This window comes from Paraburkholderia ribeironis (assembly GCF_900019265.1).
In the GTDB taxonomy this organism is placed as follows: Bacteria; Pseudomonadota; Gammaproteobacteria; order Burkholderiales; family Burkholderiaceae; genus Paraburkholderia; species Paraburkholderia ribeironis.
On the sequence record NZ_CYGX02000040.1, the window covers coordinates 24,951 to 82,621 of the forward strand.

43 protein-coding genes, 1 pseudogene and 1 riboswitch (1 of these 45 only partly in view) are annotated in these 57,671 nt (G+C 63.8%); of the genes and pseudogenes, 19 read left to right on the plus strand and 25 right to left on the minus strand.

Annotated elements, in window-relative coordinates; all coding sequences use genetic code 11:
- The first annotated feature begins 199 nt into the window (after positions 1 to 199).
- Positions 200 to 260, plus strand: a riboswitch (Fluoride riboswitch).
- A 78-nt stretch (positions 261 to 338) separates the two neighbouring features.
- The 3 genes from crcB to BN2475_RS18385 all read left to right on the plus strand — a co-directional run bounded on the left by crcB (position 339) and on the right by BN2475_RS18385 (position 5,298).
- Positions 339 to 719 (plus strand): fluoride efflux transporter CrcB, encoded by a 381-nt coding sequence (gene crcB / locus BN2475_RS18375; RefSeq protein ID WP_094780929.1) that lies wholly within the window; start codon positions 339 to 341, stop codon positions 717 to 719.
- A gap of 333 nt (positions 720 to 1,052) precedes the next feature.
- Positions 1,053 to 2,945 (plus strand): S8/S53 family peptidase, encoded by a 1,893-nt coding sequence (locus BN2475_RS18380; protein WP_094780930.1) that lies wholly within the window; start codon positions 1,053 to 1,055, stop codon positions 2,943 to 2,945.
- 361 nt (positions 2,946 to 3,306) lie between these two features.
- Positions 3,307 to 5,298: an acyl CoA:acetate/3-ketoacid CoA transferase gene (locus BN2475_RS18385; protein ID WP_094780931.1), complete on the plus strand. Its 1,992-nt coding sequence runs from the start codon at positions 3,307 to 3,309 to the stop codon at positions 5,296 to 5,298.
- Between the two features lie 164 nt (positions 5,299 to 5,462).
- Here BN2475_RS18385 and BN2475_RS18390 read toward each other — a convergent pair whose 3' ends face one another.
- Entirely contained in the window at positions 5,463 to 6,041 is a 579-nt protein-coding gene (locus BN2475_RS18390) for a hypothetical protein (RefSeq protein ID WP_342744634.1), read from the minus strand.
- A 415-nt stretch (positions 6,042 to 6,456) separates the two neighbouring features.
- On the opposite strand from BN2475_RS18390, the gene BN2475_RS18395 reads away from it, so the two are divergent.
- The 4 genes from BN2475_RS18395 (at position 6,457) to BN2475_RS18410 (ending at position 15,640) form a co-directional block, all read left to right on the plus strand.
- Positions 6,457 to 7,293: an IclR family transcriptional regulator gene (locus tag BN2475_RS18395; RefSeq protein ID WP_094780932.1), complete on the plus strand. Its 837-nt coding sequence runs from the start codon at positions 6,457 to 6,459 to the stop codon at positions 7,291 to 7,293.
- 448 nt (positions 7,294 to 7,741) lie between these two features.
- Positions 7,742 to 9,157 (plus strand): MdtA/MuxA family multidrug efflux RND transporter periplasmic adaptor subunit, encoded by a 1,416-nt coding sequence (locus tag BN2475_RS18400; RefSeq protein WP_094780994.1) that lies wholly within the window; start codon positions 7,742 to 7,744, stop codon positions 9,155 to 9,157.
- Between the two features lie 18 nt (positions 9,158 to 9,175).
- Positions 9,176 to 12,310, plus strand: a complete 3,135-nt coding sequence (locus tag BN2475_RS18405; protein WP_094780933.1) for an MdtB/MuxB family multidrug efflux RND transporter permease subunit — start codon at positions 9,176 to 9,178, stop codon at positions 12,308 to 12,310.
- Positions 12,311 to 12,313: 3 nt separating this feature from the next.
- Positions 12,314 to 15,640 (plus strand): efflux RND transporter permease subunit, encoded by a 3,327-nt coding sequence (locus BN2475_RS18410; RefSeq protein WP_094780934.1) that lies wholly within the window; start codon positions 12,314 to 12,316, stop codon positions 15,638 to 15,640.
- An 85-nt stretch (positions 15,641 to 15,725) separates the two neighbouring features.
- Here BN2475_RS18410 and BN2475_RS18415 read toward each other — a convergent pair whose 3' ends face one another.
- Both BN2475_RS18415 and BN2475_RS18420 read right to left on the minus strand, forming a co-directional pair.
- Complete coding sequence (locus BN2475_RS18415; RefSeq protein ID WP_094780995.1) at positions 15,726 to 16,283, minus strand: peroxiredoxin; 558 nt, start codon at positions 16,281 to 16,283, stop codon at positions 15,726 to 15,728.
- Between the two features lie 163 nt (positions 16,284 to 16,446).
- Positions 16,447 to 17,784, minus strand: coding sequence for an EAL and HDOD domain-containing protein (locus BN2475_RS18420; protein ID WP_094780935.1), 1,338 nt, complete (start codon positions 17,782 to 17,784; stop codon positions 16,447 to 16,449).
- A 304-nt stretch (positions 17,785 to 18,088) separates the two neighbouring features.
- Between BN2475_RS18420 and BN2475_RS18425 the strand changes: the two genes are divergently transcribed.
- Both BN2475_RS18425 and BN2475_RS18430 read left to right on the plus strand, forming a co-directional pair.
- Entirely contained in the window at positions 18,089 to 19,903 is a 1,815-nt protein-coding gene (locus BN2475_RS18425) for a putative bifunctional diguanylate cyclase/phosphodiesterase (RefSeq protein ID WP_094780936.1), read from the plus strand.
- Between the two features lie 88 nt (positions 19,904 to 19,991).
- A complete protein-coding gene (locus BN2475_RS18430; RefSeq protein ID WP_094780937.1) occupies positions 19,992 to 21,449 on the plus strand; it encodes an HDOD domain-containing protein in 1,458 nt (485 codons plus the stop codon).
- Positions 21,450 to 21,693: 244 nt separating this feature from the next.
- Here the strand turns inward: BN2475_RS18430 and BN2475_RS18435 are convergent, their stop codons facing one another.
- The 16 genes and pseudogenes from BN2475_RS18435 to BN2475_RS36550 form a co-directional block, all read right to left on the minus strand.
- Positions 21,694 to 23,049, minus strand: a complete 1,356-nt coding sequence (locus tag BN2475_RS18435; RefSeq protein ID WP_094780938.1) for an EAL and HDOD domain-containing protein — start codon at positions 23,047 to 23,049, stop codon at positions 21,694 to 21,696.
- A 316-nt stretch (positions 23,050 to 23,365) separates the two neighbouring features.
- On the minus strand, positions 23,366 to 24,160 hold the full coding sequence (locus BN2475_RS18440; protein ID WP_094780939.1) for an ABC transporter substrate-binding protein: 795 nt from the start codon (positions 24,158 to 24,160) through the stop codon (positions 23,366 to 23,368).
- A gap of 300 nt (positions 24,161 to 24,460) precedes the next feature.
- Positions 24,461 to 25,537 carry a succinylglutamate desuccinylase gene (astE, locus tag BN2475_RS18445; protein WP_174641981.1) on the minus strand — a complete coding sequence of 359 codons (1,077 nt, stop codon included), beginning with the start codon at positions 25,535 to 25,537 and terminating at the stop codon, positions 24,461 to 24,463.
- Complete coding sequence (astB, locus tag BN2475_RS18450; protein ID WP_094780940.1) at positions 25,521 to 26,861, minus strand: N-succinylarginine dihydrolase; 1,341 nt, start codon at positions 26,859 to 26,861, stop codon at positions 25,521 to 25,523. Before astB ends, astE begins: the two co-directional genes overlap by 17 nt.
- Positions 26,862 to 26,870: 9 nt before the next feature.
- The gene (gene astD, locus BN2475_RS18455) at positions 26,871 to 28,334 is read right to left on the minus strand and encodes a succinylglutamate-semialdehyde dehydrogenase (RefSeq protein WP_094780997.1); all 1,464 of its coding nucleotides are present in this window, start codon (positions 28,332 to 28,334) and stop codon (positions 26,871 to 26,873) included.
- Positions 28,335 to 28,336: 2 nt separating this feature from the next.
- Positions 28,337 to 29,386, minus strand: coding sequence for an arginine N-succinyltransferase (astA, locus tag BN2475_RS18460; RefSeq protein ID WP_094780941.1), 1,050 nt, complete (start codon positions 29,384 to 29,386; stop codon positions 28,337 to 28,339).
- Positions 29,383 to 30,438: an arginine/ornithine succinyltransferase subunit alpha gene (gene aruF / locus BN2475_RS18465; RefSeq protein ID WP_094780998.1), complete on the minus strand. Its 1,056-nt coding sequence runs from the start codon at positions 30,436 to 30,438 to the stop codon at positions 29,383 to 29,385. Before aruF ends, astA begins: the two co-directional genes overlap by 4 nt.
- Before the next feature lie 67 nt (positions 30,439 to 30,505).
- A complete protein-coding gene (locus BN2475_RS18470) occupies positions 30,506 to 31,741 on the minus strand; it encodes an aspartate aminotransferase family protein (RefSeq protein ID WP_094780942.1) in 1,236 nt (411 codons plus the stop codon).
- Positions 31,742 to 31,939: 198 nt separating this feature from the next.
- Positions 31,940 to 32,989: a GlxA family transcriptional regulator gene (locus BN2475_RS18475; protein WP_094780943.1), complete on the minus strand. Its 1,050-nt coding sequence runs from the start codon at positions 32,987 to 32,989 to the stop codon at positions 31,940 to 31,942.
- Positions 32,990 to 33,024: 35 nt separating this feature from the next.
- On the minus strand, positions 33,025 to 33,816 hold the full coding sequence (locus tag BN2475_RS18480; RefSeq protein WP_094780944.1) for an ABC transporter ATP-binding protein: 792 nt from the start codon (positions 33,814 to 33,816) through the stop codon (positions 33,025 to 33,027).
- Positions 33,817 to 33,910: 94 nt separating this feature from the next.
- Complete coding sequence (locus tag BN2475_RS18485; protein ID WP_094780945.1) at positions 33,911 to 34,624, minus strand: ABC transporter permease; 714 nt, start codon at positions 34,622 to 34,624, stop codon at positions 33,911 to 33,913.
- A 5-nt stretch (positions 34,625 to 34,629) separates the two neighbouring features.
- On the minus strand, positions 34,630 to 35,319 hold the full coding sequence (locus BN2475_RS18490; RefSeq protein WP_094780999.1) for an ABC transporter permease: 690 nt from the start codon (positions 35,317 to 35,319) through the stop codon (positions 34,630 to 34,632).
- 435 nt (positions 35,320 to 35,754) lie between these two features.
- Complete coding sequence (locus BN2475_RS18495; RefSeq protein ID WP_094780946.1) at positions 35,755 to 36,708, minus strand: patatin-like phospholipase family protein; 954 nt, start codon at positions 36,706 to 36,708, stop codon at positions 35,755 to 35,757.
- Between the two features lie 22 nt (positions 36,709 to 36,730).
- The gene (locus BN2475_RS18500; protein WP_094781000.1) at positions 36,731 to 37,282 is read right to left on the minus strand and encodes a hypothetical protein; all 552 of its coding nucleotides are present in this window, start codon (positions 37,280 to 37,282) and stop codon (positions 36,731 to 36,733) included.
- 771 nt (positions 37,283 to 38,053) lie between these two features.
- The gene (locus tag BN2475_RS18505; RefSeq protein WP_094780947.1) at positions 38,054 to 39,655 is read right to left on the minus strand and encodes a rhodanese homology domain-containing protein; all 1,602 of its coding nucleotides are present in this window, start codon (positions 39,653 to 39,655) and stop codon (positions 38,054 to 38,056) included.
- Positions 39,652 to 40,195, minus strand: a pseudogene (locus BN2475_RS36550) (cysteine dioxygenase family protein); the annotation flags it as partial. The pseudogene BN2475_RS36550 and the gene BN2475_RS18505, both read right to left, overlap by 4 nt.
- A 609-nt stretch (positions 40,196 to 40,804) precedes the next feature.
- Between BN2475_RS36550 and BN2475_RS18525 the strand changes: the two are divergent.
- Positions 40,805 to 41,800: an LLM class flavin-dependent oxidoreductase gene (locus BN2475_RS18525; protein ID WP_094780949.1), complete on the plus strand. Its 996-nt coding sequence runs from the start codon at positions 40,805 to 40,807 to the stop codon at positions 41,798 to 41,800.
- A 53-nt stretch (positions 41,801 to 41,853) separates the two neighbouring features.
- On the opposite strand, the gene BN2475_RS18530 is transcribed toward BN2475_RS18525, so the two are convergent.
- Complete coding sequence (locus tag BN2475_RS18530) at positions 41,854 to 42,813, minus strand: GlxA family transcriptional regulator (protein WP_094780950.1); 960 nt, start codon at positions 42,811 to 42,813, stop codon at positions 41,854 to 41,856.
- A 109-nt stretch (positions 42,814 to 42,922) separates the two neighbouring features.
- On the opposite strand from BN2475_RS18530, the gene BN2475_RS18535 reads away from it, so the two are divergent.
- The 4 genes from BN2475_RS18535 (at position 42,923) to BN2475_RS18550 (ending at position 46,695) form a co-directional block, all read left to right on the plus strand.
- Positions 42,923 to 43,228, plus strand: a complete 306-nt coding sequence (locus BN2475_RS18535; protein WP_094780951.1) for a putative quinol monooxygenase — start codon at positions 42,923 to 42,925, stop codon at positions 43,226 to 43,228.
- A gap of 89 nt (positions 43,229 to 43,317) precedes the next feature.
- Positions 43,318 to 44,076, plus strand: coding sequence for an alpha/beta fold hydrolase (locus BN2475_RS18540; protein WP_094780952.1), 759 nt, complete (start codon positions 43,318 to 43,320; stop codon positions 44,074 to 44,076).
- A gap of 171 nt (positions 44,077 to 44,247) precedes the next feature.
- A complete protein-coding gene (locus tag BN2475_RS18545; protein ID WP_094780953.1) occupies positions 44,248 to 45,972 on the plus strand; it encodes a cytochrome c biogenesis protein DipZ in 1,725 nt (574 codons plus the stop codon).
- 330 nt (positions 45,973 to 46,302) lie between these two features.
- On the plus strand, positions 46,303 to 46,695 hold the full coding sequence (locus tag BN2475_RS18550) for an MAPEG family protein (protein ID WP_094780954.1): 393 nt from the start codon (positions 46,303 to 46,305) through the stop codon (positions 46,693 to 46,695).
- A gap of 95 nt (positions 46,696 to 46,790) precedes the next feature.
- Here BN2475_RS18550 and BN2475_RS18555 read toward each other — a convergent pair whose 3' ends face one another.
- Positions 46,791 to 47,249 (minus strand): Lrp/AsnC family transcriptional regulator, encoded by a 459-nt coding sequence (locus BN2475_RS18555; protein WP_094780955.1) that lies wholly within the window; start codon positions 47,247 to 47,249, stop codon positions 46,791 to 46,793.
- Between the two features lie 309 nt (positions 47,250 to 47,558).
- Here BN2475_RS18555 and bcaP point away from each other — a divergent pair, with 309 nt between their 5' ends.
- The 3 genes from bcaP (at position 47,559) to BN2475_RS18570 (ending at position 51,045) form a co-directional block, all read left to right on the plus strand.
- A complete protein-coding gene (bcaP, locus tag BN2475_RS18560; RefSeq protein WP_094780956.1) occupies positions 47,559 to 48,947 on the plus strand; it encodes a branched-chain amino acid transporter BcaP in 1,389 nt (462 codons plus the stop codon).
- A 61-nt stretch (positions 48,948 to 49,008) separates the two neighbouring features.
- On the plus strand, positions 49,009 to 50,256 hold the full coding sequence (locus BN2475_RS18565; RefSeq protein WP_094780957.1) for a MalY/PatB family protein: 1,248 nt from the start codon (positions 49,009 to 49,011) through the stop codon (positions 50,254 to 50,256).
- A gap of 270 nt (positions 50,257 to 50,526) precedes the next feature.
- Positions 50,527 to 51,045: a hypothetical protein gene (locus BN2475_RS18570; RefSeq protein WP_094780958.1), complete on the plus strand. Its 519-nt coding sequence runs from the start codon at positions 50,527 to 50,529 to the stop codon at positions 51,043 to 51,045.
- Between the two features lie 305 nt (positions 51,046 to 51,350).
- On the opposite strand, the gene BN2475_RS18575 is transcribed toward BN2475_RS18570, so the two are convergent.
- The 4 genes from BN2475_RS18575 to BN2475_RS18590 all read right to left on the minus strand — a co-directional run bounded on the left by BN2475_RS18575 (position 51,351) and on the right by BN2475_RS18590 (position 56,596).
- Positions 51,351 to 52,406 (minus strand): lipase family protein, encoded by a 1,056-nt coding sequence (locus tag BN2475_RS18575; protein ID WP_094780959.1) that lies wholly within the window; start codon positions 52,404 to 52,406, stop codon positions 51,351 to 51,353.
- Positions 52,407 to 52,491: 85 nt separating this feature from the next.
- Positions 52,492 to 53,742, minus strand: a complete 1,251-nt coding sequence (locus BN2475_RS18580) for an LssY C-terminal domain-containing protein (protein ID WP_094780960.1) — start codon at positions 53,740 to 53,742, stop codon at positions 52,492 to 52,494.
- Entirely contained in the window at positions 53,739 to 55,028 is a 1,290-nt protein-coding gene (locus BN2475_RS18585) for an LssY C-terminal domain-containing protein (protein ID WP_094780961.1), read from the minus strand. The genes BN2475_RS18580 and BN2475_RS18585 overlap by 4 nt, the downstream gene beginning before the upstream one ends.
- Before the next feature lie 419 nt (positions 55,029 to 55,447).
- Positions 55,448 to 56,596: an alpha/beta fold hydrolase gene (locus BN2475_RS18590; protein WP_094780962.1), complete on the minus strand. Its 1,149-nt coding sequence runs from the start codon at positions 56,594 to 56,596 to the stop codon at positions 55,448 to 55,450.
- On the opposite strand from BN2475_RS18590, the gene BN2475_RS34530 reads away from it, so the two are divergent.
- On the plus strand, positions 56,487 to 56,897 hold the full coding sequence (locus BN2475_RS34530; protein WP_162494333.1) for a hypothetical protein: 411 nt from the start codon (positions 56,487 to 56,489) through the stop codon (positions 56,895 to 56,897). The genes BN2475_RS18590 and BN2475_RS34530 overlap by 110 nt on opposite strands.
- A gap of 541 nt (positions 56,898 to 57,438) precedes the next feature.
- A protein-coding gene (gene glgC, locus BN2475_RS18595) for a glucose-1-phosphate adenylyltransferase (protein WP_094780963.1) crosses the window boundary here: on the plus strand, positions 57,439 to 57,671 show its 5' portion. Its footprint extends 1,039 nt past the window's final position; the window shows 233 of its 1,272 coding nt (coding positions 1–233); its start codon is at positions 57,439 to 57,441; its stop codon lies beyond the right edge, outside the window.

Sequence of the window (57,671 nt, forward strand, 5' to 3'; positions counted from 1 at the left end):
GGTTGCGGGTTGCGGGTCGCTGGACGCCGGTCGCTAAACACTGGTCGCGGGTCGCTGGACGCTGGACGCTGGATGCCGGTCACCGTTCGCCGGTCGCCCGGCATGGCGGTCCCGAAAGGCCCACGCGCATGAAAGCCGGCGTGCCGCCCGTGCTGGCTTCGCACCGACCTGTCCCCACATGCGCCCGCCAATGTTAGACTGCGGCGCTGGAGATGGCATTCTCCATTAACCGCCTCGAAGCTGATGATGCCTGCTTCGCCCGGATGACTGCGGACGCGGCAGCGCGTCGCCCGCACGGTCCGGTTTGTTGACACTCCGGTTTTGCCAGGCCCCTTCCCATGTATTGGTCCTTTCTCGCAGTCGCCATCGGCGGCGCGCTCGGTTCGCTGTTCCGCTGGTTTCTCGGCTTTCGTATGAATGGCCTCTTCAGCGACTTGCCGCTCGGCACGCTCGCCGCCAATGTGATTGCCGGCTACATCATCGGCGTCGCGGTGGCGGGATTTGCCCGCGCGCCGCAGATCGCCCCGGAGTGGCGACTGTTCGTCATTACCGGTTTGATGGGCGGTCTGTCCACCTTCTCCACCTTCTCGGCGGAAGTCGTGCAGCGTTTGCAGGACGGCCGGCTCGGCTGGGCAGCGGGTGAAATCGCGATTCACGTCGGCTCATCGCTGGCGATGACCATCCTCGGCATCGCGACCGTTTCGTTGTTGGTGCGCTGAGCGCGCGGGTAGATTGGCGAGGCTTGCGCGGTCGCTGGGTTGGCGGGGTCAGCGCCGAGCCCATGAACGCAACCGTCTTGGCGCCCTCTTCGCTATCGCGTCGATGTCTTTTTCCGCCACAGCAGCCGTCCATGCGTCATACCGGAACAGCAGACCCAGATGCTTCCGGCCGCTGCACCGCGAACGAAGCAGTGCTTAAATCACTATTAGATTCGCTCGGTATGTGTGGGGCAACCACCGCGCGACGTCGAAACTCGACTATGCGCTTCCTGACTCAACGCGAACCGGGTCAAGTTCCTGACCTTCCCGGTCTGACCGTTTGGAGGACTAAGCATGTTAGCCAACAACGCCGACAAGCTCCTGATCCGGCTGCCTGAAAGTTATGTCAATGCGCTGCGGAACAGGACCGTTCACTCGACAGCAAGATTTGCAGGAATTGGGCCCGGGGCTCTGGACGTACTGTTTCCGGCGCCGACCAGTCGGTTCGTCGGCGAAAGCACCGACTGGCTCGTGCTGCGGCCCGATGCTGTGGAAGACATGCATCCATGGGACCGTGCTCATAAGCAGGCACAAGCGATATTGCGCGCTGAACGAAATATCAGGCGCAACGATGTTTATGTAGAGCCTAACATCGCTTACCGGCAACCTTCGAACGACAGGAATGCCGATAAAGACAGTCATTCGGCCGTCGAGCCAACCACCGGTACGACAGAACAGGGCCCGCCGTACCCTCCCTCCGAAACGCTCAACGCGAGCTATCCACCAGCCAGTAACACGCAATTCTCGCCAGCATGGCATCTGGAACATGCGCGGTTCCCACAGGCGTGGGAAGTGACCCAGGGCGACGGCGTGCGAATCGCGCACCTGGACATTGGCTGGTGGCCCGAACACTATTCGGTGCCACTGAATATGCGCGCGCAGCAAGGTTGGAACTTCGTCGAAGACAATGACAATACTTCGGACCCCGGCGAAGGCCCCAACGCCGGACACGGTACTGCGACACTCGCCCTGCTCGCCGGGAATGAGGTTAGCTTGACTGCAAAGACCCCGGCGACGCCAGCAGGCCAGGTCTATGAAGGATTCATCGGAGGCGCGCCTCGCGCGGAAGTCGTCCCTGTAAGAATCGCTGGCGTGGATGGCTCCGTCGTGCATCTGTACGGCGAGACCATGGCCAAGGGGCTGATGTACGCCTTGAAACCGGGAAATAGTCAGCAGTGCGATGTTGTTAGCCTCAGCCACGGCGGACTACCTATGAAATCCTGGGCGCGAGCCACAAATGCGCTCTTCGAAGCTGGAGTCGTGGTCGTCGCGGCGGCCGGCGATAGTTTCTGGGCCGTCGTTACGGACATCGTCACTCACTTTACTCTTTATCCGTCTGCGTTCTACCGGGTAGTGACGGCCACCGGGGTCACCTTCGACGAAGGCCCGTACAAGCGAGACGAGCTGGGAGTCATGCAAGGTTGCTGGGGGCCTGACAAAGTCATGTTGAAGGCGACCGGTGCCTACACGCCGAACGTGCCGTCGATGACTTACAGGACGGAACATGGATGGACCATGCACGGAGGCGGTACATCCTCGAGCGCACCCCAAATAGCAGCAGCATGTGCGCTCTGGCTGGCAGGTCCAGGCAAAGCCTATCCGAAGGATTGGCGTCGTGTGATTGCATGCCGCGAAACGCTCAGACTGTCCGTTCAAGACAGGAAAGAGGATTTCAGTACGATAGGACTCGGCAGACTGGATGCGGCCGCAATGCTGGACGAGAACCTGGCGCGTGACATCAAGGCGCGGTACGACGCAAACGAGCTTCGGAAAATCAGGCCGGACGATGTTTCGTGGCCACTCTTTCGCTTGCTGGCTGGCCTCCCCCCAGTTGGAGACGGGAGCAAGGACATCGCTGGGAGCGAGGAGCTCTTTGACGGCAGCGAACCGGACACCTCCTCTGAAACAAGCGGCATCGAACAGATGTACGAGGTCGAGGCGCTGCAAGTTTTTTATCGAAGCCGCAACAAATCGTTAATCGATGCTGTTCAGAGCTTTCAGGACGGCCATGCGCCGTCAAAAAAGCAGCTAGCGGATCTCAAGACGATGTTGCTTGCCGAGGACAATATGTCGAACGCTTTGCGGGAGTACCTGTCGACCCGTCCATGCGGATGGCGCGACACCTTGATGTATCGACGCATCGTGCTCTACCACCAGCGGATGCACGATTGCGAACAGTGTCTCTGACGACAGTGCAGTGCCGCTAGCGCGCAGTAGCAGACGAATCGTGGAGATCGGATATCCCGCGTCGTGCTGGGGAGCCGGCGGCATTCTCTACGCACGCCACGGAAAAACAGCTCAGCGAAGCGAGTATCCTTACCAACGGACCGCAAGGTTAAGAGCGCATCGAACTATGCGGTAGCCGCCGCATTAGCCGCATTAGCCGCATTAGCCGCGTTAGCCGCGTTAGCCGCGTTAGCCGCGTTAGCCGCGTCAGCCGCGAATGTTTCCAGCATTAGCGAACAAAAAATACTGCGGTCCGCTTACAACACGTCCGAACAAGTGCATAGCGCCGGAGCCCGGCTCCCTGGTGCGGTCTGGAGAGATCATGAGCGCAGGCTTTCAACATCCGTTTCCTGCATCGGCAAGTAGCGTCGGAAAAGGAAAAATCGTCAGTGCGCAACAGGCCGTCAGGCTGATTCGCCCAGGCAACACCGTGGCAACCGGCGGTTTCGTTGGCATTGGCTTCGCGGAGGAAATCGCCATCGCAGTGGAGCGGCTGTTCCTCGACTCGCCAGGCAGCGAAAACGATGCGCCGCGAAATCTGACGCTAGTCTACGCAGCCGGTCAGGGCGACGGCGCGCACAAGGGCCTGAATCACTTTGCCCATCAAGGACTCGTGCGGCGAGTCGTCGGTGGTCACTGGGGACTTGTCCCGGGGCTTCAACGTCTGGCCGTGGAAGGCCAGATCGAAGCGTACAACCTTCCCCAAGGCGTGATCTCCCAGCTGTTTCGCGACATCGCGGCTCGTCGGCCTGGCCATTTGTCCACGGTCGGACTCGGTACCTTTGTCGACCCCCGCAACGGCGGCGGCAAGCTCAACTCCCGAACCACGGAGGACCTCGTCAGCCTGATATCGGTCAACGGTGCCGACTGCCTCCTGTACAAGACGTTTCCGGTTGACGTTGCCATCGTGCGCGGTACCACCGCCGATGCGAACGGCAATGTGACGATGGAAAAGGAAGCGCTCACCCTCGAATCGCTCGCCATCGCAATGGCCGCGCGCAACTCTGGCGGCATCGTGATAGTTCAGGTGGAGCGCATTGCCGAGTCTGGCACGCTCAACCCTCGACAGGTCAAAATACCTGGAACCCTGGTTGATTGTGTCGTGGTCGCAAAGCCGGAGAACCACTGGCAAACCTTCGCCGAACCGTACAACCCTGGCTTTGCGAGTGAGCTCCGTATTGCCACCGGTTCGAATCCGGTCATGGCGCTGACCGAGCGCAAAGTCATCGCGCGGCGCGCGTCGTTTGAACTGATGGCCAATAGCGTGGTGAACCTCGGGATCGGCATGCCAGAGGGAATAGCGAGCGTCGCGAACGAAGAAAAAGTTTGCGACCTCTTTACGATGACAACCGAGCCGGGCGTCATCGGAGGCGTCCCGGCAGGCGGCTTGAATTTCGGCGCGGCAATCAACACCGACGCCATCATCGACCAGCCCTACCAGTTCGACTTCTATGACGGCGGCGGCCTGGACATCGCATTTCTCGGGCTCGCGCAAGTCGACCGGGAAGGCAACCTGAACGTGAGCAAGTTCGGGCCGAAGCTTGCCGGTGCCGGTGGCTTCATCAACATCTCACAGGCCGCGAGGAAGGTCGTGTTTGTCGGGACCTTTAACGCAGGCACGCTGGACGTACGTATCAAAGACGGACGACTTCAGATTCTTAACGGTGGTGCCTCCCAGAAATTCGTGGATGCAGTCGAACATCGAACCTTTAGCGGCCGTTACGCCCGCGAGCGCGAGCAGCCCGTTCTTTACATCACCGAACGGTGCGTCTTCACCCTGACGCGTGATGGGCTCGAGCTCGTCGAAATCGCGCCCGGGGTTGACCTGCATGCAGACATCGTCTCGCAGATGGGTTTTGCTCCCATCATCAAGGCACCGCCGCGCCTCATGGATGCCCGCATCTTCGAGGACAAGCCGATGGGCTTGCGAGCCATGCTGTTGAGGCTGAAGCTCAGTGAGCGCTTCAGCTACGACGCCGATAAAAACATGTTCTTCATCAACTTCGAAGGACACAAGGTGACGACCGTTGACGACGTCGAGGCAATCCGGGTCGAGGTTGAGCGAGCGCTGTCCGGCTTTGACGTGAAGCCCCACGCTATCGTCAACTACGACAATTTCTCGATAGCTCCGGAAGTCATTGATGCCTACTCCGAGATGGTCACTCGTTTAGTTGCCCGATATTATTCGGACGTGACTCGATATACGACGAGTAGTTTCCTTCGAATGAAATTGGGAGACGCCTTGCAGCGACGCAGTGTCGCCACATATATCTATGAGAGCCCCGAAGAGGCATCGTCTCGCGAAGCCCGGTAGTCGATTCGGCAGGCTTGCGACGTCGGAGCGTCACATTTGAACTTGCTGGAAGACCGTTTCCAATTGAGACGCTCGCCGACGTGCCGGTCGTGATGAAGCACACCCGCGCGTTTCTCCCGCCGGTGCGCTCGTCCACTCTACTCACCCGCACGGACTGACTGCCTTCATGCCTTCGCAGGTCGCCCCGTCTTTACCGCCTCTACCGCCGTCACCGCGGCCAGCAGGCGTTTGGATGCCGCGGCCTCCAGCATGATCAGTCCGGCGCGCAGCAACTCGCTCTTTTTGACGGATACGCCTGCATCCAGGCACCTCTGCTTCAAGGCTGCGATTTTGTCGTAGTCAGATTTCGGCATCGTGAAACTGTCCCGCACGACCTTTTCCTTCTTCGAACGCCGGGGCTTTTCGTCAACCGGCAGCGTGGTGTCTTCTGATTTCGAAGCAGCCGCGCGCTTTGTCTTCGATGCCTTCCTGGTCGAGACGGGGTCGGCTGCCGGCGATTGTTCAGCAACTGCAACCTGCGCGTCACTATCCACTTCCTGCGTGTTCGAATTTTTGGCGAGATCGACGGCCTTCTTTGTCGGCTTATGGGAGGTCGGTGCGCTCATGGCTAGCTCCAGATTGTTATCGGTATAAACAGTATATACCGTTATTTTTTCTGGCAGGTCGAGCGCCGTGATCGACATCCGGCGGGAAATGTCGTAACAATGTGCGGGCGCATCCGCAGCACAAAAAAAAGGCGTCACGTTGCCGTGACGCCTTAAAAGTTCTAGCCATTCCGAGGGCCGTGCTAGAACCTGAGAGATCGGATTCGAAAGATTGGCTGCAGATGGCGCCCACTAAAAAGCCGTGACGGTAATCTTGGGAGAAAACCAACCGGATACGAAGGGAGTTACCAGGAGTTCAGAAGCGGCGGAAAAGACCGGGCCCCGAAACCAGCTTTCGAAATGAGGTTCCATTTTTTATGGTTATGCTGACTAAGTCAAGCAAAATCTGAACAGACTTCGTCATACTACGAAAAATATTCCGATACAATGAATCTTATGAAAAAAATGAAAAAAATTGGCCCAGCGTCCCATTCCGAGGCCTTCAGTGGCTCGCTGCGGCTCGGCTATCAGCAGTTTGCGGACAATAAACTGAAATAAAGTTCCAAGAAACCACATGAACCGACCCACACCCTCTCGACCCACCACCGCTCCGCTCAAAGACCGGGACGGCTCCGGCGATGAAGTCACCGCGCTCGCCCGTGGCCTGACCGTGCTGCGCGCGATCGCCGCCGCCGACGCGCCGCTCAGCAACCGCGAACTCACCGAGCGCACCGGCATTCCTAAACCGACCGTTTCGCGCATCACCGCGACGCTGGTCGGCGCGGGCTTTCTGTTCCGGCTGCCCGAAAGCGAGCGCTTCGTGCTGACGTCGTCCGTGCTGGAATTGAGCAGCGGCTTTTTGCGCAACTTCGACATCCGCACGCGTGCTCGGCCATTCCTGATCGAGCTTGCCGAACGCACGGCGCTGTCAGTGCATCTGGCCGTGCGCGACCGCCTCGACATGGTGGTGATCGATGCAATCCGGCCACGCTCGGCCGTGCTGGTGTCGCGCCTCGAGATTGGCTCGCGGATAAACCTGAGCCGCACCGCGGTCGGCCGCGCTTATCTCGCGGCGCTCGCGCCGCCGGAACGGGACGCGCTGCTGGCCGGCTTGCAGGTGGCGGAAGGCGTCGACTGGGGCTACGTCGGCAGCCGGCTCGAAAGCGCGCTGCAGGACACCATCGAGCGCGGCTACGCGATTTCCACCGGCGAGTGGCACGACGGCCTGAATGCCATTGCGCGCGGGTTCGTCGGACCGTCCGGTGAACGCTACGCGGTCAATTGCGGCGGCGCGGCCGACCAGTGCCCGCGCGACTGGCTGATCGCGAGCGCCGCGCCGGCGCTGCTCGAATGCATCGACAGGATCGTTGTCGAAATCGGCGGAGCGCCGGGGCGCCGGTTGCAAAACTGAGCCGAACCTGAGCCGCGGTGTTTGCCGCGCGGTCGATCTGACCACGACAACATCTGCGCAATACCGCGGCAGCACCACCGCAAACACGCAACGCCACCGCAACACCACGCGGCCAGCCCCTGCAACACCGGCTGTAACTTTCGTAATCAAACGAAAAAAACGCCGGTGGACTATTACAGACCCCGCAACGTACGATCATGCAATTCCCGCCACGGGCGCGCCCGGCGAGCCGTTATCGCCAGCGCAGACGGCCCGGCCCGGCCGGTGATGATGCCGCATTGCGTTAACATCGCTGTCCCGCGCCTCGGGTAGCATCGCGCTGAACGTGCGCGGCGCGCCCGCTGTCGAAACCGCCTGCCCTGTCGCCCGCGTGCCAGTGCGCCGATTCCCCCGTACCGGCGAAACCGCGCAAGCGTCCCACATCAAAGCCAGCCACCTGATCGAACCGATGGACGAACAACAACAGCATCCGGAAACCCAACGCCCTGCCGCTCCGCCTTCCGCGCCGTCCGCAAGCGGCGCCCCGACCGGCGCGCCGGACTATGCCGCCGGCGCGGTGAAGCGGCACCGCGGCCGCAATATCGCACTGATCATCGCGGCGCTGGTCATTCTCGGAGTCGTGGCGTGGCGCTGGCATCCGTGGGGCGGGCCCAGCGGCGACGCCAGCGGCGCGACCAGCGCCAGAAGCGCGAGCAGCGGCCGGGCGGGCCGTGGCGGGCCGGGCGCGATGGCCAACATGCCGCAACCGGTTCATGTGGCGGCTGCCACCCAGGGCGAGATGCCGGTGGTGCTGACCGCGCTCGGCACGGTCACGCCGCTCGCCACCGTCACCGTGCTGCCGCAGTTGAGCGGCGTGCTGCAGGATGTGTATTTCAAGGAAGGCCAGATGGTCAAAAAGGGCGACGTGCTGGCCCAGATCGACCCACGCCCATTTCAGATCTCGCTGGAAAACGCCCAAGGCGTGCTGGTGCGCGACGAGGCGCTGTTGCAGACCGCCCGTCTCGACCTGAAGCGTTATCAGACGCTGCTCGCGCAGGATTCGATCGCCGGCCAGCAGGTCGATACGCAGGCGTCGCTCGTGCGGCAATACGAAGGCACGGTGAAGTCCGACAAGGCGAACATCGAGAGCTTCAAGCTCGACCTCATCTATGCACGCATCACCGCGCCGGTGTCGGGGCGCGTCGGTTTGCGCCAGGTCGACCCGGGCAACTACGTGACGTCGAGCCTCTCCACGGGCATCGTCGTGATTACGCAGTTGCAGCCGATCAGCGTGATCTTCACCACCTCCGAAGACAACCTGCAGCAGATCATCCAGCACACGCGCAACGGCGAGCAGCTGTCGGCCACCGCGTATGACCGCGCCAACACCACGCCGCTCGAAGTGGGTTCGCTCAAAACGATGGACAATCAGATCGACACCACCACCGGCACGGTCCGGCTGCGCGCGATCTTCCAGAATGACGACAGCCGGCTGTTCCCGAATCAGTTCGTGAATACACGTCTGCTGGTCGATACGATCAAGGATGCGGTGATCGTGCCGACCACGGCCGTGCTCAACGGTTCGATGGGTCAGTTCGTGTACGTCGTGAAGCCGGACAATACGGTGACGGTGCGTCCGGTCAAGATCGGCCCGGTCGACGGCGAGCGCACCAGCATCAAATCCGGCTTGCAGGTTGGCGAGCGCGTCGTGACCGACGGTTCGGACCGGCTGCGCGAAGGCGCGAAGATCACGATTCCGGCCGAGCGGCCACGCGGTGCCGGTGGTGCCGGTGGTGCCGGTGGTGCGAGCGGCGCGGCCGCGGCCTCGGCCGCCTCGGGCGCTCACGCGCATCACGGCAAACACGCGGCGCAAGCCTCGCAATAAAGGCATGGCACTCACCGCATGAATCCATCCCGCGCTTTCATTCTGCGCCCCGTCGGCACCGCGCTGCTGATGGCGGCCATCATGCTGGTCGGCCTCGTCGCGCTGCGCTTCCTGCCGCTCTCCGCACTGCCCGAGGTCGACTACCCGACGATCCAGGTGCAGACCTTTTATCCGGGCGCGAGCCCGGACGTGATGACGTCGTCCGTGACCGCGCCGCTCGAGCGGCAGTTCGGGCAGATGCCGTCGTTGAATCAGATGTCGTCGCAAAGCTCGGCCGGCTCGTCGATCATCACGCTGCAATTCAGCCTCGATTTGCCGCTCGACATCGCCGAGCAGGAAGTCCAGGCCGCGATCAACGCGGCCGGCAACCTGCTGCCTGCGGATCTGCCCGCGCCGCCGATCTACGCGAAGGTCAATCCGGCCGACGCGCCGATCATGACGCTCGCGATCACCTCGAAGACACTGCCGATGACCCAGGTGCAGGACATGGCCGACACGCGTCTTGCGCAGAAAATTTCGCAGGTCGCGGGGGTGGGTCTGGTGAGCCTGTCGGGCGGCCAGCGCCCGGCCGTGCGCATCCAGGCGAACCCGCGCGCCCTGGCCGCCTACGGTCTGAACCTGGACGATCTGCGCACCACGATCTCGAACCTGAACGTCAACACGCCGAAGGGCAACTTCGACGGCCCGACGCGCAACTACACGATCAACTCGAACGATCAGCTCACCGACGCCGAGCAGTACAAGAGCGCGGTGATCGCGTACAAGAGCGGCCGCCCGGTGATGCTGACCGACGTCGCCAGCATCGTCGAGGGGCCGGAGAACACCAGGCTCGGCGCGTGGGTCGACAACACGCCGGCGATCATCCTGAACGTGCAGCGCCAGCCGGGCGCCAACGTGATTCAGGTGGTGGACAGCATCAAGACGCTGCTGCCGCAATTGCAGCGGGCGCTGCCCGCCGCGCTCGACGTGCAGATCGTCACCGACCGCACCACCACGATCCGCGCGTCGGTGCGCGACGTGCAGTTCGAACTGGCGATGTCGGTGGTGCTGGTGGTGCTGGTGATGTACCTGTTCCTCGCCAACGTCTACGCGACCATCATCCCGAGTCTGTCGGTGCCGCTGTCGCTGATCGGCACGCTCGCCGTGATGTACCTGTGCGGCTTCTCGCTGGACAACCTCTCGCTGATGGCGCTGACCATCGCGACCGGCTTCGTGGTCGACGACGCGATCGTGATGATCGAGAACATCGCGCGCTACGTCGAGGAAGGCGACTCGGCGCTCGAAGCGGCGCTGAAGGGTTCGAAACAGATCGGCTTCACGATCATTTCGCTGACGGTGTCGCTGATCGCCGTGCTGATCCCGCTGCTCTTCATGGGCAACGTGGTCGGGCGGCTGTTCCACGAATTCGCGATCACGCTCGCGGTGACCATCGTGATTTCGGCGGTCGTGTCGCTCACGCTCGTGCCGATGATGTGCGCGAAGCTGCTGCGGCACACGCCGCCGCCCGACAGCAATCGCTTCGAGGCGAAGGCGCACCGCTTCATCGACTGGGTGATCGCCCGCTACGGGGTCGCGCTCACGTGGGTGCTGAACCGCCAACGCGCCACGCTGTTCGTCGCAGTGCTCACGCTGGTGCTGACCGGCGTGCTGTATGTGTACATTCCGAAGGGCTTCTTCCCGGTGCAGGATACCGGGGTGATCCAGGCGATCACACAGGCGCCGCAATCGGTTTCGTATGCGTCGATGGCCGAGCGCCAGCAGGCACTCGCCGCGCAGATCCTGAAGAACCCGGACGTCGAAAGCCTGACGTCGTTCATCGGCGTGGACGGCACCAACATCACGCTGAACAGCGGCCGCATGCTGATCAACCTGAAGCCGCGCGACGACCGCAGCAACACCGCGAGCGAAGTGATCCGCCAGTTGCAGAAGGACGTCGCGCATATTGCCGGCGTGTCGCTGTTCATGCAGCCGGTGCAGGATCTGACGATCGATTCGACCGTGAGCCCGACGCAGTACCAGTTCATGCTGACCGATCCGAACATCAGCGAATTCACGACGTGGGTGCCGAAGCTGGTCGACCGGCTCAAGCAGTCGCCCGAACTCGCGGACGTGGCGACCGATCTGCAGGACAACGGCCGCTCGGTGTTCATCGAAATCGACCGCGCCACCGCGTCGCGCTTCGGCATCACGCCGGCCACCATCGACAGTGCGCTGTACGACGCGTTCGGCCAGCGCATCATCTCGACCATCTTCACGCAGTCGAACCAGTACCGCGTGATTCTGGAAGTGCGGCCCGACATGCAGCACTACACCGAGTCGCTGAACTCGATCTATCTGCCCTCCTCGACGTCCTCGGGCGGCCAGGTGCCGCTGTCGTCGATCGCGAAGTTCATCGAAAAACCCGCGCCGCTGCTCGTCACGCACCTGAGCCAGTTCCCGGCCACCACGGTGTCGTTCAACCTCGCGCCGGGCTCGTCGCTCGGCGCGGCCGTTCGCGCGATCGATCAGGCGGAGCAGGACGTCGGCTTGCCGGCCTCGTTCCAGACACGCTTCCAGGGCGCGGCGCTGGCGTTTCAGGCGTCGCTCGCCAACGAGCTGTTCCTGATCCTCGCCGCGATCGTCACGATGTACATCGTGCTCGGCGTGCTGTACGAGAGCTTCATCCATCCCATCACGATCCTGTCGACGCTGCCGTCGGCCGGCGTCGGCGCACTGCTCGCGCTGCTCATCACCGGGCACGATCTGGACATCATCGGCATCATCGGCATCGTGCTGCTGATCGGTATCGTGAAGAAGAACGCGATCATGATGATCGACTTCGCGCTCTACGCCGAGCGCGAGGAGAGCAAGCCGCCGCGCGAAGCGATCTACCAGGCGTGTCTGCTGCGCTTCCGGCCGATCCTGATGACCACGCTCGCGGCCCTGCTCGGCGCGCTGCCGCTGATGCTCGGCACCGGCGCTGGTTCGGAGCTGCGCCGGCCGCTCGGTATCGCGATTGCGGGCGGCCTGATCGTCAGCCAGTTGCTGACGCTGTTCACCACGCCGGTGATCTACCTCGCGTTCGATTCGCTCGGCCGCCGCGTGCGCGAGCGCTTCAATCGCGGCGGGCCGGCGAGCGGCACGACACCGCCCGCCACCGATGCAGGGAACTGAGCGATGAACCTGTCGCGTCCGTTTATCGCCCGCCCGATCGCCACCACGCTGCTGGCGATCGGCATCGCGCTGGCCGGCGCGTTCGCGTTCACCAAACTGCCGGTCGCGCCGCTGCCGCAGGTCGATTTCCCGACCATCTCGATTCAGGCCACGTTGCCGGGCGCGAGCCCGGAGACGGTCGCCACCAGCGTCGCGAGTCCGCTCGAACGGCACCTGGGCTCGATCGCCGATGTCACCGAAATGACCTCGATGAGCGCGGTGGGCTCCACGCGGATCACGATGCAGTTCGGCCTGAATCGCGACATCAACGGCGCGGCGCGCGACGTGCAGGCCGCGATCAACGCCGCGCGTGCCGATCTGCCGACCAGCCTGCGCAGCAACCCGACTTATCACAAGGTCAACCCCGCCGACGCGCCGATCCTGATTCTGGCGCTCACATCGAATACGCGGACCGCCGGCCAGTTGTACGACTCGGCGGCCACCGTGCTGCAGCAGTCGCTGTCGCAGGTGAACGGGATCGGCGAAGTGGACGTGAGCGGCTCGGCCAACCCGGCCGTGCGCGTCGAACTCGAGCCGCATGCGCTCTCGCACTACGGCATTGGTCTGGAGGACGTGCGCGCGGCGCTCGCCGCAGCCAACGCGAACAGCCCGAAAGGCTCGATCGATTTCGGCGCGAATCGCGTGCAGATCTACACCAACGACCAGGCGAGCAAGGCCTCGCAGTACAAGGATCTGGTCATCGCCTATCGCAACGGCGCGCCAGTCAAGCTCTCCGACATGGCCGAGGTGGTCGATTCCGTCGAAGATCTGCGCAACCTCGGTCTCTTCAACGGCAAGAGTTCGGTGCTGGTGATCCTGTACCGCCAGCCAGGCGCGAACATTATCGAAACGGTCGACCGCGTGAAGGCGATGCTGCCGCAACTGCACGCGTCGCTGCCCGCCGACGTCGACATCACGCCGACCGCCGACCGCTCCACCACGATCCGCGCGTCGCTGCGCGACACCCAGCACACGCTGGTGATCGCGATCGCGCTGGTGGTGATGGTGGTGTTCCTGTTCCTGCGCAACTGGCGCGCCACGCTGATTCCGAGTGTGGTCGTGCCGCTGTCGATCATCGGCACGTTCGCCGCGATGTATCTGCTGGACTTTTCGATCGACAACCTGTCGTTGATGGCGTTGACGATCGCGACCGGCTTCGTGGTCGACGACGCGATCGTGGTGCTGGAGAATATTTCCCGCCATATCGAGAACGGCGTGCCACGCATGAAGGCCGCGTTCCTCGGCGCACGCGAAGTCGGCTTCACGGTGATGTCGATCAGCATTTCGCTGGTCGCCGTGTTCCTGCCGATCCTGCTGATGGGCGGCATCGTCGGCCGGCTGTTCCGCGAGTTCGCGCTGACGCTGTCGCTGGCAATCGCCGTATCGCTGATCGTCTCCCTCACGCTCACGCCGATGATGTGTTCGCGCCTGCTGCGCGAGCCGCACGAGAAGAAGGCGGAAAGCCGCTTCGGCCGCTGGCTCGAGCGCGGCTTCACGTCGATGCAGCGCGGCTACGAACGCACGCTAGGCTGGGCACTGCTGCATCCGCGCCTGATCGTGACGATCTTGCTGCTGACCATCGGCCTGAACATCTGGCTATACATCATCGTGCCGAAGGGCTTCTTCCCACAGCAGGACACCGGGCGGATGATCGGCGGCATTCAGGCCGATCAGAGCACCTCGTTCCAGGCGATGAAGGGCAAGTTCTCGCAGATGATGGACATCGTCGGCAAGAACCCGGCGGTGGACAGCGTGGTCGGCTTCACCGGCGGCCGGCAGACCAACTCGGGCTTCATGTTCGTTTCGCTGAAACCGAAAAGCGAGCGCGGCCTGTCCGCCGATCAGGTGATGCAGCAACTGCGCGCGCCGCTCGGCGATGTGGCCGGCGCACGCACTTTCCTGCAGGCGGTGCAGGACATCCGCGTCGGCGGACGCCAATCGAATGCGCAGTACCAGTTCACGCTGCTGGCCGATTCGACGTCCGACCTGTACCTGTGGGGCCCCAAGCTGACCGAGGCGCTGCAGGCGCGCCGTGAACTGGCCGACGTGAACTCCGACCAGCAGCAAGGCGGCCTCGAAGCGATGGTGACGATCGACCGCGCCACCGCGTCGCGTCTGGGCATCCGCCCGGCGCAAATCGACAACACCTTGTACGACGCGTTCGGCCAGCGCCAGGTGTCGACCATCTATAACCCGCTGAATCAGTATCACGTCGTGATGGAAGTCGCGCCGCGCTACTGGCAGAGCCCGCAGACGTTGCGCGAGCTCTTCATCAGCACGTCGGGCGGCAGCGCGAGCGGCGCGCAGACCACCAACGCGCCGGCGGGCACGGTGACGAAGGAAACCGCGGCGACCACCAGCGCAGCGACCACCAGCGCGGCGACCGGCGGCACCGCGGGCACTACCGCATCGAGCACGGCGAGCATCGCCGCCGACTCCGCGCGCAACCAGGCGATCAATTCGATTGCGGCGAGCGGCAAGTCGAGCGCGTCGTCGGGATCGGCCGTGTCGACCTCGAAGGAAACCATGGTGCCGTTGTCGGCGATCGCGGCCTTCGGGCCGGGAACCACGCCGTTGTCGGTGAATCACCAGAGCCAGTTCGTCGCCTCGAGCATCTCGTTCAATCTGCCGCCGGGCGTGTCCTTGTCGACGGCGACCCAGGCAATCTACGACACGATGGCCCAGATCGGCATGCCGGCGACGATTCACGGCAGTTTCCAAGGCACCGCCCAGGCATTCCAGCAGTCGATGTCCGACCAGCCGATCCTGGTCCTGGCCGCGCTCGCAGCGGTGTATATCGTGCTGGGGATACTCTACGAGAGCTATATCCACCCGCTCACGATTCTCTCGACGCTGCCTTCGGCAGGCCTCGGCGCGTTGCTGGCGCTGCTGCTGTTTCGGACCGAGTTCAGCATCATCGCGCTGATCGGCGTGATCCTGCTGATCGGCATCGTGAAGAAGAACGCGATCATGATGATCGACTTCGCGATCGAAGCATCGCGGCAGGGACTGTCGTCACGCGACGCGATTTTCCAGGCGTGTCTGCTGCGCTTCCGGCCGATCATGATGACCACCTTCGCCGCGATGCTCGGCGCACTGCCGCTCGCGTTCGGACGCGGCGAAGGCGCGGAGTTGCGCGCGCCGCTGGGGATCGCGATCGTCGGCGGGCTGATCGTCAGCCAGGTGCTCACGCTCTATACGACGCCGGTGGTGTATCTGTACATGGATCGGATCCGCGTGCGGTGGGAGGCGAGGAAGGCTCGCAAGACAGGCGTGGCGCCTTCTGCGTGAGTTGTTGGCCGCGCGGCGCGTGTTGTCGTGTGTCGTGGGGCAGCGGAACGCGCCGCGAAGGCGGCGCGCAAAACGAGCGGTACGCCTACTTATGCGTATCCGCCCAATCCTTCAGCGCTTTCAACGTGTTCTCGACGTGCTTCTCCGGCGACAGGCTCGTGTACTCATAGATGATCTTGCCGTCCGGCGCGATCACGTACGACACGCGATTGGCCATCGAGTTGTGCAGCGGCATGCCGGCATCGTACGCAGGGATCACTTTCGAGTCGGCGTCCGCCGCAACCGGGAATTTGCTGCGGCATTCGCTCACTGAAAACTTCGTCAACGTGTCGATGTTGTCGTGCGACACGCCGATCACCGTTGCGCCATATTTCTTGTACTCGTCGACGGCGTCGGCGAACTCGTGAGCTTCGATCGTGCAGCCCTTGGTAAAGGCGGCCGGATAGAAGTACAGCACCACCGGCCCTTTCTTCAATTGCTCGGTCAGCGAATACGTGTAGGTCTTGCCGCCCAGCGACGCCTGCGCGGTGAACGGCGGCGCCTCGTCGCCCGGCTTGAGCGTCGCCGAGGCGCTCAGCGAATACAGCGCGAATCCGGCCGACATGACGGCGGCCAGCGTCATCGGTATGAATGCTCTCTTCATCGGTTCCTCCAGGCGTGCATGCACGCGCTTCGTCCATTGAATCGACAGCGGCGGTGTTCAGCGCAACGCCATCCGTCCCCAGACGCTATTGGAACACGTCCGCGCGAAGCCTGCCGCATGCCGCGGCAAGCACGCCCCGCCGGGCTGCGAGCCGCTTGCCCGCTCAGGCAACTGCTTCCTCGATATGCGCGCCGAACCACGCGGCCGCCGACAGATTCAGCCCGGACAACACGTCGGGTGTCAGCGCCGCGAAGCCGGCCGGCGCATCGGGGGCGGCCGCGAGCGATGCCGCGTCGCCGCCCTCGCCCGCCACTTCGGCCAGCTGCAGCAAGACGCCGAGTTCACCACGGCGCGACACGATCGCCTCGCAGATGTGCGGCGCGAGGCCGAGCTTCTCCAGCACCGCGTCTGGCGTGCTGCCGAGCACCACGTGGACCAGCGAAAAAATGCCGGTCATGAACGCGGCATCGGCGAATTCGTCGTCAGACGGACGCAGCCAGCCGGCGGCAAGCTCCATGAAGCGCGAGCGCGTGCCGGCCAGTTGCACCAGCGGATCGGCGCGCCACGGCAGATCGCCGCTGTCCGCATACAGCAGCAGTTGCGCCCAGCGCGCGATCTGCCGCGTGCCGGCAGCGATGATCGCCTCGCGCAGCGACGCAATATTGCGTCCAAGCCCAAACGCGCCCGAATTGACGAGGCGCAGCAGTTGCACCACCACGCCCGGGTTCAGCTTCAGCTCGGGTTCGAGTTCGACGATGCCGGCGTCGCGCGAGAGCAGCGCTAGCAGGCGCAGCAGGCCCGGCCGCAGCGAGCGGTTGCGCGGCGCGGCCAGCACCTGCGGCCGCGCGAAGAAATACCCCTGGAACAGCTCGAAGCCGAGCTCGCGTGCGAGCGCGAAGTCCTCACGCGTTTCGATCTTCTCCGCGAGCAGCATCTTGCCGTGCTCGCGCACGGTAGCGGCCAGTTCGGCGAGCGCGCCACGCCGGGCCTGCAGAAAGTCGACCTTGACGATGTCGGCGCATGGCAGCCTGCCGATCAGCTCGTCCGACAGTTCGCTGACGTCGTCGAGCGCGATCTGGAAACCGGCGCGGCGCAGCTCGCCTAGCCGGCGTACCAGTTGCACGTCGAAGCTGACGGTTTCGAGAATCTCGAGCACGAAGCGCTCGGGCGGCATCAGATGAACGAACTCGCTGAACAGCAGCGTACGGTCGATGTTGACGAAGCCGCGGTGCTGCCCCAGCACGGCCGGCACGCCGATCCCGCCGATCGCACGCGCCACCACCTGGGCGGACGCCTGGGCATCGTCGCCGATTTCGGCGTAGTTATGCGCGCCGGATCGAAACAGCAGCTCGTACGCGTTGACCGCGCCGTCGCGATCGAGGATCGGTTGGCGCCCCAGGTAGACGAACTGCGGGGCTCCGGTGGGATCGCCGTCGTCTGCGAATGTGTCAAGCACCTCGATGTGCCGGGTAAAGTCCCTGGCAATATGACGTTCTGACATGAATCATCGGTGCAAGGGTTCGGGAATGCTATGCAGCAGCGACGCCACGGCCGGCACTGCACAAGCGGATTTGCCGTATTAACGGACATGAAGCAGCGCCACTTTAACCGAATCGGTCCAGCGGCGGTGCCGCGGCGTGCACGCACGCTTCCTTACCAGATGTTTTTTGCAGCCGCCACTAAAGAATTCCGGACGCCGGTCGTTATCTCGTTCTGATGGGGCGGCCTGATACCTCTTGACCGCCCGAACCGGCGGCCAGCGAGCCGTTCCGCCTGCAGACGAACACAGGTTGCCAGCGATAAACATGGAAGCGAACAGGATCATCGCGCCCCGACGGGGCTCGTTGCGCACGGTCATCGACCGGCTGCGCGCGTTCGGCCGGCGCGTGGACGACACGCAGCGGATCAGCGCGAGCCGCGCTGCGCAACTGGAGCAGGTGGTCGGCGCCGTCGACCTGCTGGCGCACGTCGACGACGCGTTGCGCTTCCTGTATGTGTCCGATGCCAGCCTGCGCTTCATCGGCTACCACCGCGAGTATCTTGAGACGATCACGCTGCACGATCTCGTCGCGCCGGCCGACGTGCCGCGCCTCGACGCGCTGCTGACACAGGCCGCGATCTCCGGCAACGTCGAGAAGGCGACGCTCGACCTGATCAAGTCGCTGACCTATCCGATCACCGTCGAGCTGCGCGTGGTGCGCAGCAGCCACGACGGCATCGACGGCTATGCGATCGCCGGTTTCGACGTGTCGGCCTGGCGCGCCACCGAGGAACGTCTGACCCAGGCGCTGCATCTGGACCGCCTGACCAGCCTCGCCAACCAGTCGGCGCTGGTGCCCGCGCTGGTCGACGCGCAACAACAAGCCGACGCGCACGGCACGCCGGTCGCGCTGCTGTTGCTCGACCTCGACGATTATCAACGCGTGAACCGCGCGCTCGGCTACGACGCCGGCGATGAAATGCTGCGCGACACATCGCGGCGTCTGCTGAACATGACGAGCCCGAGCGAGACCGTGGCGCGCGTCGCCAGCGACGAGTTCGCGATTCTCGTGAAGCCCGCCGCCAGCCGCACCGACGCGGCGGCCGCCGCCGAAGCGCTGGCGCGCCGCCTCTTGACCGCGATCCAGCAGCCATACGTGTACAAGGGCCAGCAGGTGCATCTGTCGGCGAGCATCGGCATCGCGCTGTATCCCGACGTGCGTCACGTCAACGACACCGCCGGCCACGACACTCACCTGCTGCGCTGGGCCGACCATGCGTTGCTGCAAGCCAAGGCGGCCGGCGGCAACACGCTCGCGTTCTACGTGCCCGACGACAACCCGGCCGATGCCGAACGCCTGAAGCTGGAGGCCGATCTCTACGACGGCGTGCGCAACGGCGAGTTCTCGCTGCACTTCCAGCCGATCACCAGCAGCCGCACGCACGGTGTGGTCGGCGTCGAAGCGCTGATGCGCTGGTTGCATCCGGTGCATGGCCTCGTGCCGCCGTCGATGTTCATTCCGCTGGCGGAGTCGATCGGCCTGATCAACTTCCTCGGCAACTGGGTGTTGAAGGTCGCCTGCATGCAGTTGATCCAGTGGGATGCGAAGGGCATCTCGCTGCAATACGTGGCCGTCAACGTGTCGCCGCAGCAGTTCCGCGATCCGCGCTTCAAGGACTCGGTGCGCGAGGCGATCGATCTGACCGGTATCGATCCGCGCCGCGTCGTGTTCGAGATCACCGAAAGTCTGCTGATGCACGACCCGGCGCACGCGAAGGGCCTGCTCGAAGAATTGACGGCGATGGGCATACGGTTTGCCATCGACGACTTCGGCACCGGCTATTCGAGCCTCGCCTACCTGCAACGATTCCCGCTGGCCAAACTGAAGATCGACCGGAGTTTCGTCGAGAATCTGCTAACCTCGCGCAACGATCAGGCAATCGTTAGCGCGGTGGTCGGTCTGGCGCAAACGCTCGATCTCGAACTGGTGGCCGAAGGCGTCGAAACCGAGGCGCAACGCAAGCTGCTCACCGAGATGGGCTGCGATCACATTCAGGGATGGCTCGTCTGCAAGGCGTTGCCTTCCGACGAACTCGCGCGACGTTTCGAAGCGCGCACGCTTCATCTGCACAGCGCGTAGCGATGCCGGCGCGCTTACGCAGCGGAACAAGCCGGCTCGCGGCCGGCGTGGCACTCATTGGAACATGTATGGTTTTTGCGGGACTCACATGGTAAAGGCGGCGGTGCTCGACCGGCTCTGGACGCGAATGAGCGAGCGCGGCGATTTCCCCATGCTGTCGCAGTCACTGCGCACCACCATGGCGGCGATGAACAACGATGACCTCGATTTCACCGGCCTCGTGCAAGTGGTGCTGTCGGACTTCGCGTTGACGCAAAAAGTGCTGCGGCTCGCCAACTCGGCCATGTACATGGCGTTCGGCGGCAACATCACGACGGTGTCACGCGCGCTGATGGTGCTCGGCATGGATGCGGTCGGCCACCTGGTGGTCGGCCTGAAGATCGTCGATCACTTTCATCACAGCGCGCCGCGCCGCATCGACGCGAAACTCGAATTGAACCGCACGCTGCTGTCGGGCTGCGTCGCGCGTAAGCTGACCGAGCGCGGCGATCTGCGCGCCGGCGAGGAAGCGGTGGTCTGCACGCTGATGCGGCAGATCGGCAAGCTGCTGGTGGTGTTCTATCTCGACGCCGAGTGGGACCAGATTCGCCGTCATATCGACGACGGCACGCTCGAAGCGGACGCGTGCGTGCTGGTGCTCGGCGTGACGTTCGACGAAATCGGCGCCGAGGCCGCCGTGCGCTGGCGCCTGCCCGACATGATCTGCTCGGGGATGGGCGAGTTCGATCCGCAGGACACCGAGCAGCCGCGCCAGGTGCAGTGGCTGCGCGCGATCACCAATTACTCGACGGCGGTCGCCGACGTGCTGACCCAGCAGAACATGCCGGACTGGGAGCGCGAGGCGCGCATCGCCGAACTGGCGCAGGAATACAGCGGCGCGCTGAATACGGACCCCGACGTGCTGCTCGATATGAGCATCGCGCTGGCCCGCGAAGAAGGCGGCGACGGCGTGATGCGCGAGATCGTCGAGCTGCGCGCCAATGCGGATGCGATCGCACGCGAAGCGCTCGACCCCGAGGCGCGCATCGCGGTCGGGGTTAAGGATCTGCGCGAGCTGCCCGACGGCAGCCCGCTCGCGCCGGCCCTCGCGATGGCCGCTGAAACCGTGCTGGCCGGACTCGGCTTTGCGCGCACGGTGATGTTCGTCAAGCACAGCAACGGCACCTTCAAGGCGCGCCTCGGGCTCGGTCCGAAGATCGACTCGGCACTGCCGAAGCTGACCTTCAACACCGCGTTCGAGCCCGACGTGTTTCATCTCGCGATCGCGAACTCGGTGGGCATCTTCATCGAGAATGCGCGCGATCCGAAGATCATCGCGCGGCTGCCCGAATGGTTCCGCCGCTCGTTCGACGACGCTCGCGCGTTCGTGCTGCTGCCGGTAGTCGACGAGAGCGATCAGACAGTCGCGCTGTTATACGGCGACTGGTCTCACACTCAGGAGCCACGCCGCATCTCGCAGAAGGAGATGAGCGTGTTGAACGAACTGGCCAAGGAGTTAGGCCGTTTTTTCGGCCTGGGGCAGATGCGGGAAATGGAGACGACGTGAAGACGTGGCGTGATCGCTGATCACGGTGCTTCGCTCTCCTTCATTCTGGATCTGCCCTGCTTCGCTGTTGCCCGGTTTGCTTCGGGTGTTCTTCTGGCTTATTTCCGGTCCCGTTCCGGTCCTGTTCTGGCCTGCTGCAAATCTGCGCGGCACTGACCGGACCTGGCAGGGCCGTCGCTCGCCGCGGTCCCTTGCGCGAGCGTGGTCCGCGCGGCCGCGCCGCGCGTGTGCCTGCCGTCCGCGCTCAGTCCTCGATCCTCTCCAGGCCATGCGCACTGCGGTCCGCGACGCCAGCCCACGCGCCTGCCGCAAGCCCCAGCTGCGCGACCTCTTGCACCGTCAACGGCGAGAGCCGTTCGCATAGCGCGGCGATCGGCTCCCACGCGCCGTTTTCCAGTGCTTCGACCACGCTCAGCAGCAGACCCAGCACGCCCTCGCGGCGCAGGATCGCGGCCTGGATCGGACGCGACAGCGTCAGCACGTTCAATGTGTTTTCGAGCGAGCCGCCGAACACCGCATCGACGAATGAGAACACGCCGGTCAGAAACGCCGCGTCGGTTTCGTCGCGGCCGGCTTCGGGCAGGCGCTCGATCGCCAGTTCCATGAAGCGCGCGCGGGTCGCCGCGAGTTGCAGCAGCGGATCGTCTTCGAGTGCGACCTTGCGGCCGTCGGCATAAAGCAGCAGCTGCGTCCAGCGCGCGATGCGATCGGTGCCGGTTGCGTTGATCGCCTCGCGCAGCGTCGTCACCTTATAGCCGACCACCAGACCGCTCGAATTCGCGAGCTTCATCAGATGCATCACCAGCACCGGGTTCAGTTTGAGTTCGGCTTCGAGCTGCGCGACGGTCGGGTCTCCCGCCAGCAATTGCAGGAGGTTCAGCAGCGCATGGCGCGGCGCGCTGACACGGCGGCTTGCCGAGCTCTGCGGGCGCGCGAAGAAATAGCCCTGAAAGCGATCGAAGCCGAGCTCGTGCACCGCTTCGAAGTCCGCCTGCGCGTCGAGGCCCGCTGCGATCAGCAGCTTGCCCGCCGACTTCAGCACGCTCGCGAGCTTGGGCAACAGCGCACGCGGCGCGCGCTCGACGTCGATCTTGACGACGTCGGCGTAAGGCAGCAGTTTGGCGAAGGTCTCGTTGGGCTGGGTCACCTCGTCGAGCACGAAGCGATAGCGCCGCCCGTACAACTGCACGATACGCGCGATCAGTGCGTCGTCGACTTCGAGCGTCGTCGGCAGTTCGAGCATGAAGCCCTCAGCGGGCAATTGCAGAATCCCGTCGTCCAGCAACATCTCGCGGCTCACGTCGACGTATGCCGGATGTCCGGTCAGCGCGCCGCGCACATCGCTCTGAACCAGTCCACGGACGATGGCTCGCGCCACCCGTTGCGCCGGCGCGGGCGGCCGGCCCGGCAGCGCATCGCGGTTCGCCACAGGGCGCGCGTCTGCCTCGGCCATCGGCAATACCGGCGCGCGTACCTTGATTTCGTATCCGCACAGCATGCCGTCCCGGTTCAGGATCGGCTGACGTGCAAAGCTGGCAAGCAATTGCGCGTCGCCGGCCGCGCCGGTCTGGCTCTGAGTCTCGACTGCGATGGTGGTCATTCCGATCCCCGATCCGCGCCGCTGCGGCGCTCCCGCTGTATTCTGGTTCTAGCCGCACCGTGGCGTATCTTTGGGGATCAAGGTCCGAGTCCCGTGGCGCCGACGGTCTGCGCGACGATTTTAGCGCAGGCTATCGGGCCCGGACATGCTTACGACGCAATATCTCGAAATAATTGGCAAACGCTTCGCAAACGCTTCGCAAACGCTTCGCAAACGCTTCGCAAATGCTTCGGTTAACTGCAAACGGCCGCAATCGCGGCCGTTTGCATCGTGACCCGACGCGTCGTGCGACGCGCCGCGCCGCGTCTTACTTACCTTACTTCAGTACGACCTTCACGTCGAAGTACTTCGCCGCGAAGCGGTCGATCGTACCGTCCGCCTTCAGTTCCTTGAGCGCCTGGTTCAGCGCATCCTTCAACGCCTTGTCGCCCTTGCGGATGCCGAAGCCCACGCCCGCGCCGAGCAGCTTCTCGTCGGTGACGGCCGGACCCGCGAAGTCGAAGCCCGCGCCCTGCGGCTTCTTCAGAAAGCCCTTCGATGCCGCTTGCGCGTCCTGGAACGACGCATCCAGACGGCCCGACGCGAGGTCGGCGTAGATCTGATCCTGGGTCGGATACGGCACGACGTCGACGCCGGCCGGCGCCCAGCGCGCCTTCGCGTAGATTTCCTGGATCGTGCCCTGCAGCACGCCGACCCGCTTGCCCTTCAGCGATGCCGCCGTCGGCAGCAGAGCGCTGCCCTGCTTCGCGATCATCTGATTCGGGATCGTGTAGATCGGATCGGTGAAGTCGACCGCCTGGCGGCGCTGGTCGGTGATCGTCATGTCCGAGTTGATCGCGTTGAACTTGCGCGCTGCCAGCGCCGGGATCAGTCCGTCGAACGAGTTCTCGACCCACACGCATTTGGCCTTCAGCTTCGCGCACACGGCGTTGCCGACATCGATGTCGAAACCTTGCAACTCGCCCGACGGCGACTTCGATTCGAATGGCGCATACGACGCCTCGACGCCGAAGCGCACTTCCTTGATCTCGGCCGCCGACGCAGTACCTGCCGTCACCGACGCCGTCGCGAACAGCGCGAGCGCAGCCATGTTTCGCCAATTCATCTTCATTACGGGTGTTCCTCTACGGTATTGAATAAAACGGAGTCGAATCCTGGGCCGGCATGCTTGCCGCGCCCAATCGCGATTCAAACTCGTGCGGCCGTTGGGGTGCAGTCCAACAGCCGGGCGGCCGCGATTGTACAGGCTTCGCCATCCGCACCCGGCGCACGTCCGGCGACACCCGCTTCACGCGACACGACAACCTGCGCGGCGAACCTGCAGGTTCGTGTCGCGTCGAAAAGGCGACGGCAGTGCGCGGGACAGAGAGCGACAGCGAGCGACAGCGGACGCAGGCGCGACAGAATGCGCCTAGACGAGCTTCGACAACGTGTCCGCGGTGGTTTCGATCACCAGCAGACCAGCGCGCAAGCCAGGCTTGACCGTCGCGTTCGGAAACACGATGCGCTCCTCGTGGTGACGCACGGTGTAGCGATACGCGCCGTCGCGGGCGAGCAAGGTGTCTTTCGCAAACGAGGTGAAATTCGGCACGTCCGCCGCCAGCAGCAATTCGAACGCGTCGCTGTGCTTGGTGATCTGATCGATCACGGTGAACACGCGCGGCATGTTCCTGTCGGTGTCGGCGTTACCATGCGTGCCGGCCAGCAGCTGACGCACGGCCAGATCGGCGCCGGCAAAGCGCGTCAGGTCGTTCTCGCCGAACGGGCGCACCTTGCCCAGCTCCAGCGTGCATGCATCGGCGCCGCATGCATGCGCGGTGAAATGCGAGTACGTGTTGCCTTGCGTGGTGTGCAACAGCACCGCGCTGATGTGCGCGTCGCCAAGCCACTCGAACATCGCGCGTGAAAACGGCTTGCCGGTATGCGGCAGCAACGCGAACCGCTCGAACACCGATGCGCGAATCGCCGTGTGCATGTCGATATGCCAGCGCGCGCCGGGCGCCGTGGACGCCCGCGCGAAGAATTGCAGCGCCGCCTGCTCCAGCGCCGCGGCGCGCGGCGCTTCATGGCTCGCCGGCAGCTGCTGATGACGGCCGCTGAAGAGGCGGTTCAGATCGTCGTCGCGATAGCGGCACGCGTCGCGCATTGCGTCGACGTTGCCGAGAATCACCAGCAGACGGCAGGTCAGCGCCGCATTCCCTTGCGCGATATCCCGCACCAGCAGCGACAGCAGTTCGATGGGCGCAGTCTCGTCGCCGTGGATGCCGGCCGAAACCATCACGCTGCGCACGTCCGCTTCTGACGCCGCGGGCTCCATCGCCAGCACGCCGTCGTCGACCCACGACCAGCGCACGCCGCTCGCGCACACGCCTTGCGCGTCATTCGCGGCCGGCCGCATTCCCGCCAGCGTATAGGCGAGGAAATCGTCGAGCATCGGCATCGGTATCGGCGTTGGCATCGGCATCGCGGGCTCAGCGCTGGAAGTCATACAGCGAACCGAGGCCAAGAATCTGCGTGAGTTCGTCGAGCGCGGTGCGCGACTCGGCGAGCAATTGCGGATCGGTGAGATCGGCTGGCGCGAGGCGATCGCGATAATGCTTTTCGATCCACGCATCGAGACGGCCGAACAACGCGTCGTCGATCCACACGCCCCGTGCGACCGCCGCGCGCTCCGCGTCGTCGAGCACCACACGCAGACGCAGACACGCGGGTCCGCCGCCATTCTTCATGCTCTCGCGCAGGTCGAATACCAGCACGTCGTCGATCGGCCCCGTGCGCGAAGTCAGCTCGTCGAGGTAAGCCGCCACGCGCGGATTTTCGCGGCATTCCTGCGGCACGACCAATACCTGCTTGCCGTCGGGTCGCGTCAACAACTGGCTATTGAACAGATACGACGAGACCGCATCGGCCACGCTCACCTGCGCGTCCGGCACCTCGATCACGCTGAAGTCGGCGTGCAGGCCCGCGAGCTTCGCGCGCAGTTCGTCGTACACCGCGCTCTGTCCGACGAACGCGAGTTGATGACAGAACAACGTGTTGCGATTGCCGACCGCGATCACGTCGTTATGGAACACGCCCGCGTCGATTACCTCGGGGTTCTGCTGCGCATACACGGTGGCCGCTTCCTGCAGGCCATGACGATGCGCGACCGCGCGGCTCGCCTCGAAAGTCTGCCGCGCCGGATAGCGTTTCGGCTCCAACCCGCGACGATATTCGCTGCGGCCGTACACGAAGAATTCGACGCCCCGTGCACTGTATTGCTGGCAAAAGCGCGTGTGGTTCGCCGCGCCTTCGTCGCCGAGCGCCGGCGTGCCGGGCAGCGCCTCGTGCACCACGAAGCGATCGGCATCATGGAATATCGCGCCCAGGGTACGGCGCGTCGATTGATGTTCGATCGCGCGATGCAGCTTGCTGCACAGATTGGCGGGCGTGAAATGCACGCGGCCGTCGTGCGTATCGGCGGACGGGCTGACGGTCGCCGCGTTCGCGGTCCACATCGCCGACGCCGAACTGGCCGCGGCCAGCAACTCGGGTGCATGCTTCGCGACGCGTGCAATCACCGATGCGTCGTCGCCGGAAAAGCCGAGATCGCGCAACAGACGCATCGACGGACGCTCCTGCGGCGGCAGCACGCCCTGATGAAAACCGAGGTCGGCCAGTTGCTTCATCTTGCGCAGACCTTGCCGGGCCGCCGCCTTCGGATTCGCAACCGACTTCTCGTTGCTCTGCGACGCGACGTTGCCGAACGAGAGCCCCGCGTAGTTGTGGGTCGGGCCGACCAGACCGTCGAAATTGGCTTCAGTGGCTTGCATCGTCGATCCTTAGAATTGAAGGCCCGGCGAGACGCTCGCGGGCATTTGCAGTTGCGCGCTTTCGACGGACGCCATCGGGTAGGCGCAGTAGTCGGCGGCGTAGTAGGCGCTCGGCCGGTGATTGCCCGAGCGGCCCGGACCGCCGAACGGCGCGCCCGACGACGCCCCGTTGGTCGGGCGGTTCCAGTTGACGATGCCGGCGCGAATGGTGCGCTGGAAATGCGTCCACAGCGCTTCGTCGTCGGCGAGCAACCCCGCGGACAGGCCGAACGCGGTGTCGTTGGCCTGCTCCAGCGCGGCGTCGAAGCTGCCGTAGCGGACGATTTGCGCGAGCGGGCCGAAGTGCTCTTCGTCGGGCAGGTCTTTCACGTCAGTGACATCGAGAATCGCCGGCGTGACGAAGCCGAGTTGCGGATCGCGCTGCTCCATCTTCAGCAGCGCTCGCGCGCCGCCGGCAACGAGACGTTCCTGCGCGGCAACGAGCTTTGACGCGGCGCGTGCCGAAATCACCGCGCCCATGAACGGCTGCGGATCGGCGTTATATTCGCCGACGCCGATCCGCGCGGTGACCTCGGTGAAGCGCGCGATGAAGCGCTCGCCGAACGCATCGTCCGGCACGAAAATCCGGCGCGCGCACGTGCAGCGCTGGCCCGCCGACAGAAACGCCGATTGAATCGTGTGATGCACGGCGGCATCGATATCGGCCACCGGGCCGATCACGAGCGGATTGTTCCCGCCCATCTCCAGCGCCAGCACGATTTCGGGCCGGCCGCCGAACTGCTTGTGCAGCAATGTTCCGGTGTCCGAACTACCGGTAAAGAACAGGCCGTCGATCTGCCGGTGATTGGCGAGCGCGATGCCGGTGTCCTTCTCGCCCTGCACGAGATTCAGCACGCCGGCAGGCAAGCCCGCGTCGCGCCAGATCTGCACGGTGACGGCCGCCACGCCCGGCGCGAGTTCGGACGGCTTGAACACGACCGCATTGCCCGCGATCAAGGCCGGCACGATGTGCCCGTTGGGCAGATGACCCGGGAAGTTATACGGCCCGAACACGGCCACCACCCCATGCGGACGATGCCGCAACACCGCGGTGCCGTCGGCCATCGGCGAGCGCTTCTCGCCAGTGCGCTCGTTGTAGGCCTGAATCGAAATCTCGACCTTGGCGGCCATCGACGCCGCTTCGGTACGCGCTTCCCACAGCGGCTTGCCGGTTTCGCGGCCGATCGCCTCGGCCAGCGCTTCCTTGCGTTCGGTCACGAGCGCAGCGAAGCGGCGCACCACGACGCACCGCTCGTCAAGGCTCAACGCCGACCAGCTCGCGAACGCGCGCCGCGCGCTGCGCACCGCGCGATCGACATCGTCCGCCGACGCGCTGTTGCCTTGCCAAACCGTCGCGCCCGTGCCCGGGTTGTGCGACGCAAATGCGGGTCCTGTGCCGGCGGCCCATTCGCCATCGATGAAAAGCTCGCTCATGATCATCCTTGTTTGTGTTTCACCGGCAGCACGCGCACCGTGTCGCCTGCATTGACGCGCAGTGCGGCAGCCTCGGCCGCGCTCAGGCGGAACACGCCGTCGTGCGGCACGCCCGCCACCACGCCGACGCGAAAATCGCCCAGCGAAGTATTCGATATCATCGATTTCGGCTCATCGTGCGGTGCATCCGCCGGTGCACGCTCCGGTGCATCAGCAATCTCGACTTGTACGAGCACGCTCTCGCGCACCGTGCGCAAGTCGGCGATATGGCATTCGAGCACCGGACCCGCGTCGAAGATATCGACGTGATTCTCGTAGCGCAGCCCTTCCGCTTCGAGCATGCGACGCGCGGGAATCGTGTCGTTATGCGTGAGACCGACGCATTGCTGCGCCTCTTGCGGCAACAGTTCGACATACACCGGATAGCGCGGCATCAGCTCGGCGAGAAACGACTTGCGGCCATGCGAGCTCAGATAGTCCGCGGCATTGAAATCGATCTGGTAGAAATGCGAGCCGACCGCGCGCCAGAACGGCGAGGTGCCCTGCGCGTCGAAATGACCGCGCAACTCCGCGCACAGCCGCTGCGGAAAGCGCTCGCGAAACTGCGCGAGAAACATGAAGCGCGAACGCGACAGCAGCCCACCGACGCCGCTCGCGCGATAACGCGGGCTCAGGAACAGCGAGCACACTTCGGCATAACCGGTCAGGTCGTGCGAGATGTTCAGCGCGCTCATACGGGTCCAGATGCCGAGATCCTGGCTCGCATGCACCACCGTGCTCACGCGATAGTTATAGAACGGCTGCTGCAGGCCGACCGCCGTTTCGATGCCGCAGACGCCAGCCACGTCGCCGGTGTTGGTGTCTTCCATCACGAAGAAGTAGCCAGCCTCATGCGGCTCGGCCTTGTCTTCCATCGTGCGGCGAGCCCGTTCGACGCGTGCGGCCAGCGCCTCGCGATCCGGCTTGAAGGTGGTGAGGCCCGGGCCGGTTTCCTGCGCGAGCCGCATCAGCGCGTCGACATCGCCTCGTTGCACAACGCGAACGACGATCATTGCGCCTCTCCCGAATGTTCATCCCGCTGCGGCGCATGCAATGGCACGCAGCGCACCACATCGCCCTCCGTCACGCCGAGCGCGGCGCGCGCCGCGTACGACAACGACGCGCCGGCGTCCTTGCCACCCGTCAGTTCGCCGAGCACGCAGCGGAATTCGCCGTCGCCGCCGTTATGCGCGATCAGATACGTCGAGCCGTGCGCCATGGCAGACTCACGAACCACGCGCGTTTCGTTGCGCGTCACGCACGCGCTGCGATCCACCTGGGCGGTCACCACCGGGCCCGCATCGAAAATGTCGATGAAGCGATCGGTCTCGAAGCCTTCCTCGAGGTGGATCTCATACGCGAGCAGCGCCTTCGAATCCGGCTCGCCGAGCACGCGCTGCGCCGCTTCCGGCAGCAGCGGCACGTAGATCGGGTAGGTCGGCATCACTTCGGCGATGAAGGTGCGGCTGCGGCCACCTGATTCGATTTCGATGTCGGCGAAGTCGCGCCCGAAGAACTTGCGCCCCACTGCCTCCCAGAACGGCGACACGCCGTTCTCGTCGGTCACGCCGAGCAGCAGCGAGAACACCTCAGGCGTGAAGCGCTTGCGATTGGCGGCGATGTACATCATCCGCGCACGCGACATCAGATGCGCGGCGGCATCGCCGCGCAACGACGGGTCGATGTAGTAGCCGGCGAGCCGGCTCTTGCCCGTCAGTTCATGCGACATGGTCAGCGCGTGAATCTTGCGGTTCACGTGCAGCTCGCGCGACGCGTGAATCAGCGCATCGTTGCGAAACGCGTAGAACGGGTCCGCATAACCGGCCGCGGCGACGATGCTCGCGGTGCCCATCAGCTTGCCGCTTTCGCCATCTTCGAGCACGAACAGATAGAACTCCTCGCCCGGAAAATCGACTTCCGCGCGAAATGAGTCTTCCGACAACGCGACGCGCGCTTCGAGCGCGCGCCGGTCGTGCGGCAATGAATGCAGCACCGGTTGCGCGGTGCGCGCCATATGTTCGAGCGCATCGAGATCGGCGAGGCGGCCGGGACGTACGAAAAGCATCATCGTTCCTGTTGAATGTGACGCATGATTCGGTGCATGACGTGATGCATGAACTCGGTGTCGCGAATCAACGCGACACTGCTTGCGCGTTCGCGCCGACGATTTCCCCGAAGGCCTTCGTCAGACGCGCGAAGCCTTCGCTCATGTCGTCGAGCGGCATGATCAGCGACGGCACGAAACGCAGCACGTCCGGCCCCGCCATCAGCATGATCACGCCGTGCTCGCCCGCCGCGGTGACGAAATCCTTCGCGCGGCCCTTGTACGCGTCGGTCAGTTCCGCGCCGATCAGCAGTCCCTTGCCGCGCACTTGCGTGAACAGTCCGAAGCGCCCGTCGAGCTTCGCGAGGTGGCCCTTCAGTACCTCGCTGCGCGTGCGCACCCCTTCGAGCACCTTCGGGTCGCTGACCAGTTCGACCACTTTTTCCGCGATCGCCGCGCCAAGCGGATTGCCGCCGTAGGTCGTGCCGTGCACGCCGACCTTGAAATGCGCAGCCAGATCGGTGGTGGTCAGCATCGCGCCGATCGGGAAGCCGTTGCCGAGCGCCTTCGCAGTGGTCAGGATGTCCGGCGTCACGCCCGTGTCCTGATACGCGTAGAAGTGGCCGCTGCGGCCCACGCCCGTTTGCACTTCGTCGAAAATCAGCAGTGCGTTGTACTGATCGCACGCTTCACGCAGTGCCTTCAGGAAGGCCGGATCGGCCGGGATCACACCGCCCTCGCCCTGAATCGGCTCGACGATCACCGCGCAGGTTTGCGGGCCGATGGCTTTTTTCGCCGCTTCGATGTCGTTGTACGGCAAGTGGGTGATACCAGCCGGCACCGGGCCGAAGCCTTCCGAATACTTCGGCTGGCCACCGACGCTCACGGTAAAGAACGTGCGGCCATGGAACGACTGCGTAAACGAGATGATTTCGGCCTTGTCCGCGCCGTAACGCTCGAACGCAACGCGGCGCGCCAGCTTCAGCGCCGCTTCGTTGGCTTCGGCGCCCGAGTTGGCGAAGAACGCGCGGTCGGCGAAGGTCAGGTCTTCGAGACGCTTCGCGAGACGCAGCACCGGCTCGTTGGTGTAGCCATTGCCGATATGCCACAGCTTGCTGCCCTGCTCGTGCAGCACCTTGAGCAACTCGGGATGCGCGTGACCGAGCGCGGTGACGGCGATGCCGCCGGCGAAGTCGATATAGTCGCGGCCCTGCGTATCCCAAACGCGTGAGCCGAGACCGCGATCCGGTACGAAGGCGGCGGGAGCAAACACCGGCACCATGACTTCGTCGAAGGTCTGGCGTGTCACAGTCAGGTCGTTCATGGCAAATCCTCGTTACAGGTGAGAGGTAATACAGGTAGTTTAGGAAACCGCACGCAATACGTCTTGCGCATACGCGACGCTTTCTATGAGGTTCCGCGCGAATGGTGACCGGTCCTCCGGCGTCCAACCGCGCGGCCCGATCGGCGTCGGTGCCTCGTCGGTGCCCCGTTGGTGTCTTTCATTGCGCTTCGGTCCGCTTCAATCCAACTGGTCGGGCCGCTCGATCAGCGCCGCCGGCCGCGGCTCGCTGGCCGCCGCGCCGCTCGCGCCGGTCTGCCGGTCGATCCAGTTACGACGATCCTCGCGCGGTGTGACGCCAAAGCGTTCGCGATAAGCATTCGAAAAGTGCGCCGCCGACGAAAACCCGCACGCGAGGCTGATCTGCACCACCGACTTGCTGGTGCGCTGCAATTGCGTGCGCGCTTTCGACAGCCGCAACCCCAGATAGTATTTGGACGGCATCGAGCCGAGATACTGGCGAAACAGGCGCTCCAGTTGCCGCCGCGACACGCCCACGAGGCCGGCGATTTCATCGGTGGTGAGCGGGTCTTCGATATTCGCTTCCATCAGCAGCAGCGCATCGTTCAGACGCGGATGGCGCTCGCCCGGCGCGGTCACGAACGGAATGCGCTGGCGCTCCTCACCCGCGCGCAATATGCCGACGCCGAGCGTATCGGCGATGCGCTCCGCCAGCTCGGGACCATGCTCGCGGCCGATCATCGCCAGCATGAAGTCGACGGTCGCCTGACCGCCCGCGCAGGTGGCGCGATCGCGGTCGATTTCGAAAATCTGCTGGGTCACGATGGAGCGCTCGAACTGCTCGGAGAACTGCTGATAGGTCTCCCAGTTGACGCTCACGCGATAGCCGGACAACTGCCCCGCCATCGCGAGCCACCACACGCCGTGATGAATGCCCGTGACGAGCGGCGTGCGTTGACCGACGCGCGACAGGCTGGCGAGAAACAGGCGGTAGTCGGCGAATTGCTGAAACCGCTCGCTGACGATGATCAGCCAGTCGCACGCGATCGCATCGCCGAAGGCGGCGTCGGCCGGCCACTGCGCGCCGCCCGCGAGCGGCACCGCGCGGCCGTCCCACGAACACACCTGAACGCGGTACAGCGCGCGGCCGTCGATTTCATTGGCGAGATTGAGCGCGTCGACAATCGGCCCGACGCCCGACATCGACACAGGCGGCAACGCGACGATCGCGACCTGCGTGGTACGAGCCGGGCTGGACGTGCGCGCCATCTCTGATCAGTAAAACGCTTGCCGCGCGCCGCGCGTTATTTCAGGCTGCCGGACAGGAACTGCTTGAGGCGCTCGCTGCGCGGCGCGTTCAGCACGTCGGCGGGCAGGCCCTCTTCCTCGGTGCGGCCCTGATGCAGGAACATCACATGGTTCGACACGTTGCGCGCGAAACCCATTTCATGCGTGACGACGATCATTGTGCGGCCTTCTTCGGCGAGCTTCTGCATGACTTTCAACACTTCGCCGACCAGTTCGGGATCGAGCGCCGACGTGGGCTCGTCGAACAGCATCACGTCCGGGTTCATCGCGAGCGCACGCGCGATCGCCACGCGCTGCTGCTGGCCGCCCGACAGATGCGACGGATACTGCTTCTCCAGACGCGGCGCCAGACCGACCTTCTCGAGATATTCGCGGGCGCGCTCCTCCGCTTCGCGACGCGGCACGCCGAGCACGTGAATCGGCGCTTCGACGACGTTCTCGATCACGTTCATGTGCGCCCACAGGTTGAAATGCTGGAACACCATCGCGAGCTTGGTGCGGATGCGTTGCAGCTGCTTGTGATCGGCGACTTCGAGATTGCCCGCGCGGTCGGTCTTCGTCTTCACCGCTTCGCCGTCGACGACGATCTGCCCGGCGTTGGGCCGCTCGAGAAAATTGATGCAGCGCAGGAAGGTGCTCTTGCCCGAGCCGCTCGCGCCGATGATGCTGATCACGTCGCCCTTGTTCGCATTGAGCGATACGCCCTTGAGCACTTCGTTGTCGCCGTAGCGCTTGTGGATGTCCTGTACGGCGAGCTTGCAAGCTTCGGTTTGAGTGGTATGGAGCAAGATGCTCTCCCTGTGAAAATACGGATCAATCTTCGACGGCGCCCTTTCCCGACGCCCGCCCGCTGCTGGGCCACACGCTCGACGTGCGGCGCACTCAATGCGTACGCACCGCCAGATAAGCCAGCCAGTGACGCTCGGCGCGACGGAACAACGCCACCAGCGCGAACGACACGGCGAGGTAAAGCAGCGCCGCGAGGCCGAACGCGTTGAACGACTGGTAGGTGGCCGAGTTCACGTCGCGCGCCACCTTCAGGATGTCCGGCACCGTGGCCGTAAACGCGACCGTGGTGGCGTGCAGCATCAGGATCACTTCGTTACTGTACAACGGCAACGCCCGCCGCAGCGCGGACGGTATCACAATGCGCCGGTACATCGTGAACCAGCTCATCCCGTACGCGCGGGCCGCTTCGACTTCACCGTGCGATGTCGAGCGGATCGCGCCGGCGAAAATCTCGGTGGTGTACGCGCAGGTGTTCAATGCGAACGCGAGAATCGCGCAGTGAAAACCGCTGCGAAAGAACGCGTCCAGCAGATTGTGCGAACGCACGAACGCGAGGCTGTAGATGCCGGTATAGATGAGCAGCAACTGCACGTACAGCGGCGTGCCGCGAAACACATACGTGTAGACGCGCACCGGTGTCGACAGCCAGCGCTTCTTCGACACGCGCGCCACCGCCAGCGGAATCGACACGACGAAGCCGATCCCGATCGACGCCACCAGCAGCCACAGCGTCACCGCCAGACCCGACATGCGCTGGCCGTCCCAGAACAGGAACGCGCGCCAGAATTGATTGATGATGTCGATCATGATGCTCAGAGCTCCGCGTGCCGCACGCCGATCGAATAGCGCCGGCCCAGCCAGATCAGCACGAGATTCGATACCGTGGTGATCGCCAGATAGATCAGCGCGGCGATCAGAATGAAGAAGAACATGTTGAAGGTGCTCTTGCCAGCGTCCTGTGCGGCCTTGACCACGTCGGCCAGACCGATGATCGACACCAGCGCGGTCGCCTTGACCAGCACCTGCCAGTTGTTGCCGATGCCGGGCAGCGCGAAACGCATCATCTGCGGAAACAGGATGCGCGCGAACACGCGGGCGCCGCTCATGCCGTAGGCGCTGCCCGCTTCGAGCTGACCGCGCGGCACCGCCAGAAACGCACCGCGAAAAGTCTCGGTGAAGTACGCGCCGTAAATGAAGCCGAGCGTCAGCACGCCGGCCACGAACGGATCGATGTCGATCTGCTCCCAGCCGAGCAGGTCGGTCAGGTTGTTCAGCCAGATCTGGATGCTGTAGAACAGCAGCAGCATCAGCACGAGGTCGGGCACCGAGCGGATCAGCGTCGTATAGCCGGTCGCGATGGCCCGCAGCGGGCGGTTGAAGGACAGTTTCGCCGCCGCGCCCGCGAGGCCGAGCAGCACGGCGGCCGCGAGCGACAGGACGGACAGCTCGATCGTCTGGATCGTGCCGGCCAGCAACACCGGACCAAAGCCGTAAAGGAACACGCGTGTCTCCATCCAGGTTTATTGAACATCTCACGGACGGCGGCGGCCTGGGCCTGCCCAACTCATCCGGCATGGCGCGCAGTCTCGCAAGCGAAAATCAATTTCTCAAATGGAGGGCGCGGTTTTTGCTGCGCCGCACCATCGCACGAGCGGCAGAGCGTGCAGCCGGTAGCGGTTGGTTTTGCGGGGGGATATGTTCTGGCAAGGACTCGCGCGGACGACGGGCGCCGCCGCGGTTTTAGCAAGTTTCGGGTCGCTTTTTCGATAGGCCGCGCGAGCCCGGCGGCGTGCAAAATTCGCCGCGGCGCGGGCTGCAAGGACTCATGGATGCATCACGAAGGCTCGGATGCATCATGAAAGCTGGGTGCATCACGCAGGCGTCATGAAGCCGTCAGGCGATTCATCCACGCGTGGCGAGTTGCTTTCGCCGATGCGTCAATTCATTCCCAGCCGCGCCCGGATCGCCGGCAACATGTGCTCGACCGCCGCGCGTCCTTCTTCGATCGCCGGCGCCGCGCGATGAAAGTCGAAAATCCCCATCCCGCCGAGGCGCGGCTGAATCAGGATGTCGGCCGGCTCGCCGGCGAGCCGGCTGCGCGTGATCCGCACCTGCATGATGTCGATGCTTTGCGCAACCGAACTCAGCATCGACGGCACGCGTGCGCTCGGCGCGGGCGGCACGCGCACGTCGTCGCTGACGCTCGCGTCGGACGGCGCGAGCCAGCGCGGCCAGGGCTTGCCATTGCGACGCAGTGCAACCGGCGGCGGCGCGGTCGGATCGATCGCGGGCGTTTCGATCACTGCGCCGCCGAAGTCGCGGCCGTTCAGAATATCGTTGTTCAGGTCGATCGCGATCACGCAATCCGCACGCATGCCGCGCGCCACCGAGACCGGCACCGGATTGCTCAGGCCGCCGTCCACCAGCCACACGCCGTTGTGCCACACCGGCGTGAAAATGCCCGGAATCGCAATCGACGCGCGCACGCAATCGATCGTGCTGCCGTCCTGCAGCCAGATTTCGCGGCCCGTATCGAGCTCGGTGGCGACCGCGGCGAACGGCATGTTCAACTGCCCGATGGAGCAGCCGCTGAACTTGTCCGCGAATAGCTGGATCACCTTGCGCCCGCCGAGCAGACCGCCCGAAATCCGCAGATCGAGCAGCCGCACCACCGTCTGCCACGTGAGCTGCGAGACCCATTCTTCGAGCCAGTCGAGGTCGCCATTCGCATACACCGCGCCGACCAGCGCGCCGATCGACGTGCCACATACCACGTCGGGCTTGATGCCCGCCTCCTGCAATGCGCGAATCGCACCGATATGCGCCCAGCCACGTGCGGCGCCGCCTCCCAACACCAGCCCGATCCGGCTGTACCGACGTCGACGTATCATTTTTGTGCCCGTCTTCTATCGACTATCGCCCGCGTATCACGTCCGAGCGCGATGTCGTGTACACCTTCAGATTCTGGTCGAAGTGCACGTTGAAAATACCTTCTTCGGTGATGCCGCCTTCGCGCCACTTCCAGCTCCACACGGTCTCCGGCTTCAGCGGAAACACCGCGATTTCTCCCGGCTTGCCGAGCAACCGGCGTACCTCGTCCTCGCTCATGCCCATGCGGATCTTCGCGAACGTGGCGGCGGTCAGCACCTGGGTGATCGCCTGCAGTTTGCCGTCGCGGTCGATGTCGACCATGTATGTGTTCAGGCCTTGCGGGCCGCGCGGATATTCGAAGCGCTTCGAGCCGTCGGTGAAGGTGCGCTCGGTTTCCGGCTTGCCCATCTGGTCACGAATCTGCGCTTCGGTCGTGACGCCCGGCGTCATGCCTTTGAGCAGCAACGCATCGGGCTTGACGGCGTTGAAGAAGTCCTTGAGTTTTTGCACGGCGTAGTCGCTCTGTCGATCGTCGCAGCCGGCGAGCGCGACACACGCGGCCAGCATTGCGACGGTAAACGGTTTGAGGCTCACAGCAAACTCCCTGTTCGGCGCAGCGTCGCCCATGCGCGCCGCCCCGATTTGTAGTGTGTACTACAAGGATAACCGCGCACGGAGAAAACCGCGAGCGAGACGGGCGCGATACGGCGGGCACGACAAGGCGGGCACGACACGGCGCATGGCCGTCGCGCTAGCGGACGGACCGTCGGTAGAGGTGCTGAAGAAGCCCGCGCGATGCGTCGGGAAAGTGCGGCGCCGAACCTTGGGTTCGCGTGCGTTTCATCGCGTGCGGGTTGCGAAAAAACGTCGCCAGAAGCAAAAAGGCGACGCTGTCCACAGCGTCGCCAGGTCGGTTGATAGCGTCAACCGGAAGTGACAGCGGCCCACTGGCCGCCCAGGTTCGAAGCACCTCGGACGACGCGCAGCGGTCTGGTTCCGGACGAAGCGGTGAGCAACCTTGGCTACTCACCTTGCGCCATCGCCGGAATGGCAAACCGCCGCTTGTTTGGCCGCCCTGGTCCCTCGATAAGCCTTCCAAGTCGTTCTAATTTAACCGCATTGGACGCTTTAGACGAGAGCGCGTTTACACCGAATCGGCAGATGATTTGCGTTTGGGGCCGGTGCGCACGCACCGACAATACGCCGCCTTGGCCTCAACCAGCGGCGCATTCAAACGGGCACCACGGCTCGCCACATCGACGCCAAGGAAAACTGCGATCGAAACTCGCGCGCACGTCCAAATGCACACGGATCACGCATCGACTGCGGCCGCATTCAGCGCTTCGCTGAGCGGTTGCGAACCACTCAGATCACGCGGAACCCGTGCGTACCATCGCGCGAGAGTTGCGCGAGCAGCCCATACTCCCACTCCAGATACGCGTTCATCGCCTCGTGCGCGTTGTCGGTACCCTCGTACGGACGCCGGTAATGATCGATACGCGGCGACGCCATGCGCGTGTCGCCGCTCTCGACCGGCAAGCCCGCCTCGATCCACGCGGCCGTACCGCCGCTGAGCACCTGGACCGGGCGGCCGGTCGCCGCCGCCAGCTCGGGCGCAACAAAAAGCGCCAGCAGGCTGCCGCCCCCCGTCACGACATATCGCTGCGCATCCGGCAACTTGCGCAGCGCATCCTCGAGTTGGCTGCGAATCACGAACCACGCGCCCGGAATGTGCCGCCTCACATAGTTCGGACTGCTCGCGAAATCGAGCACGACCGTGCCGCGCGATTGCAGCAGCGCGACCAGTTCGGCCGGCGCGATCTCGTCGACGACAGGTGGCGCGGGCGCACGGCGCGCGGCCGGCGCCGGGCCTTTCTCGCCGAAGTCCGCAGCCGTCAGACCGTCGACCACATACGCCTCGATGTTCATCTGCGCGAGCCACGACGCACTCATGTTCGCGCGCACCCCGTCGCTGTCCGCGAGGATCACCCGCGCGCCGCGCACCGGCGCGAACATGTCGATTTCCTGCACCAGCTCGCCGCCCGGCGCGCTGCGAAAACCGGGCACGTGGCCGGCTTCGTATTCCTCCGGCGTGCGCACGTCGAAGCGATACACAGTGCGCACCGCTTCGTCGGCCCAGCGGCGTGCTTCGTCACGCGACGTGCGGCCCACGCGCGCACGATCGGCGAGCACGCGTGCAGCGTCGGCGGCCTCGAGACGGCGGGCGTCGTCGGCAACCGGTTCGACGCGGCGCGAACCGCCGTGCGCGAGCGCCTGACCCGCCAGCGTCCAACCGATCGTGCCATTGCGCAGCGCCACCACCGGATTCGGCACGCCGGCATTGATCAACGACTGCGCGCCGAGAATGCTGCGCGTGCGCCCTGCGCAATTCACGACGATCAGCGTGGCCCGATCCGGTGCGAGTTGCCGTGCGCGCAGCACCAATTCTGCGCCCGGCACGCTGATGCTGCCGGGAATGTTCATGGTCTGATATTCGTCGAAGCGGCGCGCGTCGAGCACCACCACGTCGGCTTCGCGATCGAGCAGCGCCTGCAGCTGCGGCGCGCTCACCGACGGCGTATGACGCACGCTTTGCACCAGTTCACCGAATGCCTTGCTCGGTACGTTGACATCCTTGAACAGCTCACCGCCCGCCTCGTGCCAGCCGCGCAGTCCACCTTCGAGCAAGGCGACCTCGGTATAACCCAGTTCGGTCAGGCGAAGCGCGGCGCGCGCCGCAAGCCCTTCGCCGTCGTCGAACACGACGATCGGCACCGTGCGACGCGGCAGGCGCACCGGCGCGTCCAGTTCCAGACGCGACAACGGCAGATTGGCGGCAAACAGCGGATGATTGCGTGCGTGCAGATCTTCCTCGCGCACATCGAGCAGCGCGATTTCGTCGCGATCGACCAGCGCGCGGCGCACGTCTTGAAACGATCGGATACGAAATTCGTGAGCGACGATCATGAGATTGGAGCCTCCTTCGGAACATTCCAGAGATTCGGCAACACGTCGTTCGAGTAGCCTGAAACAAAGGTCTTGCGGCCCGCGCCTGCGGTAAAAACCGATCATGTCACCGTGCCGATGTTTCCACCGTACACGTGAATGCCAATCGACGCACGATCATTAAAAGCATTGCTCGCGCGATGCACATCGCCAGGCCTCGGCGATACCATGTCCACTTCGCATGTCCACTTCGCCGCACTCGATGGGTCGTGGCGAGCCGTCTTCGATCAACCCACCGCGCGGGCCTGGACGATATTGTTGTGCAATTTCCGCGCCACGACGCACGCCGATCAAGCCCCACACCGTGTGATCGCGTACGGGTGTCGATTGCCCAGGACCTCATACGAAACTCACGACTGAAAATCGCTGCCGCGCATCCGCGTACGACAGGTATTGCCGGTAGCGCTTGGGCTCGGGCTACGCGAATGCGTCGGGCAACCAGTCGTCGTGCGTGACAAGTTCGCGCAATGCGACGGCGCTGGCTTCGAGCCGATGCGCTTTGTTGTTGGCTTTCTTGTTGGCTTTCTTGTTGGCTTTCTTGTTGGCTTTCTTGTTGGCTTTCTTGTTGGCTTTCTTGTTGGCTTTCTTGTTGGCTTTGTTGTTGGCTTTGTTGTTGGCTTCGTTGTTGGCTTCGTTGTTGGCTTCGTTGTTGGCTTCGTTGTTGGCTTTGTTGTTGGTTTTGTTGCGCGCTTTGTTGTGAGCTTCGTTGTGAGCTTCGCAGTGAGGGGCCTCGCCAGCGAGCGAGGCTTCATCGACGAGCGACGCAACCCGGCCGACGAACGCGCGCAGCCGGTCCAGCCTCGGCGCTTGAGTCATGGATCGTTCGCGACAGAGAGATCGGCAAAGCTCGGGCACGCGCCTCTGCGCTCAGCCCGCCACGCTCTCAATGCGTGTAATGCGTGTAATGCGTTCCAGCGTTGCGGGAATCAGCTCGCGGCCGCAATCGATCGTCGATACGCGCGTAGCGTTCGTCGTGCAACAGGTAATCGCATCGACGCCGACAAATCCCCTCGCTGAACGTGGACATGCGCGCGTCGTCAGCAGAAAAACCGAAGCTTTGCCACAATGCCCCATCGCGCGAAAGCGCCGCAAACAGCAAACCAACAGACAATGATCCCCTTCTCGGTCCTCGACCTCTCGCCCGTCACCGCGGGCGCCACGCCGGCGCACGCGTTCAGGAACACGCTCGGTCTCGCCCAGCACGCGGAACGCTGGAACTATCGGCGCTTCTGGCTGGCCGAGCATCACAACATGACCGGCATCGCGAGCGCGGCGACGTCGGTGGTGATCGGCTATGTCGCGGGCGGCACGAAGACGATCCGCGTCGGCTCCGGCGGCATCATGCTGCCGAATCACGCGCCGCTCGTCATCGCGGAACAGTTCGGCACGCTCGCGTCCCTCTATCCCGACCGGATCGATCTCGGCCTCGGCCGCGCGCCCGGCACCGACCAGACTACCGCCCGCGCGCTGCGCCGCGATCTGCAAAACAGCGCCGAGTCGTTCCCCGACGACGTCGTCGAGTTACAGCGCTATTTCGCCGACCCGGTCCCCGGCCAGCGGATTCGCGCGGTGCCGGGCGCGGGGCTGAACGTGCCGCTGTGGCTGCTCGGCTCGTCGCTGTTCAGCGCGCAACTGGCGGCGGCGCTCGGCCTGCCGTTCGCGTTCGCGTCGCACTTCGCGCCCGACTACATGCTCAGCGCGCTCAAGGTTTATCGCGAGCAGTTCCGGCCGTCGGCGACGCTCGCCAAACCGTATGCGATGGTTGGCGTCAATCTGTTCGCCGCCGACAGCAACGACGAAGCGCAACGTCTGTTCACGTCGCTGCAGCAGCAGTTCATCAACCTGCGACGCGGCACACCTGGCCAGTTGCAACCCCCGGTCGAGCGGCTCGAAGCGTCGGAGATGGAGTTGCACGGCGTCGCGCACTCGCTCGCCTGCACCGTGCTCGGCGATCGCAACGCAGTACGCGCAGGACTCCTGTCGATCATCGATCAGACCGGCGCGGACGAGCTGATGCTTACCGCGCAGATCTACGATCACGACGCACGGCTGCGCTCATTCGAGATCGGCGCGCAGGTGCGCGACGAGTTGACGGCCAGCCGCTAACGACCCAGGTGAAGACAGGCGGACGAAACAAGGGCGGCCCACTGCCGCCCGGCTCACGACGCCCGCAACTCACGAACCCCCTTACCTATGCGCCGCCGCAGCAGCGTGCGCAGCGTCACGCCGTCCGCGTAACCGACCTGCTCGGCGATGCGATCCACGCTAAGCTTGCTCGTCTTCAGCAGATGGACCGCGCGCTCGACCCGCAGATCCTGTATGTACTCGACGGGCGTTTTACCGAGCACTTCATTCAGACGTCGCGTCAATGTCCGCTTGCTGGTCGCCAATTCTTCAGCGGCGTCGTCGAGCGCGATGGCCGTGTCGAGGTGTTCGCGCACCCAGCGGTCGAAACGCTCGACGAGCGGGTCCGAATGGGCCAGGTGATCGGAGATCGCAAAGGCAGACTGCGACGGCCGCGAATCGAATACGAGGTACTTGCCTACCAGCGCCGCAAGCTCCGGGCTGTTGTTGCGGATCAGCCAGAGCGCCAGATCGAGATGGCTCAGGGCGGCCCCCGCCGTCACCGTGTCGCCGCTGGGAACGACGATGCGATGCACATCCAGGTGCACCTCGGGGTAACGCTGCCGGAACACCGGTGAGAGCCACCAGGTGGTCGTGGCTTCGCCCCCGTCGAGCAAGCCGCTTTCGGCCAGCACGAACGTACCCGTACAGGCGGCGCCGATATGAGCGCCGGCACTGTGCCACGAGCGCAATGCACCTAGCGCATCGATGACGTCGGCCCGACCGAGCGAAGGCAAGAGCAGGTCCGTCGTCGTCCTGTTGAGCGCCGGTACGACGACCCAATCCGGGGCGGGGGCGTCTGTCATATCGCGCACGGGCACCTGCAGCCCAAGCGCGGTGCGCACCTCGGGCCGCATCCCCACAACGGTGATGTCGAAGCCCGGTATGGCCATCCCGGTGGCGCGCGCAAGGTCGTTGGCTGTCGTCAGGGCATCGAGCACGGCGGTGAGGCCGGTGTCGAACACCCCCTCGAGCGCAAGAACAAAAATCCGCATGGCAGGATCGATACCAAAATTGTCGATTGGGACAGTATTCTCCGATGCGCTCCGTTTGTAAAGTGTGGCTCACCGGGTGAATGGATCACGCGGATATCGGAGAGCAAAGATGATCAAGAAAGCACTATTCGTACGACTTGAAGCCAGACCGGGAAAGGAGCAGGCAGTAGCAGACTTCCTTGACGCCGGCCTTGAAATGACCAATCGGGAGGCGACCACACCGATCTGGTTCGCCCTGAAGCTCTCGCCGACGACGTTCGGCGTGTTCGACGCCTTTGCGAGCGAAGAGGATCGCCAGGCACACCTCGCCGGCGACATGGCCAACTCGCTGATGGCGCGAGTCGAGCAGATGCTGGCAAGTCCGCCGTCGGTCGAGCTGATCGACGTTCTGGCTATGAAGAACAAGCTGGCCTGATTCCTGGCTATCTGTCACCGATCGATCCTCGTCCGTCAAGCGTGATTGCGTGAAACGACGGGCAACTACTGACGATTTTGGAGAGTAAAATGTTTGCACTACGAAATAAACTGGCCATTGCCGCCCTGATTGCCCTGGGCGCCACGATGGCTCACGCCGGGTCGAAGCCGGCTGCGAAAGATGTTGTGATTGTTCACGGCGCACTGGTGGATGGCTCAGGCTGGCGGGCCGTCCACGACATCCTGACCAAGGATGGTTACCATGTGGCGATCGTGCAAGAGCCGCTCACGGGCCTGGCCGAGGACGTCGATGCCGCGAGGCGCGTCATCGATCAGCAGCAGGGCCCGGTGGTGCTGGTCGGTCACAGCTACGGCGGCTCCGTGATCACGCAGGCGGGTGCGGACCCGAAGGTCAGCTCGCTCGTCTACGTGGCCGCACTCCAACCCGACGCCGGCGAAGCCAGCGGTCAGCTGTTGCAGAAGTTCGCCGCGCCCAACGATGCGATGCGAGCGACGCCGGACAAGTATTTCTTCCTCCCGCCGGCGAAATTCCGTGAGAACTTTGCAGCGGACGTCTCGCCATCGGACGCGCAATTCCTGGCGGACTCGCAGGATCAACTCGCCGAGAAAGCGTTGGGCGCGCCGGTCTCTGTGGCGGCATGGCGAACCAAGCCCAGCTATGCCATCCTGACCACCCAGGATCATATGGTGAGCCCTCAGCTTCAGCGCTGGATGTATCAACGCTCGGGGGCCAAGGTGACCGAGGTGAGCGCAAGCCACGCTGTCTTTATCTCTCAGCCGGCCGCGGTCGCGCGAGTGATTGAGGCTGCCGCAAAGTCGACGAACTGACCGGTAATCGTCTCGATGGGGCGCCTGTCGGCTTTGCGCCGACGGCCGACACCGTCGCCAGTCGGCCCGCCCCCATCGCAGATACCCACGTTGGTCGTCAAATCGCGGCCATCGCGGGTGTATGCCACTCAGCTCGGGACATAACCATAATCCTTCACGGATATCGCCATCATGCTATTACTGATCCTTGCCTACCTCGGCGGTGCACTGACCATCCTCAGTCCGTGCATCCTGCCGGTGCTGCCTTTCGTATTTTCGCGAGCAGACCGCCCGTTCGCGCGCAATGGACTGCCGATGCTGCTGGGCATGGCGCTGACCTTCGCCGTGGTCGCCACGCTGGCCGCCGTCGGCGGCGGCTGGGCCGTGCGCGCCAACCAGTACGGCCGCTTCGTCGCCTTGGCCGTGCTCGCCGTGCTTGGCCTGACCTTGCTCTCGGAGCGCGTCGCCGAATGGATCAGCCGTCCGTTTGTGGCACTTGGCAACAAGCTCACCGAGCACACCGGGAGCCAGCACGATTCGATGCTCTCGGCGGCTGGGCTGGGCGTGGCCACGGGGCTGCTGTGGGCGCCCTGCGCGGGCCCGATCCTGGGCCTGCTGCTCACGGGCGCCGCTCTCAAAGGCGCCAGCGTCCAGACGACGCTGTTGCTGCTCACCTACGCGGCAGGCGCGGCGACCTCGCTCGCGCTGGCGCTGCTGATCGGCGGACGCGTCTTCGCGTTGATGAAACGCTCGCTGGGCGCAGGCGTTTGGGTGCGCCGCGCGCTGGGCGTGCTGGTGCTGGCAGGTGTGGCCGCCATCGCGCTGGGGCTGGATACCGGGCTGTTGACACGCGTGTCGCTGGCCAGCACGGGTGGCATCGAACAGAAGCTGATCGACGCGGTGCGTCCTGCGCCTCTCGTGCAGATCGCTGTGAAGGCCGGCGACACGCTGCCGGTGGAAGGCGATCTGCCCACGCTCGATGGCGCAACTCAGTGGCTCAACAGCCCGCCGCTCACGGCGCAGTCGCTGCGCGGCAAGGTGGTGTTGGTCGATTTCTGGACCTACTCCTGCATCAACTGCATCCGCTCGCTGCCCTACGTGCGGGGCTGGGCTGACAAGTACAAGGATTACGGCCTGGTGGTGATCGGCGTGCACGCACCCGAGTTCGCGTTCGAGAAGGATCCGGGCAACGTCATCCACGCCGTGAGGGACCTGGGCGTGGACTACCCGGTCGCAATCGACAACGGTTACACCATCTGGAAGGCCTTCGACAACGAGTACTGGCCCGCGCATTACTTCATCGACCCGCAGGGGCATATTCGTCACCACCACTTTGGCGAAGGCGACTACAAGGAAAGCGAGGACGTGATCCGCCGGCTGCTCGCCGAGGCCGGCCAGAAGGACCTGCCTGGCGGCTACGTGCAACCGGACGTGCAGGGCGCGCAGGCCGCCGCCAGCTCAGGCGATGCCAATCGATCGCCGGAAACCTACGTCGGCTACGCACGCGCGCAGAACTTCGTCGGTGGACCGGTCGCGCAGGACGAGACTGCCAGCTATCACGCGCCCTCGGCCCTGACGGCCAACCAGTGGGCGCTCGACGGGCGCTGGTTGGTGGGCGACGAAAGTGCACGGCTTGACAGCCCTGACGGACGCATCGTTTATCGCTTCCGTGGTCGTGACTTGCATCTGGTGCTGGGGCCCGGCCGCGATGGCCAGCCCGTGCGCTTTCGCGTGCTGATCGACGGCAAGGCGCCCGGCGCCGACCGCGGCGCGGACATCGATGCGAATGGCAACGGAACGGTCACCGGGCAGCGTCTCTACCAGCTCGTGCGGCAAGCCAATGGCAGCGGCGAACGCACCTTCGAAATCACGTTCCTCGACCCTGGCGTGCTGGCTTACGCGTTCACGTTCGGCTGAGTCCCACCTTTGGCGCGAGAAGAGCCTCATGTCCTGCCTTCACGCTATCACCGCCTCACCAAAGGCAAACACTTCGCCGCCTGGGAGCAGCCACAAGCGCTCCCGGACGAGGTTCGCGCGAGCTTCCGGTCGCTGCGCTGATCTCAAACGTGCGGACGACGCCGTGCGAATGGCGTTCGGTGCGCGTATCGCGCCGGGTCGGTTTGCACATATATTTTCTAGTAGCGCCCTCCTCCCCAGGAGCAAGGAAGCGTGTCCGCACCGTCACTCACCATCGCCCGCAAGGCGTCCCGGAATCGCTGATTTCGACTGTCACGCAAGGAGTATGGAATGAACAGCATCGCACTCGCCTGCACCGGTGTCCTCGGCTTGCTTCTGTTCGTACTTGGACTCACCATCACGGTCGTGCGCACTCGCGTCGGCCTGCTGAGCGGCTACGCGCCTGAACCTGACCAGCTGCTAACCAAACTGGTTCGCGCTCACGGCAATACCGCCGAGTACGCGCCGTTCTTTGCGGTGCTATTTCTGTATCTCGGCTCTCACAATCCGCCTCACTGGCAGCTCTGGTGCATGGCAGGTGCAACGGCCTGCCGCTTGCTCCTGGTGGTTTCGCTACTTGCCTGGCCCACCATGTCGAAGCCCAATCCGGCCCGTGCTATCGGGGCGTTGGGAACCTACGCGTTCGGGGTGGCCCTCTGTGTCGCATTGCTCGTTGGCGGTTAGTCCTCCGGCCGTGTCGTGTCCCATCCGACCGTGAAGGTCCGCTTTTGATATTCAGCGGACACGCATTCGTGTGTGTTGGCGGACAGGCTCCGACCTCATAGCGGGAGGCTCGTCGAGCGTTTGATCTCCTTCAATGAGAAGCCCGTATACATCTCCTTGATGTTGCCGAGAGTGCGGATCCGGTGCATCGCGAGCTGATGGAATGCCTCCATATCCCGCACGACGACCTGAAGCAGATAGTCATACTTGCCGGATACATTGTGGCAAGCCACCACATTCGGCAGCGCCATCACACCCGACTCGAACACACGCATGGCTTTTTCCGAGTGACTGTCGAGCATGATGTTGATGAAAGCAAAGAGGCCAAGCCCCAGTTCCTGCTGATTCAGCGTCGCGTGATAACCCTGAATCACCTGCTTCTCCAGCCGCTTCAGTCTTTTCCAGCAGGCGGGTGCCGACAAGCCAACCTTTTCCGCAATCTCCGCGTTGGACAGTCGGCCATCGACTTGCAGCAACTCCAGGATCTTCCTGTCCGTATCGTCCAGATCTGTCATTTCCACTCCTCTCGATTGCCTCACGGCATTGCGACGGGCGCACACCGGTGCGCCGAACCCCCTTCACCCGCTGTTTTAGGACTGGCTCGTGGCGAGGCCGGTTGGTTAATTATATTCACCGCGAGCATAGAAAAGCTTATCGGTGAGAAATCCTCTTAACCAGACTATCGACGATCATTAACCAAACAAGAACGGACGAGTGAGGGCCGCGTCGCAGCTCGCGGCGTCCGCATTGCGTCTGCGATGTCTGAACGGCTTGGGCCCAGAAACGGGTTCTTGCGATCTACACAAAAGAACTGGAGGAGTCGGATGAGTTTGTTCAGAACCAAGGATCTCGCGACGATGGTTGCCGCGAGTCACGCACAGCATGGCCTGAAGAAAGTACTTGGCCCATTCGATCTGATCCTCATGGGGATCGGGGCGATCGTCGGCACCGGAATCTTCGTATTGACGGGAACCGGTGCGCTCACCGCCGGACCGGCATTGACCATATCGTTCGTCATCGCAGCCCTGGCCTGCGGATTTGCGGCGTTGTGCTATGCGGAGTTCGCGTCGTCGGTGCCGGTGGCCGGATCGATCTACACCTACAGCTATGCCACGATGGGCGAGCTGGTCGCATGGATGATCGGCTGGGACCTGATGCTCGAGTATGGGCTTGCGAGTTCCGCGGTGTCGGTGGGTTGGTCAGGCTACTTTCAGTCGCTCATCGGCGGGTTCGGCGTGCATCTGCCCGCCGCGCTATCAGCGGCGCCGGGCGCCATTCCCGGCGTCCATACATGGTTCAACCTTCCGGCGTTCCTCGTCATGCTGGTGTTGACAGCACTGCTGTCGTTCGGCGTTCGCGAATCGGCCCGGCTCAATAACGTGATGGTCGGGTTGAAGATCGGTGTCGTGTTGCTGTTCATTCTGGTCGGTGTACGTCATGTTCAACCGGTGAACTGGCAGCCGTTCACGCCCTTCGGTTATTCGGGCGTATTCAGTGCAGCGGCACTGGTGTTTTTCGCGTTCATCGGATTCGACGCGGTTACGTCCGCCGCCGAGGAAGTGAAACAACCGGCACGTGATCTGCCGATCGGCATCATCGGATCGCTGGCCGTCTGCGCGGTGTTGTACGTCACGGTATCGGCCATCATGACCGGCATCGTTCCATACCAGAAGTTCCTCGGCGTCGACCACCCGGTGTCACTTGCACTTCAATACGCGGGCGAAAACTGGGTTGCCGGCTTTGTCGATCTCGGTGCGATTCTCGGCATGACCACCGTCATTCTCGTAATGACCTACGGGCAAACGCGCATCGTCTTCGCGATGTCGCGCGACGGCCTGTTGCCGAAGAAACTGTCGAGCGTTCATTCGAGTCTCGGTACGCCGTTTTTCGCGACCTGGATCGTCGGGATCCTGTTTGGTCTGGTCGCGGCCGTGGTTCCGCTCAACGTACTGACCGAACTCATCAACATCGGGACGTTGGCGGCGTTCAGCCTGATTTCCGTCGCCGTCATCATCCTGCGAAAAACCCGCCCCGATCTGCCGCGTGCCTTCCGTTGCCCCGCCGTGCCGCTGGTGCCTCTGCTTGCGATCGCGTTCTGCATCACGCTGACCGTGTTCCTTCAAGCCACGACCTGGATCGCGTTTCTGGTCTGGCTCGCGATCGGGCTCGTCGTGTATTTCACGTACGCACGGCAACGGTCGCTCCTCAACTGACTTCGCGACATCGCCCGGGGTATGGACCCGGACAGCCTTTTAATTGAATGACTGGACGCATATGAGTTACGACTTTGATCGCCTGATTTCTCGCCGCGGCACCAATGCCCTGGCGGAGGACGGCTTCGAAAACTATCTGTTCGGCGCCGATGCGCCCGCGCTCAATGTGCCGAGAGAAGAAATGATCTCGATGTGGGTGGCGGACATGCAGTTCGCCGCGCCGGATGCGGCAATCGACGCGATCTCCGTGCGCCTCAAGCACCCGGTCTTCGGCTATACGATGAACTTCGACGATCAGCTCTACCAGGCTTTCCATGCCTGGTGTGTCGAGCGTTACGACTGGCGTTTCTCCCGGGAGGACATGCTGGTCGCGCTGGGCGTCATACCGGCGCTCTTCGGGCTCGTCGAATATGTCTGCCAGCCCGGCGACAAGGTGCTCAGCCTGACGCCGGCCTATGGATACTTCAAGCATGCGACGGTTCAGCGCGATCGCGAATTCGTAACGTCGCGCCTGCTCCCCTCCGGGGATGGCGGCTACACGATCGACTTCGACGACTTCGAGGCGAAAGTCAGCGATCCGGCCGTGAAGCTCTTTTTCCTTTGCCATCCACACAACCCGACCGGCCGGGTCTGGACGGATGACGAACTGCGCCGCATGGGTGAGCTCTGCATTGCGAACAGCGTCAAGATCGTTTCCGACGAGATCCATTGCGATCTGCTCAGAACCGGAAGCCGGCACACGCCGTTGGCCAGGCTGTTCCCGGGCAGCCGGGACATCATCACCTGCATGGCCGTCAGCAAGACCTTCAACGTGGCGGGGATGATGATCGCGACCGTGATCATCCCCGACCCCGCATTGCGCTCCGAATGGAAACGGCGGCACTACCCGTTCGTGAACCCGCTCAGCCTCGCGGCCGCCATTGGCGCGTATCGGAATGGCGCGCCGTGGCTGGACGCGTTGCGCTCGTATCTCGACGGCAACTTCGCGTGGACCCGACGATTTCTGAACGAGCACTTGCCCAAGGCCAGGTTCCGCATTCCGGATGCGACCTATCTCGCATGGGTCGACCTGCGGGCCTATTTCGACGAGTCGGTCAACCTCACCCGGTTCTTCCTTGAAAAGGCCGGCGTCATCCTCGAGGGCGGCGAGATGTTCGTCGAGAACGGCAACTGCCGAGTCCGGCTCAATCTCGCATGCCCGCAAGCACAGGTACAGCGGTCGCTGGAAAAAATACGCGATGCGATCGTTAGCTTCCACGAAGGCCGGACCATCAATAGTAATAGTCGCCCCCTCAAGCAACTTTCGTAACAGAGGAAACTCATGAACGATTGGAACGAGTATCGCGAGCAATGAGTATGGTCTATGACCCGTTCAAGCACCTCGTCGGGTGAACCGCGCCAACAGTTAAAGATGGTCAGCCATTCGTCAGCAATTGCAACGAGAGTAACAGTCCTAAAGAATCGCGGATTTTGCGCGGAAGGCCCGGTACAGTGGCTCCGCCATGTCGCATGGTGTGGCCAGGAACCTGATAGGTCACGCCGATGTGGCGGTACCAACAATGTCTTTAGGGAGAAAACCATGAACACAATTCGTGCGACGCTGCTCGCTGCCGCGCTGACAACCTTCACCAGCTCGGTCGCTTTTGCACAGACCACCCAGACGGGCGCACAGGGTTCGGCCGGCCTCGGCGTGAACGTCCAGACGCCGGTTCTCGGTGCCGGTGCGCAGGCGGGCGCCGGCGCGAACGCCGCAGGTTCGGGTGCCGGTGCGGGCAGCAACCTCGTCGGCGGCGCGGTGAACGGCGTCGGCGAAGCAGCCGGCAACGTGGTCGGCGGCGCGACGAACGCGGTGGGTTCGGCGGCGGAAGCGACCAAGGGCACTGCAAAGTCGGCAGTCCATTCGGCGAAGCAGAAAGCGAAGCACATCGCGGGCTCGGCGAAGAACCACGCGGAAGGCGCGATGTCGACGGCTGGCGACGTCGCCGGCGGTGCGAACGCGAAGGCCGGTGAAGCGCTCGACGGCACGGCTGCGGCGATGCAGGGCGGCGCGTCGGTCGGCGTGAAGGGCTCGACCTCGGCCCAAGGTTCTGCGAATTAAGCAGCGGCGATCCTGCCGGCGCGGCGCTCGACTCGAACGAGCCGTCACGCCGGCACCCGCAGAATGCATGAATAGCGAGTTATCAAATTCTGGACTACTAACATTGACATTGCAGCCGGGCATGGCGCCTGGATTGTTTATGTTCTTCTATCGGCTGCGTAAAGTCAGTGGGGCCTTGGCGAGGGATAAAGTTGCGCGAAGTACTCGCGGTTGGCTACAGACCGTAGATGGTAAATCGGTGCAACTGCACTTACGCCCCCCAACAAATACGGCCCGTGAATGCAGGACTTTCGTCGCTTGTGGTGTCACCGGATGGGCTCCGTCATGTCCTCCTCCACGAAGCGCAAGATCGCCTCTACTAGAGCCTCGCGGGGATACGCGTTCTGCGTTACGAAGAGCGCGCCTATTGTCGGATGCATTCGGGCAATGGGTACAGCCAGCGCCCAGTGGTCGGCATTCACGTAAGCGAGAAGTGTGCTGCCGGGTATGAGCTGGTCATAGAAGATCAGCTGGCTGTCGTTTCGTGGATCGACTCGCGAGAGCTTGTCGTAGCTCGACGTCAGGATGGACGAGATGTGCCCCGGGTGTGGAAACGTGACGATCGAGTAATAGCGCAGTCCGGCCGGAAGCGGGTGCTGCGCGAGCCACGCCTTGCGGATCGCCGGTCTCAGGCTCTGCACCGCGCCGCCATCACCCGATGTGCAGGTCGCGCCGGGAACATGGCGCAGCAGGTCGGCCTGGTACTGCTCGGCGTCGTCGGCAAGCGGCGATCCGCCCACCGCGCCGGCGGCGCTTACGACGGCCGCAAGACGGCTGCGGATCTCGGGATAGGCAACCAGCGCTTCAAGAACGTCGGGCGCGCCTTTCGAATAGCCAATCAGCACGATGCGCGGCGGCCCGTCAGGCGCGGGCATCGCCATGAGAGCGTCGCGAATCTGGCGTGCGTTGTTGGCGGAACTCGACAGCGCATCGACGTCGAGCAGCGATGCGTCGAAACCGAACCGGCGCAGATGCGAGATCACGGTATTCGGCGAATCCAGCCACGGCCGGAAGCAGTCGTAGCCGACGCCGGGCACGACGACTGCGAGCAGATGCAGTCGGGATTGACCCAGATCGACAGGTCTGCCCGTCGGCGCCGGCTCCTTGCCCACGCGGGTCAGCGCGTCCTCACAAGGACGGTTATCGGGCACCTCCGCGCCACGCGCTTCGAGGACCGCACAATAGATTTCCCGGAAGCGTCCCCGCTGATCCGCTATCCCGGCCTGAGTCGCGGGTGCGAGAATCAGCGGCGGCGTATCGGTCGAGTAAGGGATTAGCGGCTTCGTCGCGCATGCACCGAGCACAGCGCATGCAGTCGCCATTGCCAGTGCTGCGCGGCCTCCACGCCATGCTGTTGCGGCAGCAACGTGCCGTGGCGCCGAGACGGGTGATGGCGTTCCTTCAGGGTCACTGACGTGCATCGCCGGTTGCTCCAGATTGAAGGTTGTCGCGTCTGTCCAGATAGGGCACCCAGTCGAGAAAGTCCACATCCGACAGGCTGTGCGGACGTGTCGTGAAAAACACGACCGCGCGCAATCCGTCCGTGTAGTAGGTCGCGCCGCCGAGCGTGGTGCGGGGATGCTCGGGCGGTGCCTCGCCAACGCCGTTCGCGAATCCGAGCTTGTCGAGTCCGCTCGAATACATCAGGTCCTGGATCAGGTAGTTACGAGCCTCATCGACGTTCTCGTGCAGGGCCGGGCGTGTCTCGCCGCGTGGCGCGAAGCGTCCCCCGACAGGTCGACCGACCTGCGCGACATAGACCAGTTGCCCCTGAAAGCGGATCGGGGCGAGCCATCCGCGGATCCAGGTCGCAGTGGCACCCGCGTGGGCCTGCTTGCGCATGACGAAGTCCGGTTCACGCCCGAAGACCCGCTGCGCGAGGTCAAACTCGCGCGCATCGCGCCGATAATTGCGCCGCACCAGCGCCGCCCCGATGTCGGTGAGCTGGCCTATCCCGACGGCGTTCAGCGGATCGGCCTGCACCGTCCCCGTCGCATCGGTGGCGCAGCATGGCAGCCGTTCGATTGCGGCGCGCAGCGAGGTCAGATCAGGGCAGTCCGTGACGGCGGTTGCGGGGAACGGAAAAGGAATCTGCGCGAGGCGCGGATCTATCGTGCTGTCCGGCACGCGCAGAAAGAGCGAGAACGGAATCAGCGTATGGCTGCCGAACAGGTCGATATTGACGAGCTTGATGCCACGATCGGGATTGGTGAACAGGATGCCCGACTGGGTCGCGCCCGGCGGGATCGGGTTGCTGAAGCCGAGGTTTCTGAAATAGTCGTCCATGCTCCTGTTGGTTGAACCTCCGAGCATCGTATGCATGGACCACGCGACCTCATCGGGGGAGAAGTAGTCCGGGTCGGTTCCCGCGCGTAACAGCCATAGCGCCTGCGACGTCCCGTTATGCACTTCGATCCATAGCGGCTGGACCTTCGTGCCGTTGATGTCGGCGCCATAGATCCGTTTGCTGTCTTCGCTGCTCAGCACGGTTGCGCCCACGCGCACGTCGTGATGGGTATCGCTGACCGCACGCTCGCGCAGCGGCTTGTCGTCCTCCGCGGACGGCGCCTGCCATGTTGCGCATCCGGCCAGGGTCAGCGCGAGCAGCAGCGCGCCTGCACGCATCCGTGCGCGACGCATGGCACTCGGTGCAGTCATGGCCTGGCTCCCGGCGCGACGCGTACGACCTTGTACGGGGTGACCCACGGGAAGACTTCGATGTCTGCCAGCGATGTCGGCGTGCGGTCGAATACGAGCACGACGCGATAGCCATCCGTGAAGTACGGGTCGGTCGTCAGATTTTCGCGCGGCGTGCTTTCTGGCACGGCACCCACGCCATTCACGAGACCGATCTTCGAGAGATTCTGCGAATACGTCATGTCTTCCGTCAGCGCGGTGCGCGCTTCATCGACGTCCGGGTCGATCTTGTGCGTGGTAAACGTCGACGAGTGCCATGTGAGACGGATGCCAATATCGCGGCTGACCTGTCCAACCCAGACGGGTTTTCCGTGGTAGCGCATATTGCTGAGCCACAGACGCATGTGATTGCGCTGGTGAATGTCGCCGCGCGCTTTTTGCAGCGCGAGGTCCTGTGCGTGGCCGAACAGGTAGAGGTCGCTCACGGGTGCGTTGACATAAGGTTCGCCTGACAGCGCGGCGCTGATCATCCGCCGGATTGCGCCCGACCACTTCTGCTCCGTGACCCTCCAGCCCCGGCGAACGAGCGAGGGAAACGCATCGTCGAGGCCGCCGACGATCACGAGGTTGAGGGGATCGCCATTCTTCGAGCCGTCTTCGTTAGTCGCGCAGCATGGCAGGGCCATGAGCGCGGCGCGAAAGCTCCCGTCATCGGTGAAGTTAACGGTGGGCTCGTCAGGATCGGCAGCGCGTTGAAAGACCTGACTCCGCTTGTAGTCGGCTTCGAACCCGGGCACAGCCGCGAAGATCGAAAACGTCCGGGCGCGCCCCCGCGCGACGAGGTCGATCTGCACGAGCTTCGCACCCTCGTTGAGGTTGGTCAGAACAAACCCTGATACCGTCTCCCCGGGACGGACGGGGTTGTGGAAAGCGAGCGCACGAAAGCGGCTGTCCAGTTCTGCCTGGTGTTCACGCGAAGTGTTGCCCGCGAACGCTTCAGCCGCCTCCGACGCAGGAAAGAAGCTCGGGTCCAGGCCCGGCGAGAGAAGAAAGTAGTTGCCGTCCTCGCGATTGCGGACTTCGATCCAGACTGGCTGAATCCTCCTTTCCGCAAGTGGCACGCCATAGACGGCCGTGCTCTCCGCCGGCGAGAGCACGGCTGTCGAAACCTCCACGCCGCCCTCGACGCGTGTCACGGCACGGTTCTGATACGGGGGTACTGAGACCACGGGAAGGGGTGCAGTACAGCCCGCCAGTACGTAGCCGACGAAGATGACAGCCTGCACCGGCATCACGATGCGCTTCATCAAGACACCCTTTCGCCGTGATCGGGGGATGTAGCCGTACGCAAGGGGCGACAGTGCGCCCGCTATGCGCCGCGAAAAGTGCTGTTTGTCGCGGGCTTACGACAAAGCACGCGATGTATTGCCCAGTTTAGGTGATTGGGGGCCGCACCAGTCATGTTTAGCATGATGGCTGGCGAGGCTCGGTGACTGGTGGAACGACAGTGACCTACGGAGCATGAAAGTCCGCAATCTGCGCTGAGCAGCCGCTCCAAGGTCCGCGTGACGGCGACGGTGATCGGCGGCTATTGGCCCGACTACAGCCTGTCCGCAAGCGTCCTCCCTGGGAGTCCGCGAAGATCCATCAAGTAGCCGCCAGGCAGTCTCGCCTGGCGGTGAACGACGCAGGATCACGGTGGCAGGACAAAAAGCCGTTTGAACGCTCACCGATTCGCCGGCACCGCCGCCATCCCATCCAGCAGCGCCTGATGAAACGCTTGCGGGTCCTGCATCTGCGGCGCATGCCCCAACCCCGCGAATTCGACGAGCGTTGCATGCGGAATCGCTTTCGCGGCCGCCTTGCCCAGTTCCGGGTAATGGCCGAGCTTCGCGCGCACATCTGGTGGCGCGGCGTCCTTGCCTATTGCGGTGGTGTCCTTCTGACCAATCAGCAGGAGCGTCGGCATGCTCAACTGCCCCAGCTCGTACACCACCGGCTGCGTGTAAATCATGTCGTACAGCAGCGCGGAATTCCACGCGACGATCTGCTTGCCCGGCCCACGATACATCCCCGCCAGCATCTGCACCCACGGTTCGTAGTCCGCGCGCCACTGGCCCGCGTAGTAGGTGGACTGTTCGTAGCGGCGGATGCCGTCGGCGCTCGTCTTCAATTCGCGCTCATACCACTGGTCCACCGACAGCGACGGCACACCCTTCGCCTTCCAGTCCTCGAGACCGATCGGGTTCACCAGCACGAGTTGCTGGGTCTCGCGCGGATACATCAGCGCATAGCGGATGGCGAGCATGCCGCCGGTCGAATGGCCGATCATCGTCGCTTGCGTCACGCCGAGCGATTCGAGCAGCGCGTGAGTATTGCGCGCGAGCTGCTGGAAGCTGTACTGATAGTGCTCGGGCTTGCTCGATTTGCAAAAGCCGATCTGGTCCGGCGCGATCACGCGATCGCCTGCGTCGCTGAGCCGATGGATGGTGGCGTCCCACGTCGCCGCGCAGAAGTTCTTGCCGTGCAGCAGGACCACCGTGCGGCCGTTCGGATGCGCTGGCTTGACGTCCATGTACGCCATCTGCAGCGGCACGCCTTGCGACGTGAAGTTGAACCGCTCGACCGGCGCGGGATAGGTGAAACCCTGGAGTTCGGGTCCGTAAGCCGGGCCGCCGGCGTCGGCGGCAGCGTCGGTAGCAGCGCCGGTAACCAGGCCGGCCTGGGACTCGGCGGCATTGCCGGCGCCCGGGCTGGCCTCGCTCATGGCGGCGGCGCTCGCCGGCGTGGCGGATGAAGCAGAGGAAACGGCGGGCGCGAAGGCCCACGCACAGGCGCTCAACAGGCCAGGCAGGAGATGTCGGCGAATACTCATCGAGATTTTCTGGCAGAAAAAGAAAGACGCAGCGGCACATCGGCGAGCTGCGGGCGCCACTCGGCTGGCGCCCGATCCACCGGCGCCGGGCGCACGATTCTACGACGCGCCGCCAGACTGCGCCGCGAGCTGCGCAAGCCGATTGCTGTACGGCCGGTTTGGCATGCATATTGCCGAAGCGCGTATCGCGTTCTATGTGACTTGCCGCACGGATAACCGTCATCCAACAGCCGATTGTGCGCAAGATACGCACGCGCGGCATCCTTACAATTCAGACTACGCGTTCGCGGCCAATCAGTGATAGAAGTAGCTGACGGGCCCGCGAACACGCAAGGGCATGGAGCGGAACACGGCGGGACAAAGTGGGACAACGCGGGACACAACGGGACGAAGAGAGTGGGACAACGCGCCATACCGCATCCCGCAGCTATGCACGGCAACACCAGGCAATACCAGATACCAGGCAGCACCAGGCAATACCAGGCAGCACCAGGCAACACGCAGCGCCTGGCAGCACGAACCATCAATGGCGAGCAAACGACCAGATCATCCGGGGCATACGGACAGCAACCATCTTGCATGGGACCAGTAGGTGCTTTGCATGGGACCAGAGTAAGTGCTGAAGCGCTAACTCTGGCCAACAGCTAAAGCGTCAACTCTGGTCGACCGCTGAGGGACTGGAGTAAGTGCTTTGCATGGGACCAGAGTAAACGCTAAAGCGCTAGCTCTGGTCGACCGCTGAGGGACTGGAGTAAGCGCTAAAGCGCTAACTCCAGCCAAACCTCAGCATGGGACCAGAGTAAGTGCTAAAGCACTAACTCTGGTCGACAAAGGAGACAGACATGGCCACTCCGGCACGGCTGAACGACTTACAGCGCACTACCCTCGCCATCGTCCTCGCAGGCGGACGGGGCACGCGGCTCGGGCCGCTCACCAACAAACGCGTCAAGCCGGCCGTGCACTTCGGCGGCAAATACCGGATCATCGACTTCGCGCTCTCCAACTGCCTGAACTCCGGCATCCGCCGCATCGCCGTGGTCACGCAGTACAAGGCGCATTCGCTGCTGCGTCACCT

Bases quoted from the DNA above. Each gene is read 5' to 3' on its own strand.
- BN2475_RS18540 (WP_094780952.1), top strand. From the start codon at position 43,318: ATGTTTGCACTACGAAATAAACTGGCCATTGCCGCCCTGATTGCCCTG.
- BN2475_RS18575 (WP_094780959.1), bottom strand. From the start codon at position 52,406: ATGGCGACTGCATGCGCTGTGCTCGGTGCATGCGCGACGAAGCCGCTA.
- BN2475_RS18440 (WP_094780939.1), bottom strand. From the start codon at position 24,160: ATGAAGATGAATTGGCGAAACATGGCTGCGCTCGCGCTGTTCGCGACG.
- BN2475_RS18570 (WP_094780958.1), top strand. From the start codon at position 50,527: ATGAACACAATTCGTGCGACGCTGCTCGCTGCCGCGCTGACAACCTTC.
- BN2475_RS18545 (WP_094780953.1), top strand. From the start codon at position 44,248: ATGCTATTACTGATCCTTGCCTACCTCGGCGGTGCACTGACCATCCTC.
- BN2475_RS18505 (WP_094780947.1), bottom strand. From the start codon at position 39,655: ATGATCGTCGCTCACGAATTTCGTATCCGATCGTTTCAAGACGTGCGC.
- BN2475_RS18470 (WP_094780942.1), bottom strand. From the start codon at position 31,741: ATGAACGACCTGACTGTGACACGCCAGACCTTCGACGAAGTCATGGTG.
- BN2475_RS18475 (WP_094780943.1), bottom strand. From the start codon at position 32,989: ATGGCGCGCACGTCCAGCCCGGCTCGTACCACGCAGGTCGCGATCGTC.
- BN2475_RS18385 (WP_094780931.1), top strand. From the start codon at position 3,307: ATGAGCGCAGGCTTTCAACATCCGTTTCCTGCATCGGCAAGTAGCGTC.
- bcaP (WP_094780956.1), top strand. From the start codon at position 47,559: ATGAGTTTGTTCAGAACCAAGGATCTCGCGACGATGGTTGCCGCGAGT.
- astE (WP_174641981.1), bottom strand. From the start codon at position 25,537: ATGACTTCCAGCGCTGAGCCCGCGATGCCGATGCCAACGCCGATACCG.
- crcB (WP_094780929.1), top strand. From the start codon at position 339: ATGTATTGGTCCTTTCTCGCAGTCGCCATCGGCGGCGCGCTCGGTTCG.
- BN2475_RS18550 (WP_094780954.1), top strand. From the start codon at position 46,303: ATGAACAGCATCGCACTCGCCTGCACCGGTGTCCTCGGCTTGCTTCTG.
- aruF (WP_094780998.1), bottom strand. From the start codon at position 30,438: ATGCTTTTCGTACGTCCCGGCCGCCTCGCCGATCTCGATGCGCTCGAA.
- BN2475_RS18565 (WP_094780957.1), top strand. From the start codon at position 49,009: ATGAGTTACGACTTTGATCGCCTGATTTCTCGCCGCGGCACCAATGCC.
- BN2475_RS18485 (WP_094780945.1), bottom strand. From the start codon at position 34,624: ATGATCGACATCATCAATCAATTCTGGCGCGCGTTCCTGTTCTGGGAC.
- BN2475_RS18555 (WP_094780955.1), bottom strand. From the start codon at position 47,249: ATGACAGATCTGGACGATACGGACAGGAAGATCCTGGAGTTGCTGCAA.
- BN2475_RS18420 (WP_094780935.1), bottom strand. From the start codon at position 17,784: ATGTCAGAACGTCATATTGCCAGGGACTTTACCCGGCACATCGAGGTG.
- BN2475_RS18590 (WP_094780962.1), bottom strand. From the start codon at position 56,596: ATGAGTATTCGCCGACATCTCCTGCCTGGCCTGTTGAGCGCCTGTGCG.
- BN2475_RS18410 (WP_094780934.1), top strand. From the start codon at position 12,314: ATGAACCTGTCGCGTCCGTTTATCGCCCGCCCGATCGCCACCACGCTG.
- BN2475_RS34530 (WP_162494333.1), top strand. From the start codon at position 56,487: ATGGCGGCGGCGCTCGCCGGCGTGGCGGATGAAGCAGAGGAAACGGCG.
- BN2475_RS18380 (WP_094780930.1), top strand. From the start codon at position 1,053: ATGTTAGCCAACAACGCCGACAAGCTCCTGATCCGGCTGCCTGAAAGT.
- BN2475_RS18530 (WP_094780950.1), bottom strand. From the start codon at position 42,813: ATGCGGATTTTTGTTCTTGCGCTCGAGGGGGTGTTCGACACCGGCCTC.
- BN2475_RS18495 (WP_094780946.1), bottom strand. From the start codon at position 36,708: ATGATACGTCGACGTCGGTACAGCCGGATCGGGCTGGTGTTGGGAGGC.
- BN2475_RS18400 (WP_094780994.1), top strand. From the start codon at position 7,742: ATGGACGAACAACAACAGCATCCGGAAACCCAACGCCCTGCCGCTCCG.
- BN2475_RS18525 (WP_094780949.1), top strand. From the start codon at position 40,805: ATGATCCCCTTCTCGGTCCTCGACCTCTCGCCCGTCACCGCGGGCGCC.
- BN2475_RS18430 (WP_094780937.1), top strand. From the start codon at position 19,992: ATGGTAAAGGCGGCGGTGCTCGACCGGCTCTGGACGCGAATGAGCGAG.
- astA (WP_094780941.1), bottom strand. From the start codon at position 29,386: ATGATCGTCGTTCGCGTTGTGCAACGAGGCGATGTCGACGCGCTGATG.
- BN2475_RS18425 (WP_094780936.1), top strand. From the start codon at position 18,089: ATGGAAGCGAACAGGATCATCGCGCCCCGACGGGGCTCGTTGCGCACG.
- BN2475_RS18415 (WP_094780995.1), bottom strand. From the start codon at position 16,283: ATGAAGAGAGCATTCATACCGATGACGCTGGCCGCCGTCATGTCGGCC.
- BN2475_RS18580 (WP_094780960.1), bottom strand. From the start codon at position 53,742: ATGACTGCACCGAGTGCCATGCGTCGCGCACGGATGCGTGCAGGCGCG.
- BN2475_RS18405 (WP_094780933.1), top strand. From the start codon at position 9,176: ATGAATCCATCCCGCGCTTTCATTCTGCGCCCCGTCGGCACCGCGCTG.
- BN2475_RS18535 (WP_094780951.1), top strand. From the start codon at position 42,923: ATGATCAAGAAAGCACTATTCGTACGACTTGAAGCCAGACCGGGAAAG.
- BN2475_RS18395 (WP_094780932.1), top strand. From the start codon at position 6,457: ATGAACCGACCCACACCCTCTCGACCCACCACCGCTCCGCTCAAAGAC.
- BN2475_RS18435 (WP_094780938.1), bottom strand. From the start codon at position 23,049: ATGACCACCATCGCAGTCGAGACTCAGAGCCAGACCGGCGCGGCCGGC.
- astB (WP_094780940.1), bottom strand. From the start codon at position 26,861: ATGCAAGCCACTGAAGCCAATTTCGACGGTCTGGTCGGCCCGACCCAC.
- astD (WP_094780997.1), bottom strand. From the start codon at position 28,334: ATGAGCGAGCTTTTCATCGATGGCGAATGGGCCGCCGGCACAGGACCC.
- BN2475_RS18585 (WP_094780961.1), bottom strand. From the start codon at position 55,028: ATGAAGCGCATCGTGATGCCGGTGCAGGCTGTCATCTTCGTCGGCTAC.